Source organism: Bacillus sp. FSL R7-0685 (assembly GCF_038002425.1).
Classification (GTDB): Bacteria; Bacillota; Bacilli; order Bacillales; family Bacillaceae; genus Bacillus; species Bacillus subtilis.
This window is the reverse complement of sequence record NZ_JBBOCN010000001.1, coordinates 690,426-748,096: the sequence shown is the minus strand read 5'-3', so window position 1 is coordinate 748,096 and position 57,671 is coordinate 690,426. Positions and strand designations below refer to the sequence as shown.

The following is a 57,671-nucleotide window of genomic DNA, read 5'->3' as shown; positions in this document are numbered from 1 at the left end:
ACGCATGATGTCAATGTCCTGCTGAATCGTCTCTTCATCCCATAATTCCGGATAATAGCAAGCGCCATGATACAGTTTTCTCATCCCATTTTCACCTTTCTTTGATGATCGATTCTGTCAATGGCAGGCCGAGCTCCTTTATGCCTTTTGCCACAAGTTTCGCCATTTCATTTGCGCCTTTTTTTGTAAAATGCGTGTAATCGTTAATCCCTTCTGAAATCATAAAATAGGTGTATACTTTTTCCTCGCCCTTCTCAGTAAAGAAAGCAAGGCTTTTCTCCATCAGATCAATGAGCTGGACATTCTCCTCTTCAGCCGTCTGCTTCATGGCAATGCAGTAATCTGGAAAATCGTTCAAAAACACGCCATTTTCGTAATGAAAGCGGGCTACGGGGGTAATGAGAAGCGGATGGGCGCCTTTTTCCCGCGCGCCTGCGATATACTGCTTTAAATATTGTTTATAAGTAGTGTAGGGCTCGGTGTAGCGCTCCGGCTTATTTTTCGACGCGTCATTATGGCCCATCTGCACGAACAGCCAATCATCCGGCTCAATCACATCAAGGATCGCCTGAAGCCTGCCCTCTTCGACAAATGTTTTCGAGCTTCTTCCCCCGATCGCTCTGTTGATCACCTGAATATGCTCCGGCAGATGCGAGCCGAGAAACTGCCCCCAGCCCCCTTGATTTGTGCTGTCTCCGTACGTTTGAACAGTCGAATCGCCGGCAAGATAAATATGATTTGCCATTTTCATTCCCCCTCGTTTTTTATACAGCTTCCATCACGGATAGCTCTTCCCTTGAAAAAGACCGGTGCGTACAGCGCTTGAGCATTGGTTCGTCCTGCCCGTTCTCTAATAATCTTGTCGTAGCGTTCAGCCTTTGCGTCTTATCCCTTAGTCCTCCTACAGCGGCGCCTCCGCTTTGCTTCCCGCTATGTACAGGGCGGGCTTCGGCGGTTTTTTCATTCCCGTTCCGAGGTAAAAGCTCGTGTGCGGCGGCTGGTTGTAGGCGGTATTCTGCCAGGCGATGCCGAGCCTGTAAACTGGATCATGCATCAGCGTGTAAAAGCGGTGGCGGGTGAGATGTGTCGTTGTATAGATACGGAGCGCGCTGCTGTCTTCCGTTCTCCATATCACTTCTTCCCGCCAGTCTCCGAACAGGTTGGCCTGAAGAACCGGGTTTCCTTTCGTGCCGTTGTTGGACAGCACGCCGGCCGGCTGAAATATCGTCTTCAGACAGCCGTTTTCAGCATCCCATTTTTCAATCTTTGGCCTGCCAATCGTTCCGTCCCAGTCATGATCAAGCAGTTCTCTGACCAAATCACCGTCCCACCAGATGGCGAAATTGGCTGAAGCGGGCGCTTTGTCGCTGATTTTTTCGCCTTTGCTCGTGAAAAGCCCATACGACATGCCATCATTGCCCGGCGGATCAATTCCCCAGACAAGCGACCCTTTGTAGCTTGGGTCAATATGAGCCGCCATGCCCCGGCCAACGTCAGTTCCAGCATGGACGCCCCATAATATCTCACCGGTTCCGGCATCTCGCAGTGACAGTCCGTACGGCTTCGTGGCGTCCTCATGCACCTGGAACACTTCAAGCCCTTTTCGTGACGGGTCCAGATCCCCTACATGCATCGCGTCTCCATGCCCGAGCCCCGTTGTGTACAGGCCGGTTCCGTCATGATCGACCGCCATTGCGCCGTATATGATTTCATCCTTTCCGTCTCCGTCGACGTCAGCCACGCTCAAGCTGTGGTTCCCCTGTCCTGCGTACGCTTCATGTCCCGGATGGTTGGAGTCAAATACCCATCGTTTTTTGAGCCTTCCGTTTCTGAAATCGTATGCTACGAGAACGGCTCTCGTATAATAGCCCCGCGCCATCACGAGGCTCGGCCGCTCCCCATCCAAATAAGCGATCCCGGCGAGAAAACGGTCCATCCGATTTCCATAGCCGTCTCCCCAATCCTCCAGTTTGCCGCGGGGCGGTTCATATTCCACGGTCGTGAGCGCCTCACCGGTTTCTCCTTTAAACACCGTCAAATATTCCGGTCCGGACAGAATCCTTCCCTGTTCATTTCTAAAATCGGCATGCTCATCACCGATGATATGTCCTTTCCCGTCTGTTGTGCCGTCAGCTGTTTTCATGGCGATTTCTGCTTTTCCGTCACCGTCAAGGTCATACACCATAAATTGCGTGTAATGAGCGCCCGCCCTGATGTTTCTGCCAAGGTTGATACGCCACAAAAAGGTGCCGTCCAGTTTATAGGCATCTATGAGCACCTCCCCGGTATACCCGTCATGGGCGTTGTCTTTTGAATTGGACGGGTCCCACTTCAGGATGATTTCATATTCTCCATCCCCGTCCACATCCCCGACGCTGGCATCATTGGCGCTGTAGGTGTACGGCTTTCCGTCCGGCGTGATACCGCCTTCCGGTTTGGCAAGCGGAACCTCCAGTACATTTTCCCGCCAGACGGAAGCTTCTTTGGACAGTTTTTCTTCCCTTCCCTTATTGACGGCCGCCACCTGATAAACAGCGTCAGCCGTTCCGTTTTGATCGAGAAAATTAGTGCTTTCAGCGATTGGATCGCGGGTGATCCGCTTTCCATCTCGATAAAGGTGAAAAGCCGTCGTCTCATGATCTGTTCCGAGAAAACGCCAGCTGACAAACACGCCCTGTTCTGTCTTTACCGCAATCAAACCTCTGGTCAAGTATTCCATTTGCCTCTTTTTTGGTTTCATTTGATGGGAACGGGCTGCACGCAGCCCGTTCCTTCCCCCTTTCAGTTAAGGCGTATACATATTTGGTTTTGGCTGTTCCGCCATGCCGTCTCCTAAAAAGAAGCTTGTGTGCGGCGGCTGGTTATAGGCGACATTTTGCCAGGCGATGCCAAGCCGGTACACCGGATCGTGTATCAGCGTATACAGCCTGTGCTCAGTCGGAATGGTCGTCGTGTAAATGCGCAGTGCACTGCTGTCCTCCGTTCTCCACACCACTTCCTCGCGCCAGTCACCGAGCAGATCAGCCTGAAGCGTTGGTGTTGCTTTTGTGCCGTTGTTAGCCGCTGCGCCTGATGCAGTCAGCACATTTTTCGATACGCCGTTTTGATAATCCCACTTATCAATTCGGTTGCTGTCCAGCTGTTCCCGGAGCAGATCGCCGTCCCACCAGATGCCGAAGTTGGTCGAGGACGGAACCCCGATTCCGATTTTGACCCCTTTCGCTGAGTAGAGAGAACCGTTTGCCCACACTTCCTGTCCCGGATAACGCGGGTCAATATCAGCAGCCATTCCCCGGCCTACATCCTTGCCGGCATAAACGCCCCAAAGGATTTTTCCGGTTGCAGCATCCCGGAAAGATAAGCCGTATTTTGCATTTTTGTCCTCATGTACTTGAAACACCTCAAGCCCCGGCCGTCCCGGATCAAGATCTCCTGTATGGAGGGCATCCCCATGGCCTAAGCCGGTCGAGTACATGCCTTTCCCGTCATGATCAACAGCCATTGAGCCGAAAATAATCTCATCTTTTCCATCCTCGTCAACGTCCGCGATGCTCATGTTGTGATTCCCCTGTCCGGCAAACGCTTCATTTCCTGACTTTGAGGAGTCCAGCGTCCAAAGCTTTGACAGCTTTCCATCGCTGAAGTTATAGGCAACTAGCATGGTTTTAGCGTAATACCCTCTGGTCATGATCAGGCTCGGCCGCTGTCCATCAAGGTAGGCAATGCCGGCGAGAAAACGGTCAACACGGTTGCCGTAGCTGTCTCCCCAATCCGACACATTGCCGCGCGCCGGTTCAAAATTTGCGGTGACAAGCTCTTTCCCGGTTGAACCTTGAAACACCGTGAGATATTCAGGGCCTGAAAGCACACGCCCCTGTTCATTTCTGTAATCTGCATTGGCATTTCCAATTACTTTGCCCGTGCCGTCTTTTGTCCCGTCTGCCGTTTTCATTGCCACTTCCGCTTTTCCGTCACCATCAAGGTCATACACCATAAACTGGGTGTAGTGCGCGCCCGCTCTGATGTTTTTGCCGAGATTGATCCGCCATAACTTTGTGCCGTCCAGTTTATACGCGTCAATCAGCACGTCACCCGTATAGCCATCCTGTGAATTGTCTTTTGAGTTAGACGGGTCCCATTTCAGGATTAGCTCGTATTGCCCGTCACCATCCACATCGCCAACACTTGCGTCATTAGCGCTGTACGTGTAAGCTTCACCCTTTGGCGTCGTGCCGCCAGCCGGTTTATCCAGCGGGACGGAATGATACGGCTGCGCCCATACGGAGGCTTTTTCAGAAGCCTGCTGTTCGGTACCGTTTACAACAGCCCGAACCGTATACGTTGAGCCCGCCGATCCGTTTTTATCTACATAGTTCGTGGTTTTGACAGGCGCAGCATTCAGTTTCTGCCCGTCTCTGTACACATTGAACAAAACAGATGCGTTTTCGGTTCCAAGAAACCGCCAGCTGACAAAAATGCCCCCGTCCGTCCTGACCGCTACAAGCCCCCGGTTCAGCGCTTCCATCTGCCGCGCTGCCCCTTCAGCTTTCACAGGACATACAGAGGTTCCCATCACCAACAAGACCAGCAACGTAACAGCGGTAAACATGCGTTTCCTTCGTGTAATCATCAGACAGCTCCTTCTCATTTATCTGTAAGCGCTTACTCAAATTGGATTTTATGCGCTGTGTGAGCTGTCTTCAATTTCACTTTTTTGCATCTGCCTATTTCGGACACTGCACTTTTTTGCGTATTTGTCATTTTTTTGTTACCCGGCTTGATGATGCTGGGCCTCCGTCTTTTGAAATCCCCTAAGAGCAAAAAACATCAACACAAGCCCAAATAAACATGGGCCGTAAAACGGAATCAGGCCAGGAAGCGTATACAGCAAATAAAGGACAAATCCGCACCCGATCAGCATACAGCCGGTCGTCAGCGGCCTCATGGCGCCAAACAGCAGCGCCTGCGGAATATATTTGCGAAGCGGGAGCTGGTAATGCACATAAAGGGGAAACACATACATCAGCGCGATGATATACAAAAGCCCTGCAAGCAGCGTGCAGCTTGTTACAGTAAAGGACAGCCAATCCGTACTGGCAGAAAAATAATGATAGTTCGCGGACAATATGAGCAAAAGAGCCGAAAACGCCAATCCGATCGCATTAACCTTGAGAAACTCTTTTTTATAGGTATCGAGAAATAACGGAAATACTGGGACATCCTTTTGCCCCATCAGCCATTTCCTTATAACGGCACACATCGCGGCTGTGCTCGGCGCCCATCCGAAAAGAACGCCGCCCAAAAGTGTAAACAACAGCCACAGCCCGTTGAGCCATGCTATTTTCACCACCGCTTCGCAGCCTGCATAAAGCGAGTCCGTTACAGTCGTCTTCATCTTCTCACCGCTTGATGCACGGCAAAATCCCTGTAAGCTGCTTTCATGGGGGCCATCTGCCGGAACCCGATTTTTCCTTTTGTTAACACAGGCCCATATGTGCTGCCGTCGTCCATCCACTCAAGAATGGGCAGACCATTGATTGAAAAGTGCACATAGCCTTTGTCTTTGATCAGCTTCATACGATACGGAGAATCAGCGTCGTCTGGAGAAGGCAGCGGATCGGCACCCATTGCGGCGAGGTGGAAACCGCGGCTTTTTCTTAAATTGCAGGTGCGGAATGCTCTTTCCTCCGCGTATTTTCTGCGGAAATACGAGAGGTGGAGAGTGTTGATGTCCCCTGAATGGTACTCGGGGTATTTTCCCGTTCTTCTCTGGAGACTTGGATCAAATAAATCCTCGCCCCCAATGCCCGCAGCGGAAAAAAACAGCATACACAGTCCCGGCTGCTCAATCGGGGAGAAATCCCATGTCACAATGATGCCGTCTGGAAAGGTTTCCGGACACCAAAAGACAAAGTGCGCTTCGTCCTGAACATGTGACAGGTGCAAGCTGTGATCATCAAATGAGATCTGTCCGCCTCCCTCCATCCGCCAATCCTTCACATCGCTTTTAGACCGGAACGGATTGCGGTACAAGCAAGCGCCTTCCTTATACATGTTCTTTTCCCTCCCGGTTCACAAGACGGTCCTTAAGCGGAAGTCCGAGCTCTTCAATGCCTTCTGCCACAAGCTTCGCAACCTCCATTGCACCTTTTTCCGAAAAATGCGTATTGTCCTCAATGCCGTCCGGGTAATTCGGATGTTCATTCGGCTGAAACCAAACGAACAATCGCTTGGACTCCTCCGGCCCGTATGCTTCATACAGCACCTTTGTTTTCGCAAGCAGATCAATCACAGGTACATCGAGCTCCTTCGCCAGTGCTTTCATCGCATCGGGATACTCACCGAGCGTATGCTCGATCCGTCCGTTTTCATCAAAGCGGCGCCGCTGCACAGATGTGACGAACACAGGATGCGCGCCCTTTTCACGTGCCGTATCTGCAAACAAGGTAAGAAACTGCTGAAATGTGGAGTACGGCTTCGTCCCCCGCGGTTTTTGGTCATTGTGGCCGAATTGAATCAACAAATAATCGCCTTGTGTGATGCGCTCAGCAATCGCTTGAAGCCTTCCTTCCTCCACAAAAGAATTGGTGCTCGCTCCTCCTTTGGCATGATTGTGCACCACTACCTCTTCTGAAAACAATTGCCCGAATACCTGCCCCCACCCAGCCATCGGCGCTTCATGAGGCGGGCAGTCACTCACAGTGGAATCCCCGGCTAAAAATACTTGAATCGGTTTCTTCATCACATGTTCTCTCCTTTCACGGCGTTTCCTGATACATTTGCCTGAAGACACCCGGCGGCATGCCGACCTGTTTTTTAAAAATCCGGTTGAAGTAATTGTGGCGGTAGCCGACTTCTTCTGACACGTCATGAATTTTTTTATTCGTATTGACCAGCAGTTCTTTCGCCTTTTCGATTCTGATCTGGGTCACATAATCGATAAAATTAATGCCGGTCACTTGCTTAAATGCCTTGCTTAACGTATATGAATTCATGCCAAGCGCATCGGCACAGCTTTCCAATGAAATATCCGCCATATACTGTAAGTGAATCATCGCAATCACACGTTCTGCCAGCTGCTTTTGCTGTCTGTTTTTTCTGCCCTCAAGCTTGGAAAGGTAAGGCGTCACCACTACATCCATCAGCCAGGCCGCCGCTTCATTAGGTTCGTGCAATTCTGAAATATCAAGAAACGGATTCCGGTGCTGAAACAGTTCGCTGGGATTGAGCCCGGAATGCAAAATATCCTCCTGAATGCGGGAAAACAGCTGAATCAGGGCGGAATGCACATGCCTGTCTATGGCCGCCTTTTCTGCCAGTTCCTTCATACATACACGAATCAGCTCCTCGGCCTCCTGTTTTCTTTCCAGCCGGATGGCCTGAACAATTTGTTTTTCCAGCTCAAAAGGGTAATAAGGAGCGAACTGCTCATCCTGCGGGGAGTCGGCCTGCAAATCAATGACCTGATCCCGGTTGGCAAACTGCCTGCGGGATTTGCCGCTTTTCACATTTTGAAATAAAGAAGGAATTTCCGTGACACGCTCCGTCTTGCTGCTCAATGTCGCAGTCAGGCTTAGTCCGGTTACATCCCCAAACTGGCGTGCCAGCTCCGTTATATACACCTTGAGATCAGAGCTGTTTGTTTTCATCACAAGAACGGTGACAGAAAGCCGGCCGATATCAAGTATGGATAGCTGAAAAACGTGTTTATCCGCCAATTCCTCAGCCAGATTGGTCAGGGTAAACACGGCAAGCTGTTCATCACCTTCACGGAAGATGCTTTTTTCACAGCGGAGCCCTGTCACCTGTAGATCAAGCACATGAAACGCGTTTCCGCCGATGTTCCAGCCAGCCTCCTCCATCCGCAATCTGAGGCTTTCCTCGTTGTCATAGTAAAAATCGCCCTGTAAGAGATGCTGCAAAAAACTCTTTTTCATATGGGGCGTCTGCCGCAGGAGCTGTTCTTGGAGCTTCCGGCTTTCAAGAGATAGATCCTGCCATCTCTTTTCAATCCACTTGAATTCATCCTGCCCGGACGCCTGCCATGTTTTCTTCTCTCCGCCGGTAAACAAGCCAAGCAAATGCTGGATGGGACGATAGATTTTTTTTGATGCATACCATGTCATGCATACCGCCAAACCGATGCAAATGACCAGCATTACGATGATCACTTTTGATAAAAACACCATCGGCGCTGTAATAGCTGAAAGAGGCGCCGCTGACACAAAGGTCCATTGCTGATGCATCCGGTTCATTTCTCCAAAGGAGACAGAATACACCTTGCCTTCCCATTCCATCTGAAAATGGCCTTTCTCATTCGGCTGTTTTTTTATCTCATGAAGTAAAGTCTTTTCAAAATCTTTTTCCCCCTCATGAAACAGCACCTCTTGATTTTGATCTAAAAGCAGCGCACTTCCATCAGGATAGGGGGACAAGCTTTGCAGGATTGATTCCATTTCTTTCGGATCAAACGCCAGCATGATCGCGCCGAACGGTTTCTCCGCCGCGCCCGGAATGAGCTGGATCAGCATCACTTGATTTCCCGACCGTTTCCAATAAATGCTGTGGTCTGAGGCAAGCAGCGAGCGATACTTGCGAAGCGCCTCCTGTTCTGTCAAAGCGCTGTATTCAGGGCTCAGCACAAGTGGCCGGGGGCTGTTCAGAAAGATGGAGGCCTGCTCGATCAGCGGCTGCTGGTCCCGCAAAAGAAACAGCTTTTTCGTTAATTGATAGGAGAACGTAAAGTCTTTCTCCAAATCCCTCTCGGCCAATCCGTTCATCAGTGAAGAATCGTAGGCCATCTGGGTGAGAGCCAGTTCAAGCACTCCCAGCTTCTCATCCATTCGGCTGACTTCACGCGCCACCTGTGTTTCATGCGATCTCTGCAGCTCTTTCTCCACCTTGTCGATCGAAAGAAAGTAGATTGCGCCGCCAGTCAGCAATCCGGGAATACAGGCAATCAGCAAAATGAAGACAAAGTTTCTTTTGAAATACGTTCCCTTCCAGCGAGAAACCCGTTCCTTCTGTTGAGGCTGTTTTTTCATCCCTCTCCCCCCGCCGCTATCTTTACTGATACACGCGTTTTTTCGTTTTCAAAACATCAGTAAGAAACGTCAGCGCAAGTCCCTGCCCCCATCCTTGTATTCGTTTGTAAGGCACCTGTTTGTATCCTTCGGCATTTTTCATGACGGCTGTCCCGGCCGATACCTTGCTGACCCGTCCGTCCTCTTCCACCGCATCCAAAATGGCGGCAAGCGATTTCTGCACATATTTTGTATACAGCTTTCCGCTCGATATCAGAGCAGAAGCAATACCGGCTGATGCCGAAACCTCCAGATAAGAATCCGGATCATCCAAAATCGTATGCCACAGCCCTGATTCATCCTGAAGCCGGACAAGTGCGCTCAGCTGGTCTCTGAGCGATCCGTCGATGATCATAAAGGAAGGATGTGTCACCTCAATGAGCGGGAGCGCCTTTGCCATCGTGAGTGCCGCCCAGCCGTTCGCCCTGCCCCAATAAATCCCCGACAGATGATTTTGCGCTTTGTTGTCCCAGGCGTGGTAGTACAAATTCGTGACAGGGTCCTGAAGCACATCCTCATGTCCGTGAAACTGGCGCAGGCCGTCTTCAAAATAATCCTCACGCTCCATGACCCGCCCAATTCTCAGCATAAACAGCCCAGCCATCATCAGCGTATCCGCCCATGCCTGCTCAGGAAACACATATTCTGCCGCATTCACCGTATGCTGAAGGATACCCTCGCCAAAGCGCGGCGCCTTATGCAGCACATATTCCGCCATCTCGGCCGCTGTTTCCAAATACACGTCATCACCCGTCACTTTGTGGAGGAACAAAAGCGTATGCCCGATGGAAACTCCGTTGATTGATAGCGGCGGCAGCCCATCCTCCAGCTGTTCATCCACCCACGTTTTTAACAGATTGATATATTCCTCGTTTTCCGTCGCTTCATAGGCCTCCGCCACGCCGTAAAACGCGACGCCGCCCGGCCAATCCCACGCAAAATCCATCTGAAATGTCCGTTTCACGATCCGGTCAATAACCGACGTCACCTTTTCTTCATCAAAGATAAGCTGTGCCATCTGCAACACTCCTTTTTATTTTAATCCGGTCGTACTGATGCCCTGAACGATATATTTCTGAAACAAAAAGAAAACAAGAATCACAGGCAATAACGAGACGGCCGACATGGCAAACATCGCGCCCCAGTTCGAAGCCGACTCTGTATCGAGAAAAAGCTTCAGCGCAAGTGAAACAGGGTAAAGCTCCGGCTTATTCAAATACAAGAGCGGCTGAATCAGCTCCTCCCACTTCCAATAGAAGGAGAAAATCGCAGACGTCGCAAGCGCGGGAGCAATCAGCGGGAGAATGATCCGCCAAAAACAGGCAAAGCGTCCGCATCCGTCGATTCGCGCGGCTTCATCCAGCTCCTCGGGAATCGTCCGGATAAACTGGATCATCAGAAAGATAAAAAACGCATGCCCGAAAAATTGCGGAACGACAATTGGTTTAAAGGAATTCAGCCAGTCTAATTTCGCAAACATAATATACTGCGGAATCATCAACACTTCATGAGGCAGCATTAACGTCCCCATCATGCACGCAAACCAAAATTTTTTTCCCTTAAACGGAATACGCGCAAATCCGTACGCAATGACAGCCGATGACAGGACGGCACCGATTGTTGACAGTCCGACAATAATCGCCGAGTTTTTAATAAACGTCAGAAACGGCTGTCCCGCAATGCCCTTCCACCCTTCAGCATAGTTACTGAGAATAAAAGGGTCTGGAATGAGAGAATGTGAGGTTGTAAAAATACTGGCGCTTTCTTTAAACGAGCTGACAAACAGCCAAATGACCGGGTACAGCAGTAACACCGCCAGCGTTGCCGTACAAACATGGAACAGTATGCGTTTGGGACTGACGCGACCGGCTTTTTTTCTTTCTAAAACCGGGGCTTTTCTGACAGGCTCGTTGACCGGCTCCATCCGTCATTCCTCCTTTGACTCGTAATGAACCCAATATGACGATGTTTTAAACAATATGAGCGTAATCAGCCCGACAATGACAAGCATGACCCACGCCATCGCCGATGCGTAGCCCATTTGAAAATAGTTAAACGCACGCTGGAACAAATAGAGCGAATAGAGAAGTGTCCCGTCAAGCGGCCCGCCCTCGCCCTTCGAAATGATATAGGCAGGTGTAAATGTCATAAAAGCAGAAATCGTCTGCATCACTAGGTTAAAGAAAATAATCGGTGTGAGGATCGGAAGCGTGATCTTGAAGAAACGCTGCACCCGATTTGCCCCATCCACACTTGCCGCTTCCAAATACGAAGACGGAATGTTTTTCAGCCCGGCCAGAAAAATCAGCATTGACGACCCGAACTGCCAGACGGACAGCAGAATCAATGTCCACAGCGCACTTGTCGGATTCTGGTACCAAAGAATTTTTTGATCAATCCCGACAAAAAACAGCAGCGCATTGATGACCCCGTCATTGCCAAAAATATTGCGCCACATAATTGCCACGGCGACGCTCCCGCCGATGATCGAAGGCAGATAAAAGAGCGTTCTGTAAATGGCCGTTCCTTTTGCTGCATTGTTTAAAATGACAGCGATAAAAAGCGCGAAGCCGAGGCGGAGCGGAACCCCGGCAAGCACATACGTAAATGTCACCTTCAGAGACTGCCAATACTTTTCGTCACCCGTAAACATTTCCTTAAAGTTGTCGAGCCCGATCCATTTCGGCGCCGTAAACAAGTCATAGCTCGTGAAGGACAGAAACAGGGACGCCCCCATCGGGATCACCGTAAAGCATAGGAACCCGATGATAAACGGAGAAATAAAAGCATATCCCGCCAGATTGTCTTTTCTTATACTCCGGCTTTTTTTCATTGCGTCGGCCCCATTTCCCGTCAATTATTCCTCTCTAATATCTCATTGGCCTTTTTCCGGAACGTTTTGGCGGCTTTTTCCGGCGATACCTTCTGATACAGAATCTGATCTGACGTATCCTTCAGCAGCTTGATGACCTCCGCGCTTCCCACAGGCTCTGGCGGATCGGCTTTGCTGATGTTTTTTGACGCGGTTTCTACATACTCCACGATGTTGGTTTCTTCCTCATTCAACTTCGGTTTAATCGCATCCGCCACCTTGTCGGAGACTGGAACGCCTCGCTCACCTTTAATCAGCTGGTTCGCTTCCTCATTGTTCACGAAGAAATTAATAAATTTCGCTGCCTCTTTTTTATGCTCAGAGCTTTTCGGAATGGAAAACAGCATACTCGGCTTCAATGTCAGCGCCTTTTCCTTCATTTGCTCCGGCGGCAGATAGAGAGACAGCGGCGAGTCTGTCAGCCGGGCAAAGCCCAAATATTGATTGGAGTAGTTCCATGTAATCGCTGATTTGCCTTTGACGATAAAATCGTCTTCCATCCCTTTAATCTGTGCGCTTTCATCAGGTGTTGGGGACGTTTTCGCTTTCACCAGCCTCAGCTGCCGTTCAAAGTAATCGACAAACATCTGATCATCTTGATACGCGAGGCCAGTGCCGTCTTCTTTGTAAAAGCGCTCACCCTTTGTGCGCAAATAATACGGGAAGAAAATATCAGGCGGATGCATTCCGTTGGAACCGTAGACACCAGCTTTTTCCTGAAGATCATACGCCAGCTTCTCGTAATCCTCCCACGTCCAGTTTTCCTGATTGATAGACACACCGGCTTTTTTCAGCAAATCATCATTCGCAATCACAGACAGCACGTTGACACCTAGCGTAAATCCATAAAGCTTATTGTCGATTTTTCCGCCCGACAGCATATTCTCGTCGATTGTACTGACGTCAATCGTTCCATCCTTTGTATACGGCGTTAAATCTTCCAGCTGGTTCTTCTTTCCGTATTGGGCTAAGTAAGCGGTATCCATTTGAATGACATCAGGAAGCTGGCCGGCGGCAGACATGGGCGCAAGCTTTTTCCAGTAGTCATCCCAGTTCGCAAATTCCGCTTCAATATGGACGTGAGGATTCTTTTTCTCGTAAAGTTCAATTACCTTTGTTGTATAATCATGCCTTGGCTGCCCGCCCCACCACGCGATTCTGAGCGTAATGTCTTCTTTTTTCCCCGATGCCTCTTCGCCCACAGAACATCCGCTGAAAATAAAGACACAGACAAGCGATAACAGAACGTAACAAATCTTCTTCAAACCAATCCCCCCTTTAATGTAAGTGCTTACATTTTATTTTAAAGCGTTCGGATAGGGCGAAACACTCAAAAAACAGTGGCGAAAGTCAAAAAAACAGAGATGGCTATCCTGCGGAAGCGCCTCCCTGTTTTCTTCTGAATTCTGACGGTGTCAGACCGGTATATTTTTTAAAAACAAGACTGAAATACTTCGGATTATCGCCAAATCCGATTTCTTCAGCAATTTCTGATACACTCGCGTCCCGCCTCATTTTCATCTGTTTCATCGCATGTTCAAGACGCACTCGTGTAACATATTGGGAAAATTTCTCGCCTGTTTCCTGCTTAAATAACTTCCCGAGATAATCAGGATTCATAAACAGCATATCCTTCGCCGCCCATTTTAAGGACAGATTCGGATTTCCGAGCTCGTCGGCAATAAGCCTGATCATTTTTGAAATCACTGCGCTCCCATGCAGGTCACCAGACGCTTCAGCTGTGTCACGAAACAGCTGCCCCGCGTGCCGGAGTTCTCCCGCCTGACTGATGGCCATCTTGCGGTCCGCAAAAACCTCCGCCGCCTTTTCAGCGGCGTTCTCCTCTACGGCGAGCACTGTCCATTCTCCGCTGCTGCAAACCGCTGTCAGTGCCGATCCGAGTGCCTCTCTGGCTGCGACATCAATAGATTGTTCCCCTTTTAAGATCAAGAGGCGGATCTTTTTTCCGGCAAGTGAAGGCGGCGGAGACAACTGGGCTACACCTGCGATCAAGCCTTCCAAGTATTGATCGGCTGCAAAGGAACGGATATGGTCCAGCTCGTGTTTCAGATGGGCTGTTTTCTTTTTGTGCACATCTTGCCGCTTCAGCTCAGCAATGATTTCCTCCAACGAGCTGATAATCTGCTGTTCATTGCAGGGTTTCAGCAAATAATGCTTCACCCCATATTTCATGGCTTCCTTTGCGTACTCAAACTCTCCAAACCCGGACAGGACGATAAATTGCACCGACGGACTGATGGCTGACACCTTTTTGATCAGCTCAAGCCCGTCCATACCGGGCATTTTGACGTCTGTGATGACGATATGCGGCTGCTTATGTACAATCTTTTCATATGCTTCATGTCCGTTCTGCGCTTTACCGATCAATGAGGCGCCAAGCGACTCCCACTCAATGATTCCTGCCATTCCATCAAGGATAATCCTCTCATCATCAGCCAGCAGTATTTTATACATCACACCACCTCATTTCGGCACGGTATTGTGATCACAATCCTCGTCCCCTTTTCATGCTCACTATGAATCCGCAAGCCGTATGGCTCTCCGAATGTCAGGCTGATGCGCTCGCGAATATTCCAAAGTCCGATTCCTCTTCCGCCCGTTGATTCAAGAATCCGTCCATCCATGCCAGGGCCGTTATCTTCGACCGTAATACAGACACAGCCCTTCGCCTTTTTCGCCTGAATCCGGATGGCGCATGGCCTTGTAAAGGGTTCAAGCGCGTATTGAATCGCATTTTCCGCAAGCGGCTGGAGCGTCAGTTTCGGAATGAGGCAATGCTTCACCTCATCGTCAATATCCAACGTGAAATTCAGGCGCTCTTCAAATCGAAATCGCTGAATGGTCATATAGTGGAGTACGATGTCCGCCTCCTCCTGAATGGTCACGATATCCTTCTTCATATGTATGCTGTTGCGCAGAAGAAAACCGAGCGATTCTACCATTTTTGAGATTTGCTTTTGCTGATTCGCCTTGGCCAGCCAATTGATGGACTCGAGCGTGTTATATAAAAAGTGCGGGTTGATCTGGGCTTGCAGTGCTTTCAATTCGGTTTCTTTAATGATGAGCTGTTTTTCCACATTTTCTTCCATCAGCTCATTAATCCGTTTCATCATGACAGTAAAATGACGGTTCAGCATGCCGGCCTCATCCTGTGTATGTTCCGGCAGAGAAAGCGACACACCTGCTTCAATGCCGCCGTGCTGTACCGATTTCATCGCGGTCACAAGCTGTTCAATCGGCTCCGTGATGCTGTTGGCGATTTTCCTTCCGAAAAGCAAAACCACACAGAAAAAGAGGAGAAAGCATGTGCCGATCACTGTTTTCATAAAGGAAATTTTTTCGAACATCTGGTCAAAGGGGATGACATTATAGTAGCTCCAATTTTGGTAGGATGATTGAAGATAAGAAATAAAGTAACGTTTGCCATTCTTTTTTATCAAGTCATAACCGGGGTGCTTCAGCGTCTCTTTTGCTGCCTCAGGAACATGCGCTGATGCATGTGCCGTATACACCAAATTCCCGCCTTGGTCAGCAATCATAATGTCTCCGACTGAATCGCTCCAATCCTTCGGCACATCACGAATCATTTGTTTTACATTGACTTGGATCAGCACCATGCCCAAGCCGTTCAGACTCAGCTGGTGATAGGACCTGATCTGCCGTGCTGAAATCAGGACAGGATCTGACCCGCCGAGCGTCATCCAAAGATTTCTTCCATTTTTCGCTTTCACTCGCTTAAATACCTCTTCCTGCTCCTGCTGCAAAAGATCTGAAGAACTGCTTCCGGCTGAATACTCTGAGCCGCGGGCATCAATCAAATGAATGGAATCGATGTACTTTTCATCGCTGGCATATCCCGCAAGCTGATCCCACAGCTCCTGCTTCATTTGATATTGATCATACGTATCATCCCGATTTTGCATGCTCAGGATGCGCTGAATCTGTTCGTCTGTAATGATTTCATATGACACATCCTCTATCTTCTTCAGCTCGTCTTCGATCCTTTCAGAAGACATCCGAAGCACCTCCGAGGACTTGCGGTAAATCTGCTCATCATACACATGAAAGGCATACTGGACCCCGCTGTATACAAACAGAAAGGATACGGCCATAATCAACGATAGAAACACAAACAGCTTATCCTTAATCTTCATCCGCCTGTACCAGCCAGCAACTCTTTTCTTCATGCCGCCTTTTCTTTCTCCTGCCGCTGGTCCATTGACCGAAACGCTTTAAAGGACAGCTTCGTTAAGATCAGGCTGAGTAAACTCCCGCTGAAAAACAATAGAAACGTGACATGAAACAGAACGAGACAAAGCACACCGACAGCGCCCGCCGCCATCAAAAGCGTCACCGCCGGACGGCTGAAAGCAATCAAAAAGCTGATGCTCAGCACCTCTCTGATTTTTACATCAAAATGAGAAAATACTGGGAACACATACAGCACAACAAACGCGAAAATCAAACTAATGCTCAGGAATACATTGACGAGCACAGGCTGGTCCATCTGAGCCGCTATCCGCATATCCGCAAACAGAAACAGGGCAGCCGTCACAACGATAAGCCCGAGGATCTGTGATGCACGCCATTCCTTTTTAAACGTCCGAAAAAAGACAGAAAACACCGGGGCATCTGTATTCCCCTTCGCCCATTCTCTCGCCACTGTAAACATCGCGGCAGTAGCGGGCATCAGCCCAAACACAACCAGGCCTGCAAGAGAAAACAAAATCCAAAGCACATTCAAATAGGCCAGTCTCATCACCCACGTACAAAAACGATTCAGCCCATTTGTCACACTGTGTATCATCAACATCACCTTCCCGCTTTGGAAAACGCTTTCATTTTAAAGTAATATGTATTTCTCCTTTCGAAAGAAAATCCCTGCCGTTCTGTGAAAATTTCGACATGATGAGCGACAGCATCCTTATCTTTTCCTGTAACGCCGAATGGCCTTATCAACCAAATATCCGGCAATGGCTCCGAAAATGACATTGAATCCAAGCATTCCGAGCGCAGCCCCTTCCCAGCCGCGTACATACACGAGGCTGTACCAGATCGCAAACACACCAAGGACGATCAGCCCGGCCAACATCCATTCCGGCCGACTTTTGTCAGGAAATCTCATCCGCATCAAAACGGATACGCCAGCAAACAGACAAGCTGTCACAATCCCTGTCACAAATAAAATTGGCCACAACATCGCCTGCCCTCCCTTTTAGAAAAGACAAAAAAGCCCCCTGCAAAGGACGCTTATTCTGCCGTAATCTCTTTCTCAAACAAATGATATCCAGACGCATCAGCACCCATGAATTCATATCCCATACGCCGATAAAAGGAATGCAGGGCGTCGCTATCAGCGACACAGTCAAGCCGGATCCGTGTTTTTCCCGGAAAGTGTATGCCCGTCTCCGCCCATTGAAGGACGCGGGCTCCAAGCCCCTGTCCCGCAAACCGGCGGCTTACTGCGAGGCGATGCAAATAAATGGACTCCTCATGCCCATCGTCTCCCCAAAGCGTCCGGTCCCACTCGCTCGGTGCAGGCAGCAGCATCACGACAGCCGCAAGCTCTTCATCTTTTTTAAACACAAACACATGTCCCTTTTCAATTGACCCCGTGATATCATGTATATCTTGCCCTTTGAGAAGTCCGCTCCATTGGTTAGAACCCCGATCCCGGAGCCATTCAGCTGTTCGGACGAGCAACCCGGTAATCGATTCTGCATCCTCATAGACGGCCGGACACGCGTAAAATCCATCTGCAATCGTTTCGTTCTCAATCTTAAAAGCTGACATAAAGGCCTCCCAATCAAAAAGTAAGCTTGCACACACACCTTGATTATAATGCAGACCAAACTGCAAAAACAGACCATTTTCTCTGTATGTAAAAGGGTGTATGAAAGAGAGGCCAATCTGCCTATTAGAAAATCTTCTTTTTATCCCGTTCTTCTTTTAAAATTTCAACCGCTTCTCTGAAGCGCATAGAGTGTACGATTTCACGCTCACGCAAAAAACGCAGGGAATCGTTTAAATCAGGATCATCCGAAATATCAATCAGCCATTGATACGTCGCCCGCGCCTTTTCTTCTGCGGCAATATCTTCGTATAAATCGGCAATCGGATCGCCCTTCGCTTGGATATAGCTCGCGGTAAACGGCACGCCCGCCGCATTATGATAAAAAAGCGCGCTGTCGTGATTGACGTAATGATCGCCAAGCCCAGCTTCACGCAGCTGCTCCGGTGTGGCGTCTTTTGTTAACTTATAGACCATGGTCGCAATCATTTCCAAATGGGCAAACTCCTCCGTGCCGATATCTGTTAAAAGGCCGATGACCTTATCAGGAATCGTATAACGCTGGTTCAAATACCGGAGAGCTGCGGCCAGCTCGCCGTCCGCTCCGCCATACTGCTCAATCAAATACTTCGCCAGCGTCGGGTTGCACGTACTGACCTTGACAGGGTATTGCAGCTTCTTTTCATACACCCACATTCAGGCATTCCTCCTTATACTTGCCACGGCCATGGCCCTTTTCCCCAATCCCAATCCTTGCCCGCGGGGCTGTTGCCGAACTGCAGAAGCGGTCCGTAAGAGGATTCGAACTGTCTTTTTAAGTGCCTTGAATAGCCGGAATATTGATTGAATTGCTTCAACGCATCTTCATCATGAGGATGTGTATTTAAATAAAGACTCAGCTCAACAAGCACAAAATCAGCAGCCTGTATTTGCTCTAGCTGACGATAATATTCGGCGTCAACCTTTTTTGCCATGTGCGTCTCCCCCTCGATAAGGGTTTTCATAAAAATCATAGAGATCCTTCCAAAGGGTGCCTTTCCTCAAAGCCTCCATCGGCGAAAACTGCTCCATGTGCTCAGGCTGAAAGGTCATATAAAGGTTAGGGGGCGTTCTGTAATATTTCTTCCCTATGGGCGGACAGGGATCAAAACGGCTGTGAAAGGGCGTATATGATTTGACAGGCGTAAACGGCTGCATATCCTTCATTCCGGCTCCTCCTTTCTCAAAAACAATGACCTTAATAGGTATGAGGCAGGAGGCATGATTATGACTAAAACACGACTTAGCTTTTTCAATAAGAAGACCTTCGAAAGCGCCGAAGGTCTTCTAGACTATTCAGTCCAAAATGAGGTCAGTGTTTCCAATATGCAGCATGAGCAGCCGCAAACTCTGACAGCGAACGAGGTTCTTTTCCCGTCACACGCTTCACTGTATCCGTTACCCGATGTTCCGCACCATGGCTGATTGCCTCATCAAGCTTCGCCATAAAATGGGCATAATCCGCGGGCAAACCTCCTGCCTCCATTTTATGCTGCAACTCGGTACGAGAAATGCTGACATGCTCCACCCGGCGTCCCGCCGCAGCTCCAATGATCTCCGCCGCTTCGGCATAGCTCAGCGCCTCGGGACCTGTCAGAATATGATGTGTTTGATGAGGAACATCATCAATCAAAGCCCTGACGGCTGTTTCTGCGATGTCATCAGCGTCAATAAACCCAAGTTTTCCTTCACCCGAAGCCGTTGTGATGCGGCCCTCCGTTTGAATAGACATGCGATGCTGGACATTGATGAAATTTTGCATAAAGTATGAGGGCCGCAGCACCGTCCATTCTGGAAACTCGCGCACTGCCTGGTGAAGCGCGCCAAACACGGGACCATTCTCAGGGACAACAGACGCACTTTGCATCACTACACGCTTTGCACCGAGACGCTTTGCCTCCTTTAAAAAGGGGAGCACATAGGGAGCCGGATCAAATACACCGACCGGAGCAACAAGATAGATCTGTTTTACTTGTTCCAGAGCAGGCGTAAAACTGGAGGCGTCCTTCCAATCAAAATACACATACTCAGCATCAGCAAGCGCGCCCTTTTTCCGGCTCGCAATACGCACCCTGTGCCCCAGCTCTATTAAACGGCTGGCGATTCGGCTGCCGACTGTGCCAGTCCCGCCCGTGATTAAAATCGGATTCTGTTTCATCATTTCCCACTCTCCTCTGTTTGCAAAAATGATCCTCCAAAGGCCTCTTTTACAACAAGCGGATTCCAATAATCCCTATAACGCACAATGCGGCCGTCTCTCATTTCGATGACACTGATATAACTTTGGCGATAAGGCAGTCCAGTCTCAATCACATGGCCGTCACATTGAAACTCCGCAATCATCGTATTCGAGTCTGCTGAACGGTACACTGTCGGAGCCGTAAATGAAGAAAGATGGATCTGCTTAGGATAATCCTTAATATAATCGTAAATGGCCGCTTTTCCTTCTATTCTTTTTGGTGATCCCTCCGGCGCATAAGGGAACTCAAATACAGCATTCTCATCCCAAAGCTCCGTCCAGCTCTTCATGTCCTTCTCAAGCATATAAGCCATAAACTTTCTCAATGTTTCACATGCTTTTTCAAATTCATTCATCAACATTCATCATCACCTCATTTTTATTTCTAGACTGTTCAGTCCAAAAAGTACATACATGGGCAAAGAATTCTTTACCACATGTTAATCAAGCACTGATAAACTCACGTCAACATGGTCCTGAAGCCGATCCATATCTGCCGTCACTTTCGCAATAAAGGTCAATGACAGCCTGCTTTGATTCAGGTACCGGGCAAGCGCAGATATATCAGTCTCTTCTCCATTCAATTCTCCTTGATCCTTCGCTCTTAAAAGCGCCTGATAAAAAGCGTTCTCAAGCTGCTTGGATTGTCTTTCAAAATACCGGGCAAGCTCAGGGTCATGAGGAATCTGTTCAATCGCGCTGTTCATAATGTAACACGCCTTCGCCCGTTCCGGGTCCCTCAGGGCATTGACACCTTCTTGAAAAATATCACGAATGGCTTCCTTTACAGATCCTGGCGCTTCAAGCCTTTCCATAACGGCAGCGTTTTTCCCTTCAAGATACGATTTCACCGCGGACAAAAACAAATCACGCTTCGTGCCATACGTATCATACAAGCTCTGGCGCGCAATGCCTAAATGAGAGAGCAGATCCTGAAGAGACGTTCCTTCGTAGCCATACTCTCCGAAGACCTCTATCGCCCTGTGAAGAACAAGCGCCGTATCAAATTCTTTATTCCTCCCCAAAAAATGATCACCTCCTGAAACAAATGTTACCAGTTTCCAGACTGAACAGTCAAGAAAAAAGATAAAAAAACACTCTTGATCTGCAAGAGTGTCCTCTTTATACCATCATCTTCTTTATTTATAACCGTCTTTTCCCCAGTGGCCCATATGGTGGTGATGGTGGCCATAATGACCATCATGATGGTAGTGGTGATTATCCTTTCCAACATGGTGATGATGGTGATGAAGGTTATCTTTTCCATCATGATGATGGTGATAATAGTGATGATGTCCATCATTTTCATGGTGCATGCTTGGATAGCTTCCAGCTCCCGGAGAGCCTCCATAGCCGCCGCTTGGGTAACCGCCGTACCCACCATATCCCGGATAGCCGCCGACTCCTCCATGTATGCCGTGATCTGGGTAGCCTTGCATGCCATAGCCCGGGTGGCCTCCATACATGCCATAGCCCGGATAGCCTGTGCTTTGCATGCCATAGCCCGGGTGGCCAATACCAAAGCCCTGATAATGACCAAAACCAGGTCCGCCATACATATGTCTTGTATCAGTCATATTCACTCTCTCCTTCACATAGGTTACAGTCCAGAGTATGAGAATATATTACAGATCGTATAGGCGGCCGCCTACATACAGCTAAAACAATTTCCGGGACAAAAAAAGCAGGCCATAACAGCCTGCTCACTCCTTACTCACCTAAATCAACGTTATGATATACCTGCTGAACATCTTCCAAATCTTCTAATGCATCAATCAATTTTTCAAACTGTTCCTTTGCATCATCCGGAAGCGTTACTTCACTTTGCGCAAGCATTGTCAGCTCCGCTACTGTAAATTCCTCGACACCCGCGTTTTTAAACGCCTCTTGCACCGCATGGAATTGATCAGGCTCGGCATACACGATCGCGCTGTCATCCTCTTCTAAAATGTCACGTACATCAACATCCGCTTCCATCAGGATTTCAAGTGCTTCGTCAGCCGTTTTGCCTTCCACACCGATTACAGCCGTCGCGTCAAACATGTAAGCAACAGATCCGCTCACACCCATGTTTCCGCCGTTTTTCCCGAACGCCGCACGCACTTCCGGCGCCGTACGGTTTACATTATTCGTCAGCGCATCAACGATAATCATTGATCCGTTCGGCCCGAAGCCCTCATAACGAAGCTCATCGTAATTCTCTTCCGCTCCGCCCTTCGCCTTCTCGATCGCACGTTCAATGATGTTTTTCGGCACGCTGTAAGTCTTCGCACGCTCAAGCACAACCTTCAGTGCCTGGTTGGATTCCGGATCAGGCTCGCCCTGTTTCGCCGCCACATAAATCTCACGGCCAAACTTCGCATAAATCCGACTCGTATTTGCGTCCTTAGACGCCTTCTTCTCTTTAATATTGTTCCACTTACGGCCCATGATGTTCCACTCTCTTTCATATATATCAATCTAAATACTGTTATTCACTTTATCCATTATACCTCAAATGGTTTGGTTGTTTCGAGTGTCTTGCGTTAGAAATAGAAGGAATGCCGCGATGTGGAAAATGGAACGTCTTCCGTAAAGCAAGAAAAAGCCCTAGCTAAGGGCTTTCTTCTGATCACTGAGTTTGTAAGGGGAATGATCGATATACGTCGTATTTCGATCTGTTGATTCCTTAAATCCGCCGGAGTTTGTCAGGGTTGGAAACGACATGCTTCCCAATAATAGAGTAACAGCCAGGCACATCATCACTTTTTTCTTAATAGGCATATAAACACTCTCCTTTTAGAATATCTTCTTGGGCTTTCAGCACTTTCCGATAAAACGCAGCGGCTTGTTCAAAGTGACAGCTGCTTTCAAAAACAGCGGCAGCACTCCGGGCACATGCTTCAATGTAAGCGTGCAGGTTCTTTTTTTCGAAATAGCTTAAAAGATCATGAATTTTTCGTTCATCAACAGTCTCCTTGTACACGGCCTGCAAGAACAGAAACAATTCTTTATAAAATTTGTGAGAACGTGCTGTGATATGGTCTAATCCTTCCTCTATGAACTGAAACGCCTTCTGTGTTTGGCCCGCTTTACATAATGTCCAGCTTAATCCAAACAAGACTTTCGGAAGCAGATCAGGCACTTTCTCTCTGCTTACTTTCGCAGCTTTTTGGAAATGTTCTACAGCCATCTGATCGTCTCCTGATCTGTCATAGCTGTTTGCAATGTTCAATAGAGAAATGGCGATAAACCTGTCATTTTGAATGTCCATTGCCAATTCCAGCGCCGCCTCTAAATGCGGGAGCGCTTTATCATAATGTTTGAAATCATCATAGTTGCCGGCGATCACAAACAAGCTTTGTATCGTTCTAATGCTGTATAGAGGATGGTTTTGATAAATGTCCAAGGCTTGAAGAATATGATGCATCGACACATGGGTTTGCTTCATGTGATAATACGCTTCTGCCACTTTAAAATGGAATTCGGCTTTCTCAATATCATCTGACACAAACGGCAGTTCTTTCTCCGCCTCGCGATAATATCCGATCGCTTCCACATATTCTTTTTGGTCAAATTCATACATGCCACGGAAAAACAAAGAGTAGTATTTCAAAAGGCCTGTGAGTTTTTTCTGAGGAGTCTCAATCGTTTCAAGAAGCTCTGTCACTGTAGGGCGATTCCCGTATGTTTGTCCCGGCTCCAAATAATCAAGCATCAGCTGGTGCCGAAAACACATCAGAGAATAATAGATCAGCAAATCCTGGTCTTCTTCCATTTGCTGAATGTCCTGCTCCACCTCCGCTTTCAGAATCTCAGCATCCGGAACACTGAACTGGCGAATCATTTTATACCATTCATTAATCTTAACACCTACACGCGAAGACGGTATGGCTTGACTCAACGGCTTCCCTCCTTCTCTATGAGATATGTCATATTCTATCAATCCCAAATTTTGAAAACAATATAGAAGGAAGAAATTGTTTTTTCATCCTGTCAATTTGTTTTTTTCATAAAAAAGAACCCTTTATGCAAGGGTCCCATGTCAATCTTATTTCAAATACGTATTCACCAGCTCGTAACAGCGCTGATTCTTCGTTTTACTTGTTCTAAAAAAGCAAATACGTCCTTAGCAGGCATCAGGTTTTCCAGCAATTGAATGACATTCTTTTTCCCCACAATTAACTCCTGATCTTTTAACATTACAGGCGTTTCCTTAAACACATGCCAAGGATAAAATAACCTGAGAAAAGGATCTGAAAAATAAATCCCTTTGTCTGTTAATGTGATGCCATCTGTTTGCTTCACGGGAAAAGTACTCCAGAAGGAGATCATCTCCTGATCCTTAGGAATATGCAGCCGTTTTCTCAATCGTACCTCTCTCTTTTCAGAAATCTCGTTACCGACCAGTAGCCCATTGGTCAAACCGAACATCTTGTCATGGCTGTTCTGAAACAAAATACTGATTTCCCTCAATTCACTGGCAGAAACAGATACATGATCTATCCGGGGTTCCGTAAGCAAATCCAAGCCATTTTCACTAAGAAATTGCTGAATTATCCTCAACAGCTCTGCCAACAGATCCGCAGGATATGAACTGAAGCCGACATCAAAAACCTCTACTCCATCAAACCAAATCTCATAATCATCCGTCGATTTAATCGATTGGATATCAGTGAATGCTTCCCAAGTCACACATCCCTCTTGTTCTCCAAATCTCTTCCAGTACAGTCCCTTACTCGTAAACATAACAAAGCTTTTCGCTTTATTTCCCATGGAACAATTCAATAAGGCCGTCACCGTTTCTTTCTCCGATAACGGGAATAGCTCACACGCATATGTCAAAAGCTCCTCAGGAACAAACCCGGTAAAGAACTTATCTTTTTGATACATTGAACACAAATCACTCAAATATGAACCACCCATCGCTTCATCGTCCTCCTTTTGTTTCATATACGAGTACTTTGAATGAAAGTTTCACAGAATTTCGACACCGTTATCAGCAAAGATCAACTCTTGAACCAAAAAGAAAAAGACGCTAAGAGCTTTGATGAGCTTTCAGAATCAATAGCTTTAATCAATTACAACAAAATCCTGTACCTTCACCTGTTCCTCAGGCAAATCAAACTGATAAAGCTTCTTCTTAGAACGAATATCAAACACACCCACGTACCCGCCAATGCCCTTTTTATGCTCTTCCTGGGCAACAATATACAGTTGATTCCCCTTAAACTTCGCTTCCATATAAGGGAAATTCAAACTATATGTATGAAAAATTCCTTCCCATACTCCAGCAAGTTCGCCTCACCCTCTTTGTCCTCGTACGTAACGTAAAAACTGCCGCTTTCTTTGTCATAATACACAGTATCTGCATATTCAAGATCTTCAGGATACGCAATATATGTCGCCTTCCATGTCCCTTTTTCAATCACAGTCAATTCATGCTCCGAGCTCGCAACAATAAATTCCTTCGAGTCTGCGAATTGATCAGCGTATGAGGCTAAGCTCAGGGTCTCAATCATTTCCTCTGTTTTTCTGTCAATCACGTAAATAGACATGCTTTGAATGATATAAATATAGTTCTCATCACTGGCCCCCATCGTGACAAGCGAAGGCAAGGTAAGGGTATATTCCTTCTTCATTTTTTTATCATTTATGCGGATCTCATTCCCCGTCGTATCAACATTATAGGCCTTAACAGACACATCCTTCCCCTCATACCAAAACGCAAATGGATCTGACAGCGGATGCTCTTTGATCACATCCTTCTTTAACGTATAGTAAAAAGGCTCGTGTTCCGCTAATAATACAATGTCTGTGGATTTGTACGACTTCGTTTGAATAAAAGGCACATCTGCCACCTTGAACGTGCGCCTGTTAAACCGTTCGCCTGTTGAGGTTGAAAGCAGCGTGCTTTCTTTTATGAAAGGGTTGGAGTAGATAAAAAAGATGCGGTCTTCTTCGGGGTGGATGACGGGAGATTGGACAGGATGCGTATTCTTATTTTGAAAGGAAATATAGACAGCCAACATAAAAACACTTGCGAACAAACCCAATAATATAAAACGCTTCTTCACATAAACAACTCCCAATATATGGTCCGAAACTCTATATCGTTTTCAACATGCCCTGTACATTTCCCTTGGAACCCAATAAAAAAAGAACCTCTCAATGGAAGTTCTCATTTATTTTTCTCATAGGATTGTTTGATCAACCCCATGATATATTCAATGTGTTCATCATCTTTTATGAAAATCTCATAGTCGCCATTTCCCCAGTGGCCGGTCTCAGAGACATCGCGCATTTTCTCCTCGGGATCATGCAATTCTCCCTTTTTCATATTCACCCACACCTTAAGTCCACTTTTTAAAAGTAGAATATCAACGAAGTTTCGCTTACTAGATGTAAACGCAATATAAAGCTTGGTCGGTTTGATTGAAATATGATCGTCCAAATTAAAAATGAATTCCTTTAGCTGCTGATAAAGCTCTATGATGTCAAACGGTTTATCTGCAAGATGATCCTCTTCAGAAAACACTTTAATTTCTTTGCTGACCTCTTGAATGGTCTCACTTTGCCGTGAAATGGTCTTAATCGACTCGGAGACGCCATCAGCCTTCATTTGATTCAACTGGATCAGATCATTTTCGTACCTTTTAATCTCCCACAATTCAATTGGCAGATCTTTAAAATGGATCGATTGCTTTTGATACACCGTAAATACAGGTGAGATAAAAATGACCTTCGACTGCGACCAGTCTACATCATCCCGCTTTAACGGAAGATCATGATTTTCATTGTACTCAAGAATGAAATCTGCTTTATGATTGAGCATTGCCGCTAAGTAGGCGTAGCCCTGATCAACAACACTGAAGTTTTTCGTATTTTTATACTCGATAATCACAAAAGATTTCGTCTCAGCATCAAACGCTAACGTATCAATGCGGAAATTACTGATTCTGAATTCAGATTTCACAAACCCTAGCCCCAACATTTGCTGAAGATTGGCTTCACATAAATCCTGAATCTCTTTTTCTTTTTTAAACGGTTTCTCGCGAATATCTTCGATTTGATTTTGATTGTTTACTTTATAGAGATACATGCTGGACCCCTTTTATTTTACTAGTTCCATTAAGGTTTCTAAGGATAGACTCGAAACCGGATTTTGCGTTTTTGTTTTCAGCGTACCGCCAATCAAATAAGAATAGTCTCGGCACTCTGCCAATTGAAACCGGACTCTATTGTTCGTTTTAGTGATTTTGGCTGGTTCATCAGATTCCCAAGCGTCAACGATCTTGTAAACATTTAAAATCACACCGCTCCGAACAACAATTGCCCGTTTACATTCCTTTGCTCTGGACAATTTCATATCCCAGTTCCCGCAAGCGCGGTTCGTTAGCGTGTCGCCTTTTTGAATATCCTTGATCTTTATGATTAAGAAGTCTTTATCCAAATGAGCTCTTCCCCTTTTTATTGATCTATCATTATCTTATCAAAACCGTGCACTTAGACACATGCCAAATGACTCATTTTTCCACCAAAACACGTTCTCACACCCACCATCATCCCACCCCGTGGTAAAATTTTGATATTGAGTGAACAAAAGAAGGGAAATGGTCATGAAAGTATTTGAAGCGAAAACACTGCTTTCAGAAGCGGCAGACCGTGCAAAAGAGTACAAAGAACTAAGAACGCAAATGGTTAATTTGAGAAAAGCATTAAAAAGCGTCGCTGATCTCAGTGACAGTGAATTCTCAGGTAAAGGCGCCAGCAATATCAAAGCCTTCTACCACGACCACGTCGGCGTCACCGACCAATGGATCGACTACATCGACATGAAAATCGCATTTTTCAACAGTATCGCCGGAGCCGCCGAGGACAAAGGCCTCTCTCACGCATACATCGAAGAATCTTTCCTGGAGCATGAACTGGAAAATGCGCACAAAAAATCGAAATCCATCATGTCTGAACAGAAAAAAGCGATGAAAGATATCTTAAACGATATCGACGACATCCTCCCGCTCGACCTGTTTTCAACAGAAACCTTCAAAGACGAGCTGGCATATGCCAACGACAAACGCAAAAAAACACTGGAAAAATTGGACGCCTTGGACGAAGACCTGAAGACAGAATACGCCCTGTCAGAACCAAACGAACAATTCATCAAATCCGACTTCCAAAAGCTCCAAGAAGCAACAGGCAAAGGCAAAAACGCCACACCCATCCACTACAACGCCAAGGCTTACCGTGAGAGCGACATACATAAGAAAAAAGGCGACATTGAAACGCGGACTGAGGCTTACTTGAAGATTAAGAAAGAGGAAGCGAAGGAACGCGAGATTGAAAAATTGAAGAAAAAGCTTGCGGATGGGGTATCTGACCCTGATAAATATTTAGAAATTGCGAAGAAGATTGGGTATGAGAACCTTGAGCCTGCACAGTTACAGTATGTGGTGCAGCTTGAGCAAGCAAAACAGCTCGAAGAAGTTGGTGAAACCACATGGGAAGTTCTGAAAGGAGTTGGAGTCGGTCTCTACGATGTCGCTAAGGATACTGTGACTGGTGTTAAAGATTTAGCTGTCGGGGCGTGGGAGTTTTCCCAGCTCTCCGAAGAACAAAAATTAGCCAAAACAATTTCAACTGTATTGAAGACACCTTCCTATGCAAAAATCATATGGACAAACATAGCAGATTCATGGAATGATAAAATGGTTAACGGTGATGCATACTCACGATCTCATTATATTACCTATGTGGTCGGGAGCCTCGTCGGACTAAAAGGTGCTGGCTCTGTTGCGAAAGTAACAAGTAAACTTGGTAAAGCAGGTGCTGCCAAAGTCGATAAAGTGCTTGAAGCTGGAGAAAAAGCGGCTACTACACATGTAAAGACAGGAATAGAAAAAGGAAAAAACTTCATCAATTCTTTTCCTAAAAATGAATATGAACCTGCCCTTGTAGGAATAGCGCAAGACATTGGTAATACTCACAATGTTAAGAATACCCCCTTATTAGAGAAGATTATAGAAGAAACTAAAGAATCTAGCATTCTATTCACCAAAAGAAACATCCCAGGTGTAGCAACTGGTAAAGTAACTCCAAGTAGAGGGCTGCAGCTTCAAGAAAGACTGATGTACAACAATGGTAAATTAGGGGTTATTCCTCAAGAAGTACGCAAACAACTTCTTGGGAAGGAGTTCAAATCATTTGATGAGTTTAGAAAAGAATTCTGGAAATCTGTAGCCAACACTGAATATGCAAATGAATTTAATAAAAATAATATAGCTAGAATGAAAAATGGGAACTCCCCTATCGCACCTAAAAAAGAGCATTATGGTAAACATAAGTCATATATTTTACACCATAAACAACCTATTGATAAAGGTGGAGATGTGTATAATTTAGATAACCTAATTATTACTTCTCCAAAAATGCATCAGGAGATACTAGATCCAGCTTATCATTTCGGAAAAAAAGGAAGTAAAAACTAAAATAAAGAAAAGGAGAATAAACCCTTGAATAAAATGTCAAAAGAAGAATTAGTCTCATTGGTGAAAAAAATTATGAATCCTGAATTAGAAGATGAGGTTATTGGTAAATACATCGATTTATTAGAAGAAAATGTCCCTCATCCTGCACCAAGTGATTTAATTTTTTGGAGCGAAGAAGAATACACAGCCGAGCAAATCGTGGAAATTGCTCTTAACTATAAAGAAGAGTAATCACACTATAATCCGTAACCTTCAATAACAATCAAGATGTTTTGTCCAATTAGAACCTCAATAGGGACATTTTAAAGTTTTCATATTATTATGCTTATACCGATGGACTTAAAAGGTACCCTCAACGCCCAAGTAGTATGAGGATCTATAAATCAAAGATAGCTCTTCTATACTGGGCTATTTTTGATTCTGGAGGTGCTTTTATGGAAAAGAAAAAATGGGCGTATTATATCAAAAAATAGCGGAACAAATTTATGAAATGATTCCAGCAGAATGGAATAAAGTTACTCTATACGTAGAGCTTTTTAGATGACTCTAGAGAAGTATACTTTTTCTTTAATACAAAAAAATAGTGAAGAGTTCATTTATTCGCATGACATTCCCGAATATTATCAAGTAAGTGCACAAATTTATGATAACTTGTTAATCAATCTACAAGATTTATTTGATGAACTAAGGGATGAATGGAAAGCGAATAACTCAGAGATGTGGACTAACCTACTGGAAAATTTTCAATAGACTATGATTATGAAAATGTTATTGAATCAACGTTAGACGACTACCAAAGACAAATGATCTGGGAATACACTAACTTGGGTATTTCCCCTATGGACAAAGAGGTTGAGGAATTTGTAAAGAACTATCTGAATTAGTGATGACGTTTACATCTGATGCAATTTTCATTACCCTCTTTTGAACCATTTTGCTTGAGTAAGGGGTGAAAAATTGGAAAAACAAAATTTTGTATCGCTTTGGATAGGGTACATAAAAAAGTCATCCTCTTTAAATGATTACGTTAACCTAAAATACAATGAAGAAGAAGGTGATTTTCTTCCTTCCCAATTTTTAATTGATTTTGATATAGATATCGATGAATTAGATGAAGATTTTATAGAAAAAGTCGCACATGTAAAAAATTGTAATAATTTATCTGAACTAATTGGCGGCTGTTCGTACGATAGTGTCATCTTACCTCGATTTGAGAACATAGTAGGTACCGCAATTCCTGAACAAATCAATGCTGCTGTTCTTTTATATAATTTTAAATATGACGGCAGGGAGAAAGAAATAAACGATAAAAACTATTCATTTAAATTTATTGGTGCAGTATCCTATGTTTAAGTAAAAAATTCTAAATAAATATGAAGCCCTCTTACTTGAGGGCTTTATTTTTATCTCATCTCACTTTATAAAAGGAGCATCACCTTGACAGTAAGAAAAGAATTAATAAAACAAATCAATTTAACAATCACAGTAATAAAAACAATAAATCAAAAGAATCCACCTCCAATGGTGAAAAACATATTAAAAAGGTACGAAGAGACAAATGAATTTATCCTTCAATCATCGGATGAACAACTCGAAGAAGACCTCTCTAAAGTTAAAAATAAACTAGATATTCTGACAAGAGGATATCTAGAATCAGCTAACGACTACATGAATCCGATGCTCAGAGAAATGCATAAGACAGAAAAGCTTTTAAAAGAATATGATGAACTGGATTAAATACCCAAATCCCAAATTCATGAATAGAATTACACTACCCCTTCAAAAAAACTAACGCAAAAGCCCAAACTTCCATTTGCGGGACTTCAACAAAAATTTTTCTAAAAGAAAAAGATGGTCTCTAAACTTTTGTCTGGCTTATTTAAGCTACTTACCTCACAAAAAACTTATTGATTTTTTGTAACTAGAATTTTTTAATAATTCAAGAATGGAAATCTCTATCTAGTATTTTCAACAAAAATATTTCGGGAGATTACAATAAATTATATTTTATTGTAATCTCCTTTGTACTGTAACTAACCAATATTTATGTAGTATCAAAAAGACAGTGATTGACCGTCCCCTGCCTTAATAATTTTTCTTTTTTGGCAAAACGCACATTTACTTGGTGCTACTAAATTTTTATTTGAGCAAGTCTTTAGTGCACATCGCATAGCTATTATAAAGTAATCGTTTATGATTTGGTAAGTCCTTAGTTATTTTCTTAGGGATTCTTTTGACATAAATATTCTTCCTCACTCATACAGCTTGACCTACCACCGTTTATGGTTATTAATGTGTACAAAAGTGTAATAAAGAATTACCCCTTATTTTCTTTATCCCTTAGAACTAGTAGCATATGACATGCTACTTTTGTATAACTCTACTTCATTATTGTCTTTGTTGCTACTTCTTAATAAAGAATCAGGTCCCTATAAAAGATTACTTACATTTATTGTGTCTTCATTTATGTTCAAATGTCTAACAATTCTATTTTAAATCCAATTCCCAAGAAAATATAATAATCTCTCATCTTTTATATTCACCAGTCACATATCGTAGCTCTATTAATCTTACCCCAATAAGCCAATTGTTGGTTCCATAAAGCTATCCAGAAACTCTTCTGTCACTCCCCGTATTTTTCTCCTTTGACACAATGAGTACAATTCTTCTACTGCTGAATAAGGGAAATATCGGACATTTAATTCGTGAAACTGTGGCCGATTCGCTTCCCTTAATACTTTGCTACGATCCTCATCAGGTGCGACGATGACATATCTTGTAGGAAATGGTGGCAGTGCCTCTTGAAGTCCTTTCATTCGGGTTAGGCCACTTGTTACACCTGTACTGTGTTCAACTTCCATGACAGCAGGCATTAATTTCCCATTTTTAAACCAAATGCAATCTATTAATTTAGCTGCATTATACGCACCATCAAATGCTGCAATTAATCTTTCATCCTGTAACGAATTTACTACTCCAGACATTTCCCCAACCCGCTTGTTGTTATACATAATTCCTTTATCATTTTGAGCTATCCATGTACGAAATCCTAATTGTTGGCCGATCATAATTAAAGCTACTTGAATCTGCGAATGACGTCTTTTAATTTCAATATCAATTTCATTATGAACAATTCCCTCTGGTAGAATCAGCGAATCGTAAAATGCATCTGCATTTGGGATTTCCGATATAACAATATCCGTTTCGATTTGTACCATTAATCCTAGTTCGTGAGGTCTTTCAGGGCACCACATAAGATGCTTGTGTCCATTCCTTATAGTAGAATTCGACATGGTACTTTCAATTCGTCCTGGATAACAATAGTAAAACTGTGGTGTGTGGGCGATAAGAGCCTCCAATACCGAGCGGGTGTTATAACTGCCACCTAAAACACGATCTAAGTTAATTGGTTGGTTCGGAAAAAAAGCGTTGGCGACTCTCCATATCATTTCAGCTGAAATAGATTCATCTTTAGCTGTAAAAGGTGTCCCTCCTTTACTTGGATCATAACGTTTAATAACAATAGGTCCTTCTGGCTTTGTAACACTCACTATTTTAATAAGACCTTTTGTTCTTGGATTGATATATGGGAATGATCTATTTTTCGGCAATTGATCAATATAAGCAACAATGTCAGCTGCGGTTAATCTCATTTCTCTTGTATCCCCCTAAAAAATCCTTAATGGTTTCTGCAATTCCCAAAGATGCTAAATATGGAACTCCATTCCCAACCGTTTTAAAGGCATCAGTTAAAGAAATATCCGTCGGAATTTCAAAATTCTTTGGTAATGACTGTATGGCTAATGCTTCTGCTACTGTCAGCCTTCTAGCTTTGTACGGATGTAAATGAACTTCGTTATTCCCGTATGCAGCCGTAGGTGAATATCTCCAGCGATGAAGGCGTTTGTAGGATTTTTTCGAGTCATCACCCTCTTCAATAACAAGAAATTTGGCTAAACCAGCCCTTGGAGTGAAAAATTGTTTGCTATTTGGATGATTGTCTACATCATTCTTACGGAACCAATGCTCAACAGTTAATTCCTCAATAATATCTTCTGGTTTTGGTATTACTGAATCCTCCTCAAATTCATTCACTATAGGCCAAGGGATATTTTCGATTTTTTCCATAGAGTATTTCAAATGATTCTCCCAAGGGAAAAGACCGTTAGGAAGAATGGCATCGATACCTTTATCTTCAATGTTGTAACCCACTTGATCTAATAGTTCACGTCGGAAACCAAGCAAGATAATCCGTTCCCTATGTTGAGCTGAGCCATACTCTAGAGAATTAATTAATCTTTCCGTTGTTACGTATCCATTTGCATGTAACTTACTTTTCATTTCTTCAAAAAACTCTCTATGTCTCTTGGTTCGCCATAATCCCTTTACATTTTCAAATAAGAAAAATGAAGGTTTATGCTGGCATATCAAATCCACATAGGTCCCTGACAGCTTTCCATTTTCTCCTTCTCTTCCTCTGTTCTTACCACCGACTGAAAAATCAGGACAAGGAGGTCCACCGATAAATCCAAAAACGCTATTTTCAGCCTTAATTATGTCTATATATTCACGTAAATGCTCTTGCTCTAGTAATTCCGTTATATCACCATTGTGGTAGCCAAACCGTGGCTCTTCTATTTTAAGCATGTTTCTAGAATGTTTGTATGACTTTAAAAACGGTGTATGAATTTCATTTACATACACTACATCGAAACCGCTATTTTCAAATCCAAGATCTAAAAAACCTGAACCTGAAAAAAACGAAAATATTGGGTAACTCATTTTATTTGCAACCTTTCTGCATCTAATAATTGTGTTTTTGGCTATATCGAATTATATCATATTAGTACATTTTTTAATGTAAAAACAAAACAGGCAGTGCACTGTTTTCTTCAAGTAAACTAATGTATACATCACTATATCTTGTAAAGAAAGAAAGGAATGAAGTAGTAGAGAATCTTTAATCAATATTTGCGGACATACCATAGAGTAATAAAAGAAGGCATCAGAAACTATAGAGGATTTTTATTAAGGATTACGGATACATTAATTTCAAGTATTAAATCCTAATAATTCCACACCACATAATAGAAAGAATTGAAATAAAATAGATGGAGGCCCAGAATCGATAAAAGGTTCTCGGGCCCCTCTGCCTATTCCTTAATATTCTCTATCAACACACAGCACTCCACATGATTCGTATGCGGAAACATATCCACAGGCTGCACTTCTCGCGTCGCATACCCGCCATCCTCAAGCACCCGTAAGTCTCTCGCAAGCGTGCCAGGATTACAGGACACGTACACCACCCGCTTCGGTTGCATCTCCACAATCGTCCGCAGGAGGGCTTCGTCGCAGCCTTTTCTTGGCGGGTCGACGACTAGCGTATCTGCTGTGATGCCTTCTTCGTACCACTTTGGAATCACGGTTTCCGCTTCTCCAACAGCAAACTCTGCGTTTGTGATGCCGTTTAATTCTGCGTTTCGTTTCGCATCTTCAATTGCTTCCGGTACAATCTCTACACCGTACACTTTTTTCGCCTGCTTTGCCAGAAAGAGAGAAATTGTACCGATGCCGCAGTAGGCGTCGATGACGGTTTCTTCACCTTGAAGCTCCGCGTATTCCAGCGCTTTGTCGTAGAGCACCTTTGTTTGCTCCGGGTTCACCTGATAGAACGATCTGGCGGAGATGGCGAATTTGACGTCTCCGATGAGGTCGTAGATGTATTCTTCGCCCCAGATGACGTTTGTTTCGTTGCCAAAAATGACGTTTGTTTTGTTTGGGTTGATGTTTTGCACGATGGATTTGACGTGCGGGAATTGCGCTGTGATGTCTTCGATGATCTTCGCTTTGTGCGGAAAATCGTTCGTTCTTGTGATGAAGACGATCATCATTTCGCCCGTAACAACGCCGTATCTGACCATGATGTGTCGGAGCCAGCCTTTGTGGCGTTCTTCGTTGTAGGCTTTGACGCCGTAGTTTGCGCAAATGTCTTTGACGGCTTGGACGGCTTCGTCGTTTTTGGATTGCTGGATCAGGCAGGCGCTCATATCGATGATGTCATGGCTTCTTTGCTGATAAAATCCGGCGACGAGTCCGCCTTCCCGTTCTCCTACCGGCACCTGTGCTTTGTTTCTGTAGTTCCAAGGGTCTTCCATGCCGAGTGTCGGGTGCACGGTGACTTTTGAAAGGTCCAGCTTGCCGATGCGTTCTAAGACGTCTTTGACTTGTTTCTGTTTAAACAGGAGCTGGCCTTCGTAGGTCATGTGCTGAAGCTGACAGCCTCCGCATTGCTTGTAAATCGGGCATGGGGCGTCCGTTCTATGCGGGCTTTCTTCCTTCAGCTCAATCAGGCGGCCGAAGGCGAACCCTTTTTTGACACGTGTGACTTTGATTTGGGCTTTTTCCTCCGGCAGGGCGTTCGGCACGAAGATCGGAAAGCCTTGGACCTTTGCGACACCCGCTCCTTCATGTGTCAAATCCTCAAATGTCACATCGTAGTATTCATTTTTTTCTACTGGGGGTTTCATTTTCATCTATAATCACCTCTAGTTTTAAGCGAAAGAAAAACTTGGCCTATTCAAGCCAAGTTTCAGCGTGTAGGCAAACCTTCGCATTCGTTGTCAGGCCTGTGCTTCGGTGCTCACGAATTCAACATTCGCTGTGCTCCGATGCTCGCCCTTCCTAGACTTCAAAGGTTTTCAATCACGCTGAAAAGATGACAAAATCCTAAAACGAAAACTGTTTTAGGATTTTGTCAACATTCTGAGCTTGGCTTACCAAGCCAAGTTTTAGTCATCCAACTGTTCCGCTTTCTCCTTCGGCATGACGACGTGAATGTGCCGGTACAGATTCACGAATTCGCCCGGCAGCATGCCGCCGTACTCGCCGTCCAGGTTCAGCTGCATCTTTTCTGATACATTGACTTTCACGCGGTTCGCTTTTGTATAAATAATGTGCTGGTCGTTGATGTGTTCGCCGCGAAGCGCCATCGTGGCGACCCTGATAAATTCAGCAAGGTTTGCTTTCTTTAGTATCATCAAATCAAACATGCCGTCATTCAGGCTGGAATCCGGCGCGAGCTTTTCGAACCCGCCGACGGAGTTTGTCAGCGTGACCAAAAACAGCATGATTTCACCTTGAAACAGCTTGCCGTCATATTCAATCTCGACTTCTGTCGGACGAAGTGAAGGCAGCATTTCCATTCCTTTTAAATAATAAGCAAGCTGGCCGAGCATTGTTTTGAGTTTGCTTGGCACGTCGTACGTCAGCTCCGTCAGGCGGCCTCCTCCGGCGATATTGATAAAATACTGGCCGTTGACCTGTCCGATGTCAATCGGGCGGGCAACGCCGTTAATGACAGTATCTGCCGCTTTTAAAATATCCTCTCGCGGAATGCCGAGCGCTCTGGCGAAGTCGTTTGTTGTGCCGACTGGAATGACACCGAGTGTCGGACGGTTGTCTAAAGGCGCAAGCCCGTTGACGACCTCGTTGATCGTTCCGTCTCCGCCTGCCGCAATGATCAGGTCAAACTCACGCAATGCCGCTTCCTTGGCAGCGTGTGTAGCGTCTCCTGCGCATGTCGTCGCATGGGTGGAGGTTTCATAGCCGGCTTGTTCAAATTTTTGCAGGACCTGGGCAAGATGCTTTTTAAAGATCTCCCGTCCTGAAGTCGGATTGTATATTATGCGTGCACGTTTCATTATCTCATCATCCTACTTAAGAGTATCCGATCCATTTTTACACTAACAACCTTTAATTATACTATGAGTTAAAAAAATCGCAACAAAATGTACATAATCTTACAGGTGAAAACGCACAAAAGCTCAAAACTGATTCTTGTTTTGAGCTTTTGTCATCCTTAACATTCTTTCAGCTTGATTGAAAACCCTTGTAGTCTAGGAAGGGGGAGCATTGGAGCGGAGCGAATGTAGAATTCGTGAGCACCGACGCGCAGACCTGACAACGAATGCGAGGGTTTTTCAACAAGCTGAAAGCCTCAGCAGAGCTGAGGCTTTTAGTTTTTTTACTCTTCTTCCGTTCCCGGTTTTTTCTTGCGGAACTTCGCCAATACTTCATATACGATTGGCACGATCAAGAGCGTCAGAAGTGTTGAACTGATTAAACCGCCGATAACTGTGACGCCGAGTCCTTTTGAAATGACCTGGCTTCCGCCTTCGAAGCCGAGGGCTAATGGAATCAAGGCGCCGATTGTCGCAATGGCTGTCATCAGGATCGGACGGAGTCGTGTAGAGCCGGCTTCCAGGAGCGCTTCTCTCGTAGACAGGCCTTCCGCTTCCTTATGAATCACGCGGTCAATTAAGACAATGGCATTCGTGACAACGATACCGATCAGCATGAGCATACCGATCATTGCGTTCAGACTGATCGTTTCACCTGATACGTAAAGTCCGACCAGTGCACCGATGACTGTGAACGGCAATGAGAACAGAATCGCAAATGGCGCTAGTGCTCCGCCAAATGTAATCACGAGCACAAGGTAAACGATCGCTATTGCTGCCAGCATCGCTAAACCGAGCTTCGTGAAGGAATCTGCAATATCCGCGGATACACCGCCTGTGTCAATCGATACGTTATCAGGATGGTCTAGCTTATCGATTTTCTTCTGGATAGCAGCTGATACGGCTGTGACGTTGTCAGATGTAACCTCACCTGTGACATCCGCATAGACTTTTCCGTCACGTTTTGACACGGTATCTGATGTTGATCCTTCCTTCACTTTTGCCACATCGCCGATTTTGACTTCCTGGCCAGTCGCGGAAGTGATCTTTTTATTCTCTAAATCTTTCACACTCTTATACTCGTCTTTTTCTGTCTTAATGTTCACATCAAGCTCTTTGCCGTCTTTTTTCACAGTGGTGAGCGGTTCTTGCGATGTTTGTGACATTAAGGCCTGAGAAATTTGAGACGCGGTTAAACCGAGCTTGCTTAGTTTTTCTTGGTCAGCGACAAATGTGTACTCATCATATGTGCTGGAAAGGCCTGAATTTACGTTTTTCAGATCCTTTTCATCTTTCATGATTTTTTCAATGTCTTTGACCGTGTCTTTAATATCGTTTTCAGAATCACCATACACATAGTATGTTAATTCGTTGTTATTGCCTGAAGAGCTGAAGTCCTGTGACTTCCATTCTCCGCGGTCAGATTGCTTTTGGATTTCCTTCAGAACGTTATCTTTTTCTTTATCAAAGTCAGGTGTGTCGCTTTCATATTTGATATAGAATAACGCGCCGTTAGAATCTCCTCCGGCAAGCGGGCTGCCAGAGCCTAATGAATACTGAACCGTATCGACATGCTTGCGGTCAAGCAGGATTTTTTCCGCTTTTTCAGCTTCATTTTCGGCTTCTTTTTTCGTTTCACCCGGTTCTGGGCTGTATGTGAGCTGCATCGTTTTTTCTTCCTCGGACGGCAGGTAGCTGGCACCGATTAACGGTACGAGGAACAAGCTTCCAAGGAGCATCAGAACAGCGATGATAGACGTGATCCATTTGTGGCTCAGCGCCCAGTTCAATACTTTTTTATAGATGTTTGCAAGTCTGCCAGGTTTGTGTTCTTTCGCTTTAATCGGCGCACCGGTTAATGATTTTTTGAACAGGCTGTGTGCAAGCATCGGCACAAGCGTGATTGAAATCACTAGGGATGCGGCAAGCGCAAAAACAATCGTTAAGGCAAATGGAATAAACAATTCACCGATTTGTCCGCCTACAAGTGCGAGCGGCAGGAATACCGCGATTGTCACGATCGTCGATGACATGATCGGTTTAAACATTTCCTTCGTCGCTTCACGAACCAATGCTTTTCCGCGGAGCGGCTCATCTTTGAGTCTCATGCGGCGGTAAATGTTCTCGATGACAACGATGGAGTCATCGACTACACGTCCGATGGCAACGGTCATTGCGCCGAGCGTCATAATATTCAATGTGATATCAAGCTGCTGCAGCACAAGGAGTGCGATCAGCAATGATAATGGAATTGAAACAACAGAAATTAATGTTGATTTGATATCTCTTAAGAATAAGAGAATAATCACAATCGCAAAAATAGCACCGAAGATGGCTTTGCTTAACATCGTGTCAACTGACTGTGTGATCGGCTCCGCCATGTCGAGAGTTGCGCTGTAATTGAAGCCTTTATGGTCTTCTTTGAACTTCTTCAGCTCAGCTTTGACATTGTCGGCAACCTCTACCGTATTCGCATCGTTTGCTTTGACGATGTTGATGCCGATGCTGTCTTTGCCATTTGTGCGTGAAACGGATTCAGCTTTTTTCACATCTTTAATTGTAGCAATGTCAGAAAGCTTGACTGTCGGCACTGCTGTGCTTGCGCTTTGCTGCGCCTGTGCTGCCGCTTGTGCGCTTTGGGCTGCTTGAGCACTCTGCGCACCCGCTTGAGATGCTGCGCTGCTGCCTGCACTTGAAGCAGATGCCGTCGGGATTCTCATATTCTTCAAATCTTTAATTGTTTCAATATCGCCGCTGACGACGACAGATTTTTCTTCATTTCCGAATGTGTACAATCCAAGCGGAGTTGTCACATCTGAACCTTGAATCACTTGCTTGACTGTATCTTCATCAAGGCCGTATTCCTTCAGTTTGTCTTCTTTGAAAGAGAATTCAACCTCTTCCACCTGCTGGCCTGATACTTGGACGGACGCAACGCCTTCTATGCCTTCAAGTTTAGAAACGAGGCTGTCCTCCACTTGTTTCGTCAGCTCTTGCAGATTATCTTTATCACTGGACACGCTCAGCGTCAGAATCGGGAATGAGTTCAAGCTGTAGCGTGAAATCTCCGGATCTTTCGCGTCATCAGGCAGGTTGACGTTTTCTAACGCTTCAGCTGCTTCTGTTTTCGCTTTGTCCATATCTTTCTCATAATCATATTCAATCATGACCGACGATGCGTTTTCATAGGACGTCGACGTCACAACGCTGACACCGTCCAAGTTCTGTACGGCTTGTTCAACCGGTTTGGTCACTTCATCAGCCACTTGGCTTGGTGTTGCACCCGGATATGTCGTGCTGATCGTCAAGTAAGGCATGTTCACGTCAGGAATAGACTCTTGCTTCATATTCATACCCGCATACAAGCCGGCTGCCGTTACAATAATCGTCATCAGCCATACGGCGAATTTGTTTTTCAGAACGAAATTAATAACGTGGTTCATCATATCCTCCATTACATTTTTTATTGACTGACTGGTCATTCTATATAATACTAAACGTTATAACGCAACAACGTCAACTCATATACCAGAAAATTTTACTAAATTTTTCAAGGATTAAGGGGAAGCACGTCATGAATGAAAAAAAAGAGAGAATCATAAAAACCAGCATTCGTTTATTTGCGAAAAAAGGATTCGCAGCTACGACGATCCAAGAAATCGCCAGTGAATGCGGCATTTCGAAGGGCGCTTTTTATTTGCACTTCAAATCGAAAGAAGCGCTGCTGTTATCTGCCTGTGAATATTATATCGGTATGTCTATGAACAAAATGAAAAATATAGAAGAAGATCTCGCCGGAAAGCCCCCTAAGGAAGTGTTAAAAAAGCAAATTGGCGCTCAATTTGAGGATTTTCGCGATCATAAAGATTTTATCGTTCTTTTGCTTACCGAAAATATCATTCCGGAAAATCAAGAAATCAAGCAATACTTTTACAAAGTAACCATGGAGACGGATAAGCTGTACCGGAACGCCTTGCTGGTATCCTATGGCGAAGGAATCGAGCGGTATGTCGCAGATCTGTCCATCATGGCAAGAGGCATTGTGCATTCCTATATGAACGTGATGGTATTTAACGGTGAGCTTAATATCGATGCAGAAGAAATCTCAGCCTTTATTATTGAGAGACTGGATGATCTTGTACAGGGGCTGAGCCGTTCTGCACTCAATCCGATTGTATCAAAAGACATTTTCAACCCGATGCCTGCGGGAAAAGACCAGCTGCTTGAGGACATTCAGAAAGTGAAAGAAAACAGCACGCTGCCCGAGGATATCACCGTGTCACTTGATGTTATCGAGGAAGAATTGACTCAGGATAAACCGCGCAAGCCGATTATTAAAGGCATGCTGTCCAATTTGACCGGAACCAACGACAAAGAAGTTGAAAGGCTTCGTGCTCTCATCTCTGTCTTTATCTCAATTTGACCATAAAAAAGCAGCCTCTAAGGGCTGCTTTTTTATTAGCGTTTTTTAATTTCTTCAAGCAGAATTTTGTTGACCATCGGCGGGTTGGCTTGTCCTTTGGACGCTTTCATAATCTGTCCGACTAGGAAGCCGATCGCGCGGTCTTTTCCGTTTTTAAAGTCTTCGATTGATTGAGGATTGTTGTCAAGCGCCTCAGTGACAAGCTTCAGAAGCACGCCTTCGTCAGAAATCTGAACAAGGCCTTTCTCTTTCACAATCTTCTCAGCGTCGCCGCCTTTTTCAATCAATTCTTTAAACACTTTCTTCGCGATCTTAGAAGAAATGGTTCCTTTTTCAATCAATTTGATCATGCCGGCAAGGCCTTCAGGTGTCAGGGCAACGTCGGCAAGCTCTTTTTGTTCTGCGTTTAGGTAAGCTGACACTTCACCCATCAGCCAGTTAGACGCTTGTTTGGCTTCAGCGCCTTTTTGAACGGTTTCTTCGAAGAAATCAGCCATTTCTTTTGTCAGCGTCAGAACCATCGCGTCATATGCAGGCAAGCCAAGCTCTTCGATATAACGCTTGCGGCGCTCATCCGGAAGCTCAGGAATGCTTGCTTTTACGCGTTCCTTCCATTCATCATCAATGTAGAGCTCGACTAGATCTGGCTCTGGGAAGTAACGGTAGTCGTCAGATCCCTCTTTGACACGCATAAGAATGGTTTTCTTCGTTGCTTCATCATAACGGCGAGTTTCTTGCTGGATGACGCCGCCGGAAAGAAGAACCTGCTCCTGGCGTTTTTCTTCATGCTCAAGGCCTTTTTGAACAAACGCAAAGGAGTTCAAGTTTTTCAATTCCGTTTTTGTGCCGAATTCCTCTTGGCCGATCGGACGAAGAGAGATATTGGCGTCACAGCGAAGTGAGCCTTCTTCCATTTTACAGTCAGAAACACCTGTATATTGGATGATGGATTTCAGCTTTTCAAGATACGCGTACGCTTCTTCCGGCGTGCGGATATCCGGCTCTGATACGATCTCAACAAGCGGCGTTCCTTGGCGGTTGAAGTCAACAAGAGAATAGCCGTCGCCTGTGTGTGTCAGTTTTCCGGCATCTTCTTCAAGGTGAAGGCGCGTGATGCCGATGCGTTTTGTTTTGCCGCCGACTTCAATTTCGATCCAGCCGTTTTCACCAATTGGCTTATCAAATTGAGAAATCTGATACGCTTTCGGGTTGTCAGGATAGAAATAGTTTTTGCGGTCAAACTTCGTATCCGTTGCGATCTCACAGTTGAGCGCCATAGCGGCTTTCATTGCGAATTCAACGGCTTCTTTGTTCAGAACAGGCAGGACGCCCGGATATCCGAGGTCAATGACGCTTGTCTGCGTATTCGCCTCCGCGCCGAATGGCGTTGGAGAGCTTGAGAAAATTTTTGATTTTGTTTTTAACTCAACGTGGACTTCAAGTCCGATTACCGTTTCAAAGTTCAATTCTTTTCACCCCTTACAGTTCAGGTTTTGCTTTATGATGGTCTGTCGCTTGTTCAAATGCATGAGCAACGCGGTATACAGTGCTTTCGTCAAAGTGTTTTCCGATGATTTGCAGGCCGAGCGGAAGTCCGTCTGCTAATCCGCATGGCACGCTGATTCCCGGTACGCCGGCAAGGTTGACCGGAATCGTTAGGATATCGTTTGCGTACATTGTGAGCGGATCCTTCGTGTTTTCACCGATTTTAAACGCAGGTGTCGGTGTAGTCGGTCCAACAATAACATCATATTTTTCAAATACGTCCTCGAAATCCTTCTTAATCAACGTACGCACTTTTTGCGCTTTTTTGTAGTACGCATCGTAGTAGCCTGAGCTTAAAGCAAACGTTCCGAGCATGATGCGGCGTTTGACTTCATTTCCGAAACCTTCAGCGCGCGTTTGCTTGTAAAGGTCGATCAGGTTATCAGCATTGTCTGTGCGGTAGCCGTAGCGGATGCCGTCAAAGCGTGCAAGGTTCGCTGACGCTTCAGAAGATGACAACAGGTAATATGTGGCAAGCGCGTATTTACTGTGCGGAAGAGACACTTCTTCCCATGTAGCGCCGAGGCCTTCAAGGACTTTCAGCGCTGCCAAGACAGATTCTCTCGCTTCTTTGCCGACACCTTCACCAAGGTATTCTTTCGGAACGGCGATTTTCAGTCCTTTGATGTCGCCAGTTAATGAAGAAAGAAAATCAGGCACGTCCACATTTGCACTCGTGGAGTCCATTTTGTCTACGCCGGAAATCGCTTGAAGTAAAAACGCGTTATCCTCAACCGTACGTGTAATCGGCCCGATTTGGTCTAATGAAGACGCAAATGCGACCAGACCGTAACGAGATACACGTCCGTATGTAGGTTTTAATCCGACAACGCCGCAGAAAGATGCCGGCTGACGGATGGAGCCGCCTGTGTCAGATCCAAGAGAAAACGGAACTTCTCCCGCAGCAACCGCAGCTGCAGATCCGCCGCTTGAACCGCCGGGAACTGTATCCAGGTTCCAAGGGTTTTTCGTCAGCTTGTAAGCTGAGTTTTCTGTAGATGATCCCATGGCGAATTCGTCCATGTTCAGTTTTCCGATTGTGACCGCTTCAGCGTCTTGAAGGCGCTGAACGACAGTAGCATCATAGATCGGATCAAAGTTTTCGAGAATTTTGCTGGAGCATGTTGTGCGCAGCCCTTTTGTTACGATATTATCTTTTACGCCGATCGGCATACCGAAAAGAAGACCGTGCTCAGAACGCCCGTCAACCGCCTCATCAAGCTCCTTCGCGTATGCGCGCGCTCTTTCTTCATCTAATGCCAAAAAGGCTTGTACCTTATCATCAACCGCTTGGATGCGTTTATAAGATTCGTCAACCAGATCAGAAATCTTAATCTCTTTTTTATGTATGAGCTGTTTTAATTCTGTGATTTTATGATCAAATAATGACATTCTTGTGTCCCTCCTTTAGTCCAGAATTGATGGCACACGAATATAGCCGTCTTTATGGTCAGGCGCATTTTTCATGACATCCTCAACCGGAAGACCTTTACCCGCTTCATCTTCTCTCATGACATTTTTCATTTTCAGCACGTGAGTTGTAGGCTCCACATTGTCTGTGTTAACCTCATTAAGCTCCTCAGCAAATGAAATGATACTGTCGAGCTGTTCAGTGAACATTTTTGCTTCTTCTTCAGTAATCGCAAGTCTTGCAAGGTGCGCAACGTGCTTTACTTCTTCTATTGAAATTCGTGACATATGATCCACCTCCACATATTTCTCCGTTAAGTCATATAATACTGATCATATCAAAAACAAGCCCTTTAAAGCAACAAAACGCCTTAAGACAGGCCTGTGTTTTCGAAACAATACCCTATATATTTTATACTAAAATGAGGCGAAGGAGAAACGAAATATTTTTCTGAATATTTTTACTTTAATTATTTTTTGAAAGCGTTTTATTCTTTATTCCCTTCTAGGTTTGCAACGGTATTTCTCGCTCATGATCAAGGTTTCATCGCTTGAATGGCCGGGAATACTTTGTTAGGTTAAGTTACCAAGTGCACCCGCAAAAGAATTTCTTTTGCTTTGCACTTACGCCAGGCTGCTTAACTGGCACCATCAATTTGAGAGGTGATGCAACATTATTAGAAATGAAGAGAGGGTAAAACGTGAGTATTGAAATTATTATATCTTTAGGAATTTACTTTATTGCCATGCTGTTAATCGGCTGGTATGCATTCAAGAAAACCACTGACATCAATGATTACATGCTTGGAGGAAGAGGCCTCGGACCATTCGTTACTGCTTTGTCTGCCGGCGCGGCCGATATGAGCGGATGGATGCTGATGGGTGTTCCCGGCGCGATGTTTGCGACAGGGCTGTCCACCTTATGGCTTGCTTTAGGTCTTACAATCGGGGCGTACTCAAATTACTTGCTGCTGGCTCCAAGGCTGCGTGCTTATACAGAAGCGGCAGATGATGCGATTACAATTCCTGATTTCTTTGATAAACGATTCCAACATTCTTCATCACTGCTGAAAATCGTATCTGCATTGATCATCATGATCTTTTTCACATTGTATACCTCTTCCGGTATGGTATCTGGCGGACGGCTGTTTGAATCTGCTTTTGGTGCGGATTACAAATTAGGCCTGTTTCTGACCACCGCAGTTGTCGTGTTATACACACTGTTTGGCGGTTTCCTTGCTGTCAGTCTGACTGACTTCGTGCAGGGTGCGATCATGTTTGCAGCACTAGTGCTTGTGCCGATCGTTGCTTTTACCCATGTGGGCGGCGTTGCTCCGACTTTCCATGAAATCGACGCTGTTAATCCACATTTATTGGATATTTTTAAAGGCGCGAGCGTCATTAGCATTATTTCCTATTTAGCCTGGGGGTTGGGCTACTACGGCCAGCCTCATATCATCGTCCGATTTATGGCCATTAAAGACATTAAAGATTTAAAACCTGCACGCCGAATCGGCATGAGCTGGATGATCATTACAGTTCTAGGTTCCGTGCTGACGGGTTTAATCGGTGTTGCATACGCCCATAAATTCGGAGTTGCTGTAAAAGATCCGGAGATGATTTTCATTATCTTCTCTAAAATCTTGTTCCACCCATTAATTACAGGGTTCTTATTGTCAGCTATTTTGGCTGCCATCATGAGTTCGATTTCCTCACAGCTCTTGGTCACAGCAAGTGCAGTGACAGAGGATTTATACCGGTCATTTTTCAGACGAAAAGCTTCTGATAAAGAATTGGTCATGATCGGGCGATTGTCCGTCTTAGTCATTGCCGTTATCGCGGTACTCTTGTCATTGAACCCGAACAGCACCATTCTTGATTTGGTCGGATACGCTTGGGCCGGCTTCGGTTCAGCTTTCGGGCCTGCGATTCTGCTCAGTCTATATTGGAAGCGAATGAACGAATGGGGCGCGCTTGCTGCCATGATTGTCGGGGCTGCGACCGTGTTGATCTGGATTACAACCGGCCTGGCAAAATCAACCGGTGTGTACGAAATCATCCCTGGGTTTATTCTCAGTATGATTGCCGGCATCATTGTCAGCATGATCACAAAACGTCCTGCAAAAGCCTCTTACCGATTATTCGGTGTCATGGAAAAGCTGTTAAAACGCAAAAAGTAAGCAATAAGCCATCAAGCGCAGCTTGGTGGCTTTTGTGCTCTTGTTTTGCTATAAATACTGTGAGAAAATCATATTTATTTAAAAACACCATAGAGAAGGGGGAAGTTGCTGTTGAGCTGGTATATTGATCCTGATATTTTATTGAAATTGGGCATTGCCACATTGATTGGCATGGTCATCGGGCTTGAACGCGAATTAAAAAATAAGCCGCTCGGATTAAAAACCTGTATTGTCATCGCAGTCAGCTCATGCATGCTGACGATCGTCAGTATTAATGCGGCATATCATTTCCCTAAATACTACCGCATCATGATGGATCCGCTTCGTCTGCCGGCACAAATCATCTCCGGCGTCGGGTTTATCGGAGCCGGTGTCATCCTGCGAAAAAGCAATGATGTCATTTCCGGCCTGACGACATCGGCCATGATCTGGGGGGCAGCGGGGCTCGGGCTGGCTACGGGAGCCGGTTTTTATAAAGAAGCGTTTGCCAGTCTTCTGTTCATCCTGATCAGCGTGGAATTTCTCCCATGGGTGGTCAGAAAAATCGGCCCCGACCGCCTGCAGGAAAAAGACATCCGCATCAGAATGTCACTTTCTGATAAAGACAAAATGACAGAGATTTTAAAAGAAATGAAAAGAAGAGATATCAAAGCACACTCCGTTCGGATCGACGACCTAGGCGAAAAGGATTTTCCAATTATGGAAGTGAAGGTCCGCGTCCATAAAAACAGATACACGACCGATGTCTACTATGACATTAAAGCCATTGAAGGCGTAGTCGGCGTGAAGTGTGATACATTATAAAAGCCAATGGGACTGGAATCCCATTGGCTTTTTCTATCTACACCAGTGCTGAAAAATCAAATGCTGTAATCGGCGTGCCATTCTCTATATCTCTTCTGAAACCGGCCAGCATTTCTTTTTCCTCTTCTCCTATTGTGTTAAGGTCAAACATCTGATGCAGCAATCCGTAAATCAGCATATGGCGAAGGCGGAGGAAATCAGGTATTATCATCAGCCATGCAGGGTCAAGCTCATTTTCCTCCCAGTACCCTTTCATAAAATGCGTCATAAATTCTTCTGTAAACGCAGCTTTATCATCATATGGCACAACAGGATACCACAGGACATTGTAGAGAAGAATGCTAATATCGTTAACAAACCAGTTGTAGCCGATATCATCAAAATCAAATGCCGTGATTTTGCCATGATCCCAGTTAAAATTGCCATGGTGCAGATCCGCATGCACCAAGCCATAGCTGTCCTGGCTTTTCGGGAGCCTCCGCAGTTCATTCATCAAAGAATCGGCTTGCTGAAACACCTTTATCTGATCTTCAGGCACATATTTTCTCAGCTTTAATTGCTCCTCTTCATCCCATTCCTGTCTTTTGAAAGCGGGATTGCTCAATTTGTAGCTTTTTGTCAGGCTGTGCATGCTGCCTGTGTATCTGCCAAGCTCATAAAATAGCGTTTCATTCCAGTCCGATTCATCCACTTTTTGCCCTGGCGCTTTCTCATACACTCTCAATAAAAATGACCCGCCGTTTCCGTCCGGCACTGCTTCTACGTCTTTTCCGTTCAGCGACGGGAGCGGTTTGGCTACTGAAATTCCCCCTATTGCAAGGTGACGGAGCCATTCCATCTCTCCCATCATATAATCAGAAGATCTCCGAATCGTATGGGTAATCTTTAAAATATAAGGTTGATTGTCTTTCATACATTCATATACATAGTTTTCCGCATCAGCCAGAAAACGCACCTGATCTTTTGAGAAACCGTATCTCGCTGCAGCTTCTGCCAAAACCTGCTCTTCATGAAATATTTTTTTGATATCTTTATGCACGTCTAACATCCTTTCATTGCTATAGATTTGATAATGATTGTTTTCACACGATTTCCAGCATCAACATACCTCCCCTTGATTTGTGTTTCGGCAGAAGTGAAAATAATTTCCCTTTTCCTGTTAATTGTAACATAAAAACCCTTGTGCCAATATGGCACAAGGGTCTTCTATCAGTCATAAATGTGAACAGTCGGCTCTTTATCTCCGGCATTGCGGATAATGACCGCTTCCTGTCCGTCTGAGGACGTGATATTGACTTCGACATCAACTGAGCTCTTAGAGTAGTAGTCCATCACTTCACCCGTTAAGAACTGGGTAAACGCGACAACTTCACTTTTTCCATAGAATTGCATTGGTATGTCAATCTTCATTTTCTTCATTTCATCATTTTCATACAGCGCTGTACCGACAACGCCTGTATAGTTTGGGAAATATTCTTCAATTGAGTTTTTGAACCGCTTAAAGACCTCGGTGTCATCCGGGTACTTTTCTGCTGTGGTTGTATCCGCCGGATAGAATACATATTTTTCATTGATGTCATCCCAATTTGAGATATCAGTAGAGCCTGCTTTGACCTCTGTTTTGGCGATGAAGTTCCCCGGCACAATCGATGTTTTTGACGCCTGCTTGTAGAGCGCGACGGTAATCGGCACATTCTTCAAGTTATCTTTTTTGCGGAGGCGGTTAATAACCTCCTGTGCAATTTTTTCTCCCTGCTGGCGAAGCGTGCTGTCTTTAATCTCCACTTCTTTTTGCGGGTCGCCAGTTTTTTCACGATAGTAATACACTGAGTTTAACGCCAGTCCGATCATGACGCCGCCAAGCTGGATAGAATTCTTGTCTTTTCTGACTAAATAATCGTGCTCAAGCATGGATGCTAAATAAATTGGGCTGCTTTCGTTCTTTTCTTCTGTTGAACCAGAGCTCGGGAGCGCCGGGTTCAAGCCTTCATTTTTGAAGTTTTTATCTTCTTTTTCGGCTTTTTTCAAATCAGAGCCCGTTTTTTTCCGTGCCAGCCAGCTTAATACTGTATCCTCATCTAAATATTGTCCTTCTTGGAACAGATAATCGTCAGTCGAGAAAGAATCTTGGGCAAGACGCATCAGCCCTGTTTCAAACTCGTCAATGTCCAGCCTAGTGTTCAGCTGTTCCGTTGTTAAGCCGCGCGCTTTGCCTGCCTTAAACGGCAGCACCATTTTGTAATAGGAGTCAGAGATATTATATTTCGGGACAATCGCTTTTTCTGACGATTTCGCCGTCTTTTGCGTAATCTCTTCCTCCTTCTCCCCCCCGAAACCTGACGAGCAGGCAGACAGCATTAATACTGCCGCCGTTGCCGCCAATGCCAACGTCTTTTTCAATAGAAAACACTCCTCTTATTTCTTTAGCTCTCCCATTAACTGTTCTTCATTCCACACTTCAATGTTCAGCTCTTGTGCTTTTGTCAGCTTGCTTCCCGCCGCTTCTCCGGCGATGACTAAGTCTGTGTTTTTGCTGACGCTTCCAGTCAGCTTTCCGCCCAGCGCTTCGATTTGCGCTTTGGCTTCGTTTCTTGACAGCTCTTCCAGCTTTCCTGTCAGAACAATTGTTTTACCGGCAAAGTAAGAGTCGCTGTCCTCTGCTTTTACTTTTTTCGGGCCTTTGTAGAGCGTGTTTACGCCCAGCTCCTGAAGTTCATTCAAGAGTTCAAGCATTTCTTCTTTATGAAAATAGGTGATGACTGCGTCAGCCATTTTTTCACCGATTTCATCTACCGCGAGAAGTTCCTCTTTTGAGGCTTTTTTCAGGTTCTCCAAGCTTTCAAAATGCATGGCAAGCGTCTTTGCAGCCTTTGATCCGATAAAACGGATGCCAAGCCCAAACAGCAAACGCTCTAACGAATTTTCTTTTGATTTTTGGATGGAGCTGATCAGGTTTTCAGTGGACTTTTCACCCATGCGCTCGAGCTGGATGACTCGTTCCTTCGTCAGCTTATATAAATCTGCCACATTGCGGACAAGGTTTTCCTCAAACAGCTGTGTGATCACTCGTTCGCCGAGCCCGTCAATGTTCATGGCATTGCGGGAAACGAAATGGATCAGCCCTTCCCGGATTTGCGCCGGACATTCAGGGTTAATGCAGCGAAGCGCCACTTCTCCTTCGATCCGGACCAGCTCACTTCCGCATTCAGGACATTCCGTCGGCATGCTGAATTCCTTTTCTTCTCCTGTGCGCTGTTCAACGAGGACATTCACAACTTCCGGGATGATATCGCCCGCTTTTTTGACGACAACCTTATCCAAAATCCGAATGTCCTTCTCTTTAATTAAATCTTCGTTATGAAGGGATGCTCTTGAGACCGTTGTGCCGGCAACTTTTACCGGCTCAAGAATCGCGGTCGGCGTGATCACACCCGTTCTGCCGACATTTAATTCGATATCGAGAAGCTTCGTCACGACCTCTTCAGCAGGAAACTTATACGCGATGGCCCAGCGCGGGCTTTTCGCCGTAAAACCGAGCTCCTCCTGCTGATCGAGAGAATCGACTTTAATGACAATGCCGTCTATTTCGTACGGCAGGTCGGCGCGCTTTGCCTGAAGCTCATCGATCAGCGTAATGACTTCTTCTATGTCGCCGCATTTTTTTCGTTCCTGATTCGTTTTAAATCCGAGTTCGTCGAGAAAATCAAGCCCTTGGCTTTGCGTCTCTACACCCATCTCGTCAAGCTCCGCTATACTGTAGACGAAGATATCGAGGTTTCGTTTCGCTGCAATTTTCGGATCAAGCTGCCTGAGTGATCCCGCCGCGGCATTTCGCGGATTGGCGAACGGTTCTTCCTCATTTTTAATCCGTTCCTCATTGAGTGCTTCAAACGAACGCTTCGGCATATACGCCTCGCCGCGCACTTCGATTGACAGCTCACGGTTCATTTTAAGGGGGATATTGCGGATCGTCTTCAGATTCTCCGTGATATCCTCTCCCGTCGTTCCGTCACCTCGTGTGGCTCCTCTGACAAAATAGCCGTCTTCATAACGGAGAGAAACAGCAAGACCGTCTATTTTCAGCTCCACATTATACGCCACATCGTCGCCGACGGCTTGGCGCACACGGCGGTCGAAATCACGAAGATCATCAGCATTAAAGCCGTTGCCCAGACTGAGCATCGGTGTGCCGTGGGTGACTTTCTGAAACGCTTCAAGCACGGCTCCGCCGACGCGCTGCGTAGGAGAGTCAGGCGTTCTGAGGTCTGGGTGCTCCTCCTCGATCGCAATCAGCTCCTGCATCAATCTGTCGTATTCGGCATCTGGGACGCTCGGTTCATCTAAGGTGTAATATTCATAGCTATACTTGTTGATGGTGCGGCGCAGTTCTTCTGCCCGCTGCTTCGCTGTTTCTTTGTCCATCTGCTTCTTCCTTTCCTCTTCAATTACTGCTTTTCAATAGGAGCAAATGCTGCTAACAGGCGTTTCACGCCGACAGGGCTCGGGAAGGCAATATCGAGCTCCGTCCCTTCTCCTTCGCCTTTTACGCTGACGACAGTTCCTGTTCCCCATTTTTTATGGCCCGCCTTATCTCCGACTGCCCAGTTCAAGGTGTCGCCGCCTGTTTTGCTGGCGTAGGATACCGGGCGTGAAACAGGGCCGCGTCTCGGCTGCATTTTTCTCGCAGACGTCGCTCTTGTTTCTTTTTTCTCATTTAGGTTTTCCAATAAATCATCCGGTATTTCAGCAATGAAGCGAGATTCCGGGTTCATATTTGTCCGGCCAAACAAGGTGCGCATTTTAGCATTGGTCAGATAAAGCTCCTGTTCCGCCCTTGTAATCCCAACGTACGCAAGGCGGCGTTCTTCTTCCATTTCCGCTTCCTCCATGAGTGAACGGCTATGCGGGAAGACGCCTTCTTCAAGCCCCATCAAGAAAACAACCGGAAACTCCAGTCCTTTCGCGGCGTGCAGTGTCATCAGGGTGATCGCATCCTTGCCGCCTGACTCTTCCTCCTTCTGATCGAGCTGATCAATATCTGCGATCAACGCCAAGTCTGTCAGGAACGCAACGAGTGTCTTGTCTTCACTTTTCTGTTCAAAGTTTTTCGTAACAGACAGGAACTCGTCGATATTTTCTAAACGGCTTTGGGCTTCGATCGATTTCTCAGCCTTCAGCATTTCTCTGTATTCCGTCTTATCAAGAATTTCTTCTGTCAGCTCTGTAATGGATAAGTAATCCTGCATATTGGTCAGGTTTTCAATCATCTGTCTAAAGCTGTCAAGCGCGTTTGCCGCTTTGGCACTGACGCCGATAAAATCAACCTGCTGAATCGCTTGGAAAAATGACAAGCCGTTTATAGCCGCATACGAAGCGATTTTTTCAAGTGATGTCGCGCCGACTCCGCGCTTCGGCACATTGACAATGCGCGTGAAACTGATATCGTCATCCGGATTGGATACGAGGCGCAGGTACGCAAGAATGTCTTTAATTTCTTTTCTGTCATAGAACTTTGTGCCGCCGACAATGTTATAGTTCAAACCCGCTTTGAGAAGCGTTTCCTCAATCACACGGGACTGCGCGTTTGTCCGGTATAAAATGGCGATATCAGACAGCTTCCGCTTGCCTGAGCTGTGAAGCTGATGAATTTTGCCGGCCACAAACTGTCCTTCACCGAACTCATTATCACCGCGATAATAGGAAATTTTGATGCCTTCATCGTTTTCCGTCCACAAATTTTTCGGTTTGCGGTTAGAGTTGTTTTTGATGACCTCGTTAGCCGCACGCAAAATCCGTTTCGTTGAACGATAGTTTTGTTCTAGCAAAATCACGCTTGCATTCGGATAATCTTTTTCAAATGAAAGGATGTTGGTGATATCCGCGCCGCGCCATCTGTAGATTGACTGATCAGAATCCCCCACAACGCAAAGGTTCTGGAAACGCTCGGCAAGCTGCTTAACAAGCATGTATTGCGCCCTGTTCGTATCCTGATACTCATCAACATGGATGTATTGGAATTTGCGCTGATAAAATTCAAGTACTTCCGGCACTCGGTCAAACAGTTTAATCGTCGTCATAATCAAATCGTCGAAATCGAGCGACTGGTTTTTCAATAGCTTCTTCTGATAATCAGCATATACATCGCTGACCACCTGATCGTAGTAGCCGCCGGCAACCTTAGAGAATTCCTCCGGTTCGGTCAATTCGTTTTTCGCACTGCTGATCGTGCCGAGGATGCTTCTCGGGTCAAACTTCTTCGGATCAAGATTGCGCTCCTTCAAAATCCCCTTGATCACTGAAAGCTGGTCCGCCGTATCAAGAATGGAGAAATTTCGGTTGATCCCGATCCGGTCGATATCTCTGCGCAAGATCCGCACGCACATGCTGTGGAATGTGGAAATCCAGATATCGTCCGCGCCGGGTCCAAGGATGCTTTCCACACGTTCTTTCATTTCGCGTGCCGCTTTATTTGTAAATGTAATCGCCAGAATGTTCCACGGCGCCACATGCTTTTCTGCCATTAAATAAGCAATTCTATGGGTCAGGACACGCGTCTTTCCGCTTCCCGCTCCCGCCATCAGCAAAAGAGGCCCGTCCGTTGTTTTGACAGCTTCCTGCTGAACGGGGTTTAAACCGCTTAGTAATTGATTGCTAATATAATTCAAAATTTGTTCACCCGCCTATACAAAACATATGTTCTATCATAAACCAAATCCGTACAATTTACTACTCGCCTTTCACAGCCGCTACTGTTTTCAAAGCCCTGTCAAAATCTTCATACACCGCATTGCCTACAACGATCACGTCCGCATGCTCTGCATACTGCTTGGCCGTTTCCGCATCCTTGATGCCGCCGCCGTAAAACAAGGTTGACGTTTCCAATACAGCCTTCGTTTTCTTGACAGCTTCTATGTCTCCAATCATGCCGCTGTATTCTAAATAAAAAATCGGCAGTTGCAGCAGCTCCGACACACGCGCATAGGCGACAATATCATCCATATTCAGATCGGCGTCCGCATCAGTCAGTGCCGCGGCTTTGCAATCTGGATTTGCGATGCAGTAGCCCTCCGCCACGATTTCTTCCATAGACATCAGTTCTCCGTATTCCTTCATGGCTTTCTGGTGCATTCCGACAATCCAATCCGCGTTTTTGCTGTTTAATACACTCGGAATAAAATATAAGTCAAAGCCGGGAACGATCGCTTCAATCGCTGACACCTCTAGGACACACGGCACCAAAAACCGTCTTACCTTAGACATCATCCGCAGGACATTATCCTCTGTCACACCATCACTGCCTCCGATAATGACCGCATCCGTTCCTGATTCGCAAAGAATCTCCAGCTGTTCGTCAGGCAAATCTTTATTTGGATCGAGTTTAAAGACATGCTTCCACTCCGTTACATCGTACACGTCATACGTTCCTCCATTCGTTTGTTACCATTTAAACATTATAACAAATTCACATAGCGCGGAAAAACGGAAAAAGCCGTTAATCTCGTTATTCACTGAAAAAGGTGTTTTGATTCTATTTTCATAAAAAAAGAGCATATGGCAGTACCTGCTCGCTGAGTCCTGTATCGGCAGAAGCACACATTTTTCACCAGATTCCTTCTGCTATTGTTTGGAAAGTGATCAACTGTGGAAATGGTTACATAAAAAGGGAGGCTGAGAGATGGAAACCATCATATTAGCACTCATCGCATTTATCATAGGGATCATCGCTATCCCGATCGTCTTGTTTGCCTGGATCTACATAAAGGATGAAAAACAGCAGGAGCACTCAATCCTTCGCAACTATCCCGTCATCGGAAGATTTCGGTATATCCTTGAAAAAATCGGACCGGAGCTGAGGCAGTATTTATACAGCAATGACAATGAGGAGCAGCCTTTTTCACGAAAGGAATATGAGCAAACCGTCATCTCCGGCAAATACAAAAGCAGAATGATGGGCTTTGGATCTGTAAGAGATTTTGATAAACCTGGCTATTATATCCGTAACGCTATGTTTCCAAAACAAAGGGAAGAAATGCATGTAAATCAAACGCCAAAAATTGAAACCCAAATCTATAAAATGGATGCTGACAATCTGTTCAAACGCAAGGAGCATGCCGAACATATCAAAGCAGACCCGTACTTTCTCCATCCTGATGATGTGCAGGTGATTGGCGAGCATACATGCGAGAAGCCATTTTATGTGAAGGGCTTAGTCGGCCAGTCAGCCATGAGCTACGGTTCTCTTGGAGAACGGGCTGTTACGGCGCTCTCAAAAGGGCTCCATCAGGCAGGGGGAACCTGGATGAATACAGGTGAAGGAGGATTGTCTGAGTATCACTTAAAGGGCGGCGCCGATATCATTTGCCAAATCGGACCGGGCCTATTCGGCGTGCGCAAAAGAAACGGGGAATTTTCGTGGGAGGAATTTAAAAGAAAAAGCAGGATTGACCAGATTAAAGCGTTTGAGCTAAAGCTGGCACAAGGAGCGAAAACCCGCGGCGGCCATGTGGACGGCGCCAAAGTATCAGAGGAAGTGGCAGACATTCGGAATGTCGAACCTGGAAAGTCGATTGACAGCCCGAACCGTTTTTTTGAATTCTCAAACCCTCCTGAAATGCTCGATTTTATTGAAAAACTTAGAGATGTCGGGCGAAAGCCAGTCGGCATCAAACTTGTCGCAGGGCATCCTGAAGAATTGCATGAGCTTTTCTCTTATATGCAGAAAAGCGGAAAGCATCCGGATTTTATCACGATCGACGGAAGTGAAGGCGGTACCGGAGCTTCCTTTTACGAGCTCGCGGATACAGTCGGCCTTCCGATTATGACAGCGCTGCCTATTGTTGACACGCTTCTTAAACAGTACGGCTTGCGCAGCCAGCTGAAAATCTTTGCTTCCGGAAAGCTCCTGACTCCTGATAAAATCGCGGTCGCCTTAGCCCTCGGCGCTGACTTTGTCAACATCGCACGCGGCATGATGTTTTCCGTTGGCTGCATCCGCGCTCTCGTCTGCCACACCAACACCTGTCCGGCAGGTGTGGCGACGACAGATCCGAAATTGCAAAAAGCGTTGAGCGTTGAGGAAAAACAGCATCGAGTCTGCAACTACGTTATTTCCCTGCGCGAGGGGCTGTTTAACCTTGCAGCCGCAGCAGGGATCAATTCGCCGATTCATTTTTCCAAGGAGCATGTTGTCTATCGGAAAGAGGATGGCAGTCTCATCGATATCGACAACCTGATCCATCAATTTGTTTCATAAAGAAACCGCCCTTGCCGAACGGCAGGGCGGTTCTATGTTATTTTGAAGAAGACTCAGTTTCCGTCTCCTTCACACGGTCAAGCGCCATTTCATAAGCGTCATTCCCGTAATTTAAGCAGCGTTTCACACGGGAAATCGTAGCCGTGGAAGCGCCTGTTTCTGTTTCAATCTTATGATACGTGTTTCCTTCGCGAAGCATGCGCGCCACTTCAAGGCGCTGAGCCAGCGATTGAATTTCGTTAATTGTGCATAGATCATCGAAGAATCGGTAACATTCCTCCAGGTCTTTCAGCGATAAGATCGAGTTAAATAACTGGTCCAGCTCTTTGCCGCGTAATTTATCGATTTGCATCGTTACACACCTTCTCCTTTACTAATGGAAGCCGCATCAAGATCAGGTACGATATTGATCCAAGTCTTTCCTGGCACAAACGGAAGCCACTTGCCGTCTTTTACCGGCACAATTCTGCCATTCACTTGTTTCCAGTCTGTTTCAATGACGTTTCCGTGCTGAAACAACAGACCTTTTCCCCCTGATTCCAAGTCGATGTCCCGCCTTCCATCTTGATCAATAATATGATGGCTGGCTTCAACAATGAAAATATTTTGCATTGCAACCGGCTTTCCGGTTTCCCGGTCTGTCGTTATGACACCATCAGAGCTTCTTGTATAAGATTCAGCTTTTTTATCATAGTTGTATTCGACAAGATTTGTAACGTTTTTTGTTCCATAATCTACCCGAACATTGTAAGATTCATTTGCAGGTTTTGCATCTGATGTTTGAAACAGCAGCGGATTTGTT

At 45.5% G+C, this 57,671-nt stretch carries 50 protein-coding genes and 5 pseudogenes (2 of these 55 cut by a window edge); 9 read left to right on the top strand and 46 right to left on the bottom strand.

Annotation, left to right across the window (positions count from 1 at the left end; all coding sequences use genetic code 11):
- From yesZ to MKY50_RS03765, 31 genes and pseudogenes are all read right to left on the bottom strand, one after another.
- Positions 1–84, bottom strand: partial view of a beta-galactosidase YesZ gene (yesZ, locus tag MKY50_RS03915; RefSeq protein WP_341116204.1) — the 5' portion only. It extends 1,908 nt beyond the left edge of the window; only the first 84 of its 1,992 coding nucleotides appear in the window; its start codon is at positions 82–84; its stop codon lies beyond the left edge, outside the window.
- A gap of 7 nt (positions 85–91) precedes the next feature.
- A complete protein-coding gene (locus MKY50_RS03910) occupies positions 92–745 on the bottom strand; it encodes a rhamnogalacturonan acetylesterase (protein WP_003233813.1) in 654 nt (217 codons plus the stop codon).
- A 156-nt stretch (positions 746–901) separates the two neighbouring features.
- Positions 902–2,740: a rhamnogalacturonan exolyase gene (rhgX, locus tag MKY50_RS03905; RefSeq protein ID WP_341116203.1), complete on the bottom strand. Its 1,839-nt coding sequence runs from the start codon at positions 2,738–2,740 to the stop codon at positions 902–904.
- Positions 2,741–2,785: 45 nt separating this feature from the next.
- Entirely contained in the window at positions 2,786–4,630 is a 1,845-nt protein-coding gene (gene rhgW / locus MKY50_RS03900; RefSeq protein ID WP_445662038.1) for a rhamnogalacturonan lyase, read from the bottom strand.
- A 138-nt stretch (positions 4,631–4,768) separates the two neighbouring features.
- Positions 4,769–5,395: a YesL family protein gene (locus MKY50_RS03895; RefSeq protein WP_341116201.1), complete on the bottom strand. Its 627-nt coding sequence runs from the start codon at positions 5,393–5,395 to the stop codon at positions 4,769–4,771.
- Positions 5,392–6,054, bottom strand: coding sequence for a YesU family protein (locus MKY50_RS03890; RefSeq protein ID WP_308154128.1), 663 nt, complete (start codon positions 6,052–6,054; stop codon positions 5,392–5,394). The genes MKY50_RS03895 and MKY50_RS03890 overlap by 4 nt, the downstream gene beginning before the upstream one ends.
- Positions 6,047–6,745 carry a rhamnogalacturonan acetylesterase gene (gene rhgT, locus MKY50_RS03885; RefSeq protein WP_341116198.1) on the bottom strand — a complete coding sequence of 233 codons (699 nt, stop codon included), beginning with the start codon at positions 6,743–6,745 and terminating at the stop codon, positions 6,047–6,049. The genes MKY50_RS03890 and rhgT overlap by 8 nt, the downstream gene beginning before the upstream one ends.
- Before the next feature lie 13 nt (positions 6,746–6,758).
- On the bottom strand, positions 6,759–9,044 hold the full coding sequence (gene yesS / locus MKY50_RS03880) for a transcriptional regulator YesS (RefSeq protein ID WP_341116196.1): 2,286 nt from the start codon (positions 9,042–9,044) through the stop codon (positions 6,759–6,761).
- A gap of 22 nt (positions 9,045–9,066) precedes the next feature.
- On the bottom strand, positions 9,067–10,101 hold the full coding sequence (gene yesR / locus MKY50_RS03875) for a rhamnogalacturonyl hydrolase YesR (RefSeq protein ID WP_341116195.1): 1,035 nt from the start codon (positions 10,099–10,101) through the stop codon (positions 9,067–9,069).
- Positions 10,102–10,116: 15 nt separating this feature from the next.
- Positions 10,117–11,007, bottom strand: a complete 891-nt coding sequence (locus MKY50_RS03870; protein ID WP_038428560.1) for a carbohydrate ABC transporter permease — start codon at positions 11,005–11,007, stop codon at positions 10,117–10,119.
- Positions 11,008–11,010: 3 nt separating this feature from the next.
- Positions 11,011–11,940, bottom strand: a complete 930-nt coding sequence (locus tag MKY50_RS03865; RefSeq protein ID WP_003233835.1) for a carbohydrate ABC transporter permease — start codon at positions 11,938–11,940, stop codon at positions 11,011–11,013.
- Positions 11,937–13,220: an ABC transporter substrate-binding protein gene (locus tag MKY50_RS03860; protein WP_033885041.1), complete on the bottom strand. Its 1,284-nt coding sequence runs from the start codon at positions 13,218–13,220 to the stop codon at positions 11,937–11,939. Before MKY50_RS03860 ends, MKY50_RS03865 begins: the two co-directional genes overlap by 4 nt.
- A 103-nt stretch (positions 13,221–13,323) precedes the next feature.
- Positions 13,324–14,430 (bottom strand): two-component system response regulator YesN, encoded by a 1,107-nt coding sequence (yesN, locus tag MKY50_RS03855; protein WP_341116192.1) that lies wholly within the window; start codon positions 14,428–14,430, stop codon positions 13,324–13,326.
- Entirely contained in the window at positions 14,430–16,163 is a 1,734-nt protein-coding gene (gene yesM, locus MKY50_RS03850; RefSeq protein WP_341116191.1) for a two-component system sensor histidine kinase YesM, read from the bottom strand. The genes yesN and yesM overlap by 1 nt, the downstream gene beginning before the upstream one ends.
- Entirely contained in the window at positions 16,160–16,789 is a 630-nt protein-coding gene (locus MKY50_RS03845; RefSeq protein ID WP_019712807.1) for a YesL family protein, read from the bottom strand. The genes yesM and MKY50_RS03845 overlap by 4 nt, the downstream gene beginning before the upstream one ends.
- A 111-nt stretch (positions 16,790–16,900) precedes the next feature.
- Positions 16,901–17,204, bottom strand: a pseudogene (locus MKY50_RS03840) (YesK-like family protein).
- 22 nt (positions 17,205–17,226) lie between these two features.
- Positions 17,227–17,769: a GNAT family N-acetyltransferase gene (locus tag MKY50_RS03835; protein WP_072175465.1), complete on the bottom strand. Its 543-nt coding sequence runs from the start codon at positions 17,767–17,769 to the stop codon at positions 17,227–17,229.
- A gap of 124 nt (positions 17,770–17,893) precedes the next feature.
- Positions 17,894–18,463: a spore coat protein CotJC gene (cotJC, locus tag MKY50_RS03830; RefSeq protein ID WP_003233850.1), complete on the bottom strand. Its 570-nt coding sequence runs from the start codon at positions 18,461–18,463 to the stop codon at positions 17,894–17,896.
- A gap of 14 nt (positions 18,464–18,477) precedes the next feature.
- Positions 18,478–18,741 (bottom strand): spore coat protein CotJB, encoded by a 264-nt coding sequence (gene cotJB, locus MKY50_RS03825; RefSeq protein ID WP_003219491.1) that lies wholly within the window; start codon positions 18,739–18,741, stop codon positions 18,478–18,480.
- Positions 18,725–18,973: a spore coat-associated protein CotJA gene (gene cotJA, locus MKY50_RS03820; RefSeq protein WP_003219489.1), complete on the bottom strand. Its 249-nt coding sequence runs from the start codon at positions 18,971–18,973 to the stop codon at positions 18,725–18,727. Before cotJA ends, cotJB begins: the two co-directional genes overlap by 17 nt.
- Before the next feature lie 125 nt (positions 18,974–19,098).
- A pseudogene (locus MKY50_RS03815) lies at positions 19,099–19,967 on the bottom strand (NmrA family NAD(P)-binding protein).
- Entirely contained in the window at positions 19,964–20,407 is a 444-nt protein-coding gene (locus tag MKY50_RS03810; RefSeq protein ID WP_151262066.1) for a nuclear transport factor 2 family protein, read from the bottom strand. Before MKY50_RS03810 ends, MKY50_RS03815 begins: the two are co-directional and overlap by 4 nt.
- 78 nt (positions 20,408–20,485) lie before the next feature.
- A complete protein-coding gene (locus MKY50_RS03805; protein ID WP_339175944.1) occupies positions 20,486–21,070 on the bottom strand; it encodes a TetR/AcrR family transcriptional regulator in 585 nt (194 codons plus the stop codon).
- Between the two features lie 114 nt (positions 21,071–21,184).
- On the bottom strand, positions 21,185–21,622 hold the full coding sequence (gene yeeK / locus MKY50_RS03800) for a spore coat protein YeeK (protein WP_341116190.1): 438 nt from the start codon (positions 21,620–21,622) through the stop codon (positions 21,185–21,187).
- A 133-nt stretch (positions 21,623–21,755) separates the two neighbouring features.
- Complete coding sequence (locus tag MKY50_RS03795) at positions 21,756–22,475, bottom strand: YebC/PmpR family DNA-binding transcriptional regulator (protein WP_003242611.1); 720 nt, start codon at positions 22,473–22,475, stop codon at positions 21,756–21,758.
- Positions 22,476–22,634: 159 nt separating this feature from the next.
- On the bottom strand, positions 22,635–22,808 hold the full coding sequence (gene phrH, locus MKY50_RS03790) for a phosphatase RapH inhibitor PhrH (protein WP_024571797.1): 174 nt from the start codon (positions 22,806–22,808) through the stop codon (positions 22,635–22,637).
- Entirely contained in the window at positions 22,798–23,928 is a 1,131-nt protein-coding gene (rapH, locus tag MKY50_RS03785; RefSeq protein ID WP_015715464.1) for a response regulator aspartate phosphatase RapH, read from the bottom strand. Before rapH ends, phrH begins: the two co-directional genes overlap by 11 nt.
- Positions 23,929–24,092: 164 nt before the next feature.
- Positions 24,093–24,977, bottom strand: coding sequence for a hypothetical protein (locus MKY50_RS03780; protein WP_341116189.1), 885 nt, complete (start codon positions 24,975–24,977; stop codon positions 24,093–24,095).
- Between the two features lie 120 nt (positions 24,978–25,097).
- A pseudogene (locus MKY50_RS03775) lies at positions 25,098–26,056 on the bottom strand (hypothetical protein).
- Between the two features lie 149 nt (positions 26,057–26,205).
- The gene (locus MKY50_RS03770; protein WP_046380836.1) at positions 26,206–27,126 is read right to left on the bottom strand and encodes a DUF5655 domain-containing protein; all 921 of its coding nucleotides are present in this window, start codon (positions 27,124–27,126) and stop codon (positions 26,206–26,208) included.
- A 12-nt stretch (positions 27,127–27,138) separates the two neighbouring features.
- Positions 27,139–27,477, bottom strand: a complete 339-nt coding sequence (locus tag MKY50_RS03765) for a hypothetical protein (RefSeq protein ID WP_021481280.1) — start codon at positions 27,475–27,477, stop codon at positions 27,139–27,141.
- A 166-nt stretch (positions 27,478–27,643) separates the two neighbouring features.
- Here MKY50_RS03765 and MKY50_RS03760 point away from each other — a divergent pair, with 166 nt between their 5' ends.
- The 5 genes and pseudogenes from MKY50_RS03760 to MKY50_RS03740 all read left to right on the top strand — a co-directional run bounded on the left by MKY50_RS03760 (position 27,644) and on the right by MKY50_RS03740 (position 31,249).
- On the top strand, positions 27,644–29,512 hold the full coding sequence (locus MKY50_RS03760; protein WP_341116187.1) for a T7SS effector LXG polymorphic toxin: 1,869 nt from the start codon (positions 27,644–27,646) through the stop codon (positions 29,510–29,512).
- A 24-nt stretch (positions 29,513–29,536) separates the two neighbouring features.
- The gene (locus MKY50_RS03755) at positions 29,537–29,743 is read left to right on the top strand and encodes a bacteriocin immunity protein (protein ID WP_095714359.1); all 207 of its coding nucleotides are present in this window, start codon (positions 29,537–29,539) and stop codon (positions 29,741–29,743) included.
- Positions 29,744–29,960: 217 nt separating this feature from the next.
- Positions 29,961–30,396: pseudogene (locus MKY50_RS03750) on the top strand (immunity protein YezG family protein).
- A 73-nt stretch (positions 30,397–30,469) separates the two neighbouring features.
- Complete coding sequence (locus MKY50_RS03745; protein WP_341116184.1) at positions 30,470–30,865, top strand: immunity 22 family protein; 396 nt, start codon at positions 30,470–30,472, stop codon at positions 30,863–30,865.
- 84 nt (positions 30,866–30,949) lie between these two features.
- Complete coding sequence (locus MKY50_RS03740) at positions 30,950–31,249, top strand: hypothetical protein (RefSeq protein ID WP_341116183.1); 300 nt, start codon at positions 30,950–30,952, stop codon at positions 31,247–31,249.
- Between the two features lie 833 nt (positions 31,250–32,082).
- Here the strand turns inward: MKY50_RS03740 and MKY50_RS03735 are convergent.
- The 5 genes from MKY50_RS03735 to srfP all read right to left on the bottom strand — a co-directional run bounded on the left by MKY50_RS03735 (position 32,083) and on the right by srfP (position 40,697).
- Positions 32,083–33,165 (bottom strand): restriction endonuclease, encoded by a 1,083-nt coding sequence (locus tag MKY50_RS03735; protein ID WP_200878692.1) that lies wholly within the window; start codon positions 33,163–33,165, stop codon positions 32,083–32,085.
- A complete protein-coding gene (locus MKY50_RS03730; RefSeq protein WP_048655145.1) occupies positions 33,146–34,294 on the bottom strand; it encodes a DNA cytosine methyltransferase in 1,149 nt (382 codons plus the stop codon). Before MKY50_RS03730 ends, MKY50_RS03735 begins: the two co-directional genes overlap by 20 nt.
- A gap of 371 nt (positions 34,295–34,665) precedes the next feature.
- The gene (rlmD, locus tag MKY50_RS03725) at positions 34,666–36,048 is read right to left on the bottom strand and encodes a 23S rRNA (uracil(1939)-C(5))-methyltransferase RlmD (protein ID WP_341116182.1); all 1,383 of its coding nucleotides are present in this window, start codon (positions 36,046–36,048) and stop codon (positions 34,666–34,668) included.
- A 255-nt stretch (positions 36,049–36,303) separates the two neighbouring features.
- Positions 36,304–37,215, bottom strand: coding sequence for a diacylglycerol kinase (locus tag MKY50_RS03720; RefSeq protein WP_003233894.1), 912 nt, complete (start codon positions 37,213–37,215; stop codon positions 36,304–36,306).
- 323 nt (positions 37,216–37,538) lie between these two features.
- On the bottom strand, positions 37,539–40,697 hold the full coding sequence (gene srfP / locus MKY50_RS03715; protein WP_014479080.1) for a surfactin resistance protein SrfP: 3,159 nt from the start codon (positions 40,695–40,697) through the stop codon (positions 37,539–37,541).
- A gap of 131 nt (positions 40,698–40,828) precedes the next feature.
- Between srfP and MKY50_RS03710 the strand changes: the two are divergent.
- A pseudogene (locus MKY50_RS03710) lies at positions 40,829–41,726 on the top strand (TetR/AcrR family transcriptional regulator).
- On the opposite strand, the gene gatB reads toward MKY50_RS03710, so the two are convergent.
- The 3 genes from gatB to gatC are packed head-to-tail and all read right to left on the bottom strand — an operon-like array spanning position 41,713 to position 44,920.
- Complete coding sequence (gatB, locus tag MKY50_RS03705) at positions 41,713–43,143, bottom strand: Asp-tRNA(Asn)/Glu-tRNA(Gln) amidotransferase subunit GatB (RefSeq protein ID WP_003219444.1); 1,431 nt, start codon at positions 43,141–43,143, stop codon at positions 41,713–41,715. The pseudogene MKY50_RS03710 and the gene gatB sit on opposite strands and share 14 nt — an antisense overlap.
- A gap of 13 nt (positions 43,144–43,156) precedes the next feature.
- Positions 43,157–44,614, bottom strand: a complete 1,458-nt coding sequence (gene gatA, locus MKY50_RS03700; RefSeq protein ID WP_003242878.1) for an Asp-tRNA(Asn)/Glu-tRNA(Gln) amidotransferase subunit GatA — start codon at positions 44,612–44,614, stop codon at positions 43,157–43,159.
- 15 nt (positions 44,615–44,629) lie between these two features.
- On the bottom strand, positions 44,630–44,920 hold the full coding sequence (gatC, locus tag MKY50_RS03695; RefSeq protein WP_003219442.1) for an Asp-tRNA(Asn)/Glu-tRNA(Gln) amidotransferase subunit GatC: 291 nt from the start codon (positions 44,918–44,920) through the stop codon (positions 44,630–44,632).
- Positions 44,921–45,333: 413 nt separating this feature from the next.
- On the opposite strand from gatC, the gene opuE reads away from it, so the two are divergent.
- Both opuE and MKY50_RS03685 read left to right on the top strand, forming a co-directional pair.
- Positions 45,334–46,812, top strand: coding sequence for a proline transporter OpuE (gene opuE, locus MKY50_RS03690; protein WP_003242814.1), 1,479 nt, complete (start codon positions 45,334–45,336; stop codon positions 46,810–46,812).
- 105 nt (positions 46,813–46,917) lie between these two features.
- Positions 46,918–47,616, top strand: a complete 699-nt coding sequence (locus tag MKY50_RS03685; RefSeq protein ID WP_010886431.1) for an MgtC/SapB family protein — start codon at positions 46,918–46,920, stop codon at positions 47,614–47,616.
- Positions 47,617–47,653: 37 nt separating this feature from the next.
- Here MKY50_RS03685 and MKY50_RS03680 read toward each other — a convergent pair whose 3' ends face one another.
- The 5 genes from MKY50_RS03680 to MKY50_RS03660 all read right to left on the bottom strand — a co-directional run bounded on the left by MKY50_RS03680 (position 47,654) and on the right by MKY50_RS03660 (position 55,029).
- Positions 47,654–48,664, bottom strand: a complete 1,011-nt coding sequence (locus MKY50_RS03680) for a phosphotransferase enzyme family protein (RefSeq protein WP_080265320.1) — start codon at positions 48,662–48,664, stop codon at positions 47,654–47,656.
- A gap of 161 nt (positions 48,665–48,825) precedes the next feature.
- Positions 48,826–50,016 (bottom strand): CamS family sex pheromone protein, encoded by a 1,191-nt coding sequence (locus MKY50_RS03675; protein ID WP_003242795.1) that lies wholly within the window; start codon positions 50,014–50,016, stop codon positions 48,826–48,828.
- A gap of 15 nt (positions 50,017–50,031) precedes the next feature.
- Positions 50,032–52,038: an NAD-dependent DNA ligase LigA gene (gene ligA, locus MKY50_RS03670; protein ID WP_341116181.1), complete on the bottom strand. Its 2,007-nt coding sequence runs from the start codon at positions 52,036–52,038 to the stop codon at positions 50,032–50,034.
- 23 nt (positions 52,039–52,061) lie between these two features.
- Positions 52,062–54,281, bottom strand: coding sequence for a DNA helicase PcrA (gene pcrA / locus MKY50_RS03665; protein WP_015383008.1), 2,220 nt, complete (start codon positions 54,279–54,281; stop codon positions 52,062–52,064).
- Between the two features lie 61 nt (positions 54,282–54,342).
- Positions 54,343–55,029, bottom strand: coding sequence for a heptaprenylglyceryl phosphate synthase (locus MKY50_RS03660; protein WP_341116180.1), 687 nt, complete (start codon positions 55,027–55,029; stop codon positions 54,343–54,345).
- 262 nt (positions 55,030–55,291) lie between these two features.
- Between MKY50_RS03660 and MKY50_RS03655 the strand changes: the two genes are divergently transcribed.
- The gene (locus MKY50_RS03655; RefSeq protein ID WP_341116179.1) at positions 55,292–56,869 is read left to right on the top strand and encodes an FMN-binding glutamate synthase family protein; all 1,578 of its coding nucleotides are present in this window, start codon (positions 55,292–55,294) and stop codon (positions 56,867–56,869) included.
- Positions 56,870–56,906: 37 nt separating this feature from the next.
- Here MKY50_RS03655 and MKY50_RS03650 read toward each other — a convergent pair whose 3' ends face one another.
- Positions 56,907–57,221: a YerC/YecD family TrpR-related protein gene (locus MKY50_RS03650; protein WP_003219429.1), complete on the bottom strand. Its 315-nt coding sequence runs from the start codon at positions 57,219–57,221 to the stop codon at positions 56,907–56,909.
- Positions 57,222–57,223: 2 nt separating this feature from the next.
- Positions 57,224–57,671, bottom strand: the 3' portion of a protein-coding gene (locus tag MKY50_RS03645; protein ID WP_069837340.1) for a DUF3048 domain-containing protein. It continues 548 nt past the right edge of the window; only the last 448 of its 996 coding nucleotides appear in the window; the start codon falls outside the window, past its right edge; it ends in the stop codon at positions 57,224–57,226.

Excerpts from the sequence above, each read along its gene's own strand:
- MKY50_RS03910 (WP_003233813.1), bottom strand. The coding sequence starts at position 745 with ATGGCAAATCATATTTATCTTGCCGGCGATTCGACTGTTCAAACGTAC.
- rhgX (WP_341116203.1), bottom strand. The coding sequence starts at position 2,740 with ATGAAACCAAAAAAGAGGCAAATGGAATACTTGACCAGAGGTTTGATT.
- rhgW (WP_445662038.1), bottom strand. The coding sequence starts at position 4,630 with ATGATTACACGAAGGAAACGCATGTTTACCGCTGTTACGTTGCTGGTC.
- MKY50_RS03895 (WP_341116201.1), bottom strand. The coding sequence starts at position 5,395 with ATGAAGACGACTGTAACGGACTCGCTTTATGCAGGCTGCGAAGCGGTG.
- MKY50_RS03890 (WP_308154128.1), bottom strand. The coding sequence starts at position 6,054 with ATGTATAAGGAAGGCGCTTGCTTGTACCGCAATCCGTTCCGGTCTAAA.
- yesS (WP_341116196.1), bottom strand. The coding sequence starts at position 9,044 with ATGAAAAAACAGCCTCAACAGAAGGAACGGGTTTCTCGCTGGAAGGGA.
- yesR (WP_341116195.1), bottom strand. The coding sequence starts at position 10,101 with ATGGCACAGCTTATCTTTGATGAAGAAAAGGTGACGTCGGTTATTGAC.
- MKY50_RS03870 (WP_038428560.1), bottom strand. The coding sequence starts at position 11,007 with ATGGAGCCGGTCAACGAGCCTGTCAGAAAAGCCCCGGTTTTAGAAAGA.
- yesN (WP_341116192.1), bottom strand. The coding sequence starts at position 14,430 with ATGTATAAAATACTGCTGGCTGATGATGAGAGGATTATCCTTGATGGA.
- yesM (WP_341116191.1), bottom strand. The coding sequence starts at position 16,163 with ATGAAGAAAAGAGTTGCTGGCTGGTACAGGCGGATGAAGATTAAGGAT.
- MKY50_RS03845 (WP_019712807.1), bottom strand. The coding sequence starts at position 16,789 with ATGTTGATGATACACAGTGTGACAAATGGGCTGAATCGTTTTTGTACG.
- MKY50_RS03835 (WP_072175465.1), bottom strand. The coding sequence starts at position 17,769 with ATGTCAGCTTTTAAGATTGAGAACGAAACGATTGCAGATGGATTTTAC.
- cotJC (WP_003233850.1), bottom strand. The coding sequence starts at position 18,463 with ATGTGGGTGTATGAAAAGAAGCTGCAATACCCTGTCAAGGTCAGTACG.
- cotJB (WP_003219491.1), bottom strand. The coding sequence starts at position 18,741 with ATGGCAAAAAAGGTTGACGCCGAATATTATCGTCAGCTAGAGCAAATA.
- cotJA (WP_003219489.1), bottom strand. The coding sequence starts at position 18,973 with ATGAAGGATATGCAGCCGTTTACGCCTGTCAAATCATATACGCCCTTT.
- MKY50_RS03810 (WP_151262066.1), bottom strand. The coding sequence starts at position 20,407 with ATGTTGATGAATGAATTTGAAAAAGCATGTGAAACATTGAGAAAGTTT.
- yeeK (WP_341116190.1), bottom strand. The coding sequence starts at position 21,622 with ATGACTGATACAAGACATATGTATGGCGGACCTGGTTTTGGTCATTAT.
- MKY50_RS03795 (WP_003242611.1), bottom strand. The coding sequence starts at position 22,475 with ATGGGCCGTAAGTGGAACAATATTAAAGAGAAGAAGGCGTCTAAGGAC.
- phrH (WP_024571797.1), bottom strand. The coding sequence starts at position 22,808 with ATGCCTATTAAGAAAAAAGTGATGATGTGCCTGGCTGTTACTCTATTA.
- MKY50_RS03780 (WP_341116189.1), bottom strand. The coding sequence starts at position 24,977 with ATGAAACAAAAGGAGGACGATGAAGCGATGGGTGGTTCATATTTGAGT.
- MKY50_RS03770 (WP_046380836.1), bottom strand. The coding sequence starts at position 27,126 with ATGTATCTCTATAAAGTAAACAATCAAAATCAAATCGAAGATATTCGC.
- MKY50_RS03760 (WP_341116187.1), top strand. The coding sequence starts at position 27,644 with ATGAAAGTATTTGAAGCGAAAACACTGCTTTCAGAAGCGGCAGACCGT.
- MKY50_RS03735 (WP_200878692.1), bottom strand. The coding sequence starts at position 33,165 with ATGAGATTAACCGCAGCTGACATTGTTGCTTATATTGATCAATTGCCG.
- MKY50_RS03730 (WP_048655145.1), bottom strand. The coding sequence starts at position 34,294 with ATGAGTTACCCAATATTTTCGTTTTTTTCAGGTTCAGGTTTTTTAGAT.
- rlmD (WP_341116182.1), bottom strand. The coding sequence starts at position 36,048 with ATGAAAATGAAACCCCCAGTAGAAAAAAATGAATACTACGATGTGACA.
- MKY50_RS03720 (WP_003233894.1), bottom strand. The coding sequence starts at position 37,215 with ATGAAACGTGCACGCATAATATACAATCCGACTTCAGGACGGGAGATC.
- srfP (WP_014479080.1), bottom strand. The coding sequence starts at position 40,697 with ATGAACCACGTTATTAATTTCGTTCTGAAAAACAAATTCGCCGTATGG.
- gatA (WP_003242878.1), bottom strand. The coding sequence starts at position 44,614 with ATGTCATTATTTGATCATAAAATCACAGAATTAAAACAGCTCATACAT.
- gatC (WP_003219442.1), bottom strand. The coding sequence starts at position 44,920 with ATGTCACGAATTTCAATAGAAGAAGTAAAGCACGTTGCGCACCTTGCA.
- MKY50_RS03680 (WP_080265320.1), bottom strand. The coding sequence starts at position 48,664 with ATGTTAGACGTGCATAAAGATATCAAAAAAATATTTCATGAAGAGCAG.
- ligA (WP_341116181.1), bottom strand. The coding sequence starts at position 52,038 with ATGGACAAAGAAACAGCGAAGCAGCGGGCAGAAGAACTGCGCCGCACC.
- MKY50_RS03655 (WP_341116179.1), top strand. The coding sequence starts at position 55,292 with ATGGAAACCATCATATTAGCACTCATCGCATTTATCATAGGGATCATC.
- MKY50_RS03650 (WP_003219429.1), bottom strand. The coding sequence starts at position 57,221 with ATGCAAATCGATAAATTACGCGGCAAAGAGCTGGACCAGTTATTTAAC.